General features: G+C 70.5%; 44 protein-coding genes, 6 tRNA genes, 1 pseudogene and 1 riboswitch (1 of these 52 running past the window's edge). Of the genes and pseudogenes, 28 read left to right on the top strand and 23 right to left on the bottom strand.

Annotated elements, in window-relative coordinates; genetic code table 11:
• On the top strand, positions 1 to 303 hold the 3' portion of the coding sequence (locus H9Y04_RS41920) for a DUF8083 family protein (RefSeq protein WP_187819518.1). Its footprint begins 564 nt before the window's first position; the window shows 303 of its 867 coding nt (coding positions 565–867); its start codon lies beyond the left edge, outside the window; the stop codon is at positions 301 to 303.
• 518 nt (positions 304 to 821) lie between these two features.
• Entirely contained in the window at positions 822 to 1028 is a 207-nt protein-coding gene (bldC, locus tag H9Y04_RS41915) for a developmental transcriptional regulator BldC (protein WP_003949541.1), read from the top strand.
• A gap of 470 nt (positions 1029 to 1498) precedes the next feature.
• On the opposite strand, the gene H9Y04_RS41910 is transcribed toward bldC, so the two are convergent.
• The 3 genes from H9Y04_RS41910 to hrpA all read right to left on the bottom strand — a co-directional run bounded on the left by H9Y04_RS41910 (position 1499) and on the right by hrpA (position 5991).
• A complete protein-coding gene (locus tag H9Y04_RS41910; protein ID WP_187819517.1) occupies positions 1499 to 1690 on the bottom strand; it encodes a DUF6274 family protein in 192 nt (63 codons plus the stop codon).
• Positions 1691 to 1834: 144 nt separating this feature from the next.
• A tRNA-Asp gene (locus H9Y04_RS41905) sits at positions 1835 to 1909 on the bottom strand.
• 110 nt (positions 1910 to 2019) lie between these two features.
• A complete protein-coding gene (gene hrpA, locus H9Y04_RS41900) occupies positions 2020 to 5991 on the bottom strand; it encodes an ATP-dependent RNA helicase HrpA (protein WP_187819516.1) in 3972 nt (1323 codons plus the stop codon).
• A gap of 82 nt (positions 5992 to 6073) precedes the next feature.
• Here hrpA and H9Y04_RS41895 point away from each other — a divergent pair, with 82 nt between their 5' ends.
• Genes H9Y04_RS41895 through H9Y04_RS41880 form a run of 4 tightly spaced genes read left to right on the top strand, consistent with a single transcriptional unit; the run spans position 6074 to position 8649 of the window.
• On the top strand, positions 6074 to 6448 hold the full coding sequence (locus H9Y04_RS41895) for a hypothetical protein (protein ID WP_187819515.1): 375 nt from the start codon (positions 6074 to 6076) through the stop codon (positions 6446 to 6448).
• A 57-nt stretch (positions 6449 to 6505) separates the two neighbouring features.
• Positions 6506 to 7009, top strand: a complete 504-nt coding sequence (locus H9Y04_RS41890) for a hypothetical protein (RefSeq protein WP_187819514.1) — start codon at positions 6506 to 6508, stop codon at positions 7007 to 7009.
• 39 nt (positions 7010 to 7048) lie between these two features.
• Positions 7049 to 7807: a DsbA family protein gene (locus H9Y04_RS41885; RefSeq protein ID WP_187819513.1), complete on the top strand. Its 759-nt coding sequence runs from the start codon at positions 7049 to 7051 to the stop codon at positions 7805 to 7807.
• The gene (locus tag H9Y04_RS41880; protein WP_187819512.1) at positions 7804 to 8649 is read left to right on the top strand and encodes a cytochrome c biogenesis CcdA family protein; all 846 of its coding nucleotides are present in this window, start codon (positions 7804 to 7806) and stop codon (positions 8647 to 8649) included. The genes H9Y04_RS41885 and H9Y04_RS41880 overlap by 4 nt, the downstream gene beginning before the upstream one ends.
• 34 nt (positions 8650 to 8683) lie before the next feature.
• Here H9Y04_RS41880 and H9Y04_RS41875 read toward each other — a convergent pair whose 3' ends face one another.
• Positions 8684 to 9010 (bottom strand): hypothetical protein, encoded by a 327-nt coding sequence (locus H9Y04_RS41875; protein WP_236072097.1) that lies wholly within the window; start codon positions 9008 to 9010, stop codon positions 8684 to 8686.
• A gap of 202 nt (positions 9011 to 9212) precedes the next feature.
• Between H9Y04_RS41875 and H9Y04_RS41870 the strand changes: the two genes are divergently transcribed.
• Complete coding sequence (locus tag H9Y04_RS41870) at positions 9213 to 9722, top strand: hypothetical protein (RefSeq protein WP_187819511.1); 510 nt, start codon at positions 9213 to 9215, stop codon at positions 9720 to 9722.
• Positions 9723 to 9786: 64 nt separating this feature from the next.
• On the opposite strand, the gene H9Y04_RS41865 is transcribed toward H9Y04_RS41870, so the two are convergent.
• The 5 genes from H9Y04_RS41865 to H9Y04_RS41845 all read right to left on the bottom strand — a co-directional run bounded on the left by H9Y04_RS41865 (position 9787) and on the right by H9Y04_RS41845 (position 12188).
• Positions 9787 to 9860, bottom strand: a tRNA-Phe gene (locus tag H9Y04_RS41865).
• Positions 9861 to 9883: 23 nt separating this feature from the next.
• Positions 9884 to 9958: transfer RNA gene (locus H9Y04_RS41860), tRNA-Asp, on the bottom strand.
• A 38-nt stretch (positions 9959 to 9996) separates the two neighbouring features.
• A tRNA-Glu gene (locus tag H9Y04_RS41855) sits at positions 9997 to 10069 on the bottom strand.
• 80 nt (positions 10070 to 10149) lie between these two features.
• The gene (locus tag H9Y04_RS41850; RefSeq protein ID WP_187819530.1) at positions 10150 to 11751 is read right to left on the bottom strand and encodes a metallophosphoesterase family protein; all 1602 of its coding nucleotides are present in this window, start codon (positions 11749 to 11751) and stop codon (positions 10150 to 10152) included.
• Between the two features lie 86 nt (positions 11752 to 11837).
• On the bottom strand, positions 11838 to 12188 hold the full coding sequence (locus H9Y04_RS41845; RefSeq protein ID WP_187819510.1) for a metallopeptidase family protein: 351 nt from the start codon (positions 12186 to 12188) through the stop codon (positions 11838 to 11840).
• A gap of 207 nt (positions 12189 to 12395) precedes the next feature.
• Between H9Y04_RS41845 and H9Y04_RS41840 the strand changes: the two genes are divergently transcribed.
• The 5 genes from H9Y04_RS41840 (at position 12396) to H9Y04_RS41820 (ending at position 19817) form a co-directional block, all read left to right on the top strand.
• Complete coding sequence (locus H9Y04_RS41840) at positions 12396 to 12911, top strand: hypothetical protein (RefSeq protein ID WP_308801956.1); 516 nt, start codon at positions 12396 to 12398, stop codon at positions 12909 to 12911.
• A gap of 251 nt (positions 12912 to 13162) precedes the next feature.
• The gene (locus H9Y04_RS41835) at positions 13163 to 15484 is read left to right on the top strand and encodes a DEAD/DEAH box helicase (RefSeq protein ID WP_187819509.1); all 2322 of its coding nucleotides are present in this window, start codon (positions 13163 to 13165) and stop codon (positions 15482 to 15484) included.
• A gap of 422 nt (positions 15485 to 15906) precedes the next feature.
• Positions 15907 to 18003 carry an FG-GAP-like repeat-containing protein gene (locus H9Y04_RS41830; RefSeq protein ID WP_187819508.1) on the top strand — a complete coding sequence of 699 codons (2097 nt, stop codon included), beginning with the start codon at positions 15907 to 15909 and terminating at the stop codon, positions 18001 to 18003.
• A complete protein-coding gene (locus tag H9Y04_RS41825; protein WP_187819507.1) occupies positions 18003 to 19595 on the top strand; it encodes an FG-GAP-like repeat-containing protein in 1593 nt (530 codons plus the stop codon). Before H9Y04_RS41830 ends, H9Y04_RS41825 begins: the two co-directional genes overlap by 1 nt.
• Before the next feature lie 149 nt (positions 19596 to 19744).
• A tRNA-Lys gene (locus H9Y04_RS41820) sits at positions 19745 to 19817 on the top strand.
• A 34-nt stretch (positions 19818 to 19851) separates the two neighbouring features.
• On the opposite strand, the gene H9Y04_RS41815 is transcribed toward H9Y04_RS41820, so the two are convergent.
• A complete protein-coding gene (locus H9Y04_RS41815) occupies positions 19852 to 20091 on the bottom strand; it encodes a hypothetical protein (RefSeq protein ID WP_438818220.1) in 240 nt (79 codons plus the stop codon).
• Positions 20092 to 20180: 89 nt separating this feature from the next.
• On the opposite strand from H9Y04_RS41815, the pseudogene H9Y04_RS41810 reads away from it, so the two are divergent.
• Both H9Y04_RS41810 and H9Y04_RS41805 read left to right on the top strand, forming a co-directional pair.
• A pseudogene (locus H9Y04_RS41810) lies at positions 20181 to 20540 on the top strand (tetratricopeptide repeat protein); the annotation flags it as partial.
• Positions 20541 to 20559: 19 nt separating this feature from the next.
• Positions 20560 to 21078, top strand: a complete 519-nt coding sequence (locus H9Y04_RS41805; RefSeq protein WP_214662186.1) for an NUDIX domain-containing protein — start codon at positions 20560 to 20562, stop codon at positions 21076 to 21078.
• Positions 21079 to 21249: 171 nt separating this feature from the next.
• On the opposite strand, the gene H9Y04_RS41800 is transcribed toward H9Y04_RS41805, so the two are convergent.
• Positions 21250 to 21645 carry an anti-sigma factor antagonist gene (locus H9Y04_RS41800; RefSeq protein ID WP_187819505.1) on the bottom strand — a complete coding sequence of 132 codons (396 nt, stop codon included), beginning with the start codon at positions 21643 to 21645 and terminating at the stop codon, positions 21250 to 21252.
• A 1010-nt stretch (positions 21646 to 22655) separates the two neighbouring features.
• Here H9Y04_RS41800 and H9Y04_RS41795 point away from each other — a divergent pair.
• Positions 22656 to 23015 carry an STAS domain-containing protein gene (locus tag H9Y04_RS41795; RefSeq protein ID WP_187819504.1) on the top strand — a complete coding sequence of 120 codons (360 nt, stop codon included), beginning with the start codon at positions 22656 to 22658 and terminating at the stop codon, positions 23013 to 23015.
• Between the two features lie 267 nt (positions 23016 to 23282).
• Here H9Y04_RS41795 and H9Y04_RS41790 read toward each other — a convergent pair whose 3' ends face one another.
• A complete protein-coding gene (locus H9Y04_RS41790; protein ID WP_187819503.1) occupies positions 23283 to 23792 on the bottom strand; it encodes a universal stress protein in 510 nt (169 codons plus the stop codon).
• 200 nt (positions 23793 to 23992) lie between these two features.
• Positions 23993 to 25036: an alcohol dehydrogenase catalytic domain-containing protein gene (locus H9Y04_RS41785; protein ID WP_187819502.1), complete on the bottom strand. Its 1044-nt coding sequence runs from the start codon at positions 25034 to 25036 to the stop codon at positions 23993 to 23995.
• 273 nt (positions 25037 to 25309) lie between these two features.
• On the opposite strand from H9Y04_RS41785, the gene H9Y04_RS41780 reads away from it, so the two are divergent.
• Positions 25310 to 26995: a sensor histidine kinase gene (locus H9Y04_RS41780; protein ID WP_236072106.1), complete on the top strand. Its 1686-nt coding sequence runs from the start codon at positions 25310 to 25312 to the stop codon at positions 26993 to 26995.
• Positions 26996 to 27078: 83 nt separating this feature from the next.
• Here H9Y04_RS41780 and H9Y04_RS41775 read toward each other — a convergent pair whose 3' ends face one another.
• From H9Y04_RS41775 to H9Y04_RS41765, 3 genes are all read right to left on the bottom strand, one after another.
• Complete coding sequence (locus H9Y04_RS41775) at positions 27079 to 27687, bottom strand: hypothetical protein (RefSeq protein ID WP_187819500.1); 609 nt, start codon at positions 27685 to 27687, stop codon at positions 27079 to 27081.
• Positions 27688 to 27957: 270 nt separating this feature from the next.
• Entirely contained in the window at positions 27958 to 28788 is an 831-nt protein-coding gene (locus H9Y04_RS41770) for a hypothetical protein (protein ID WP_187819499.1), read from the bottom strand.
• A 46-nt stretch (positions 28789 to 28834) separates the two neighbouring features.
• Entirely contained in the window at positions 28835 to 29209 is a 375-nt protein-coding gene (locus H9Y04_RS41765) for an STAS domain-containing protein (protein ID WP_187819498.1), read from the bottom strand.
• Between the two features lie 547 nt (positions 29210 to 29756).
• On the opposite strand from H9Y04_RS41765, the gene H9Y04_RS41760 reads away from it, so the two are divergent.
• The 5 genes from H9Y04_RS41760 (at position 29757) to H9Y04_RS41740 (ending at position 35022) form a co-directional block, all read left to right on the top strand.
• Positions 29757 to 30167, top strand: a complete 411-nt coding sequence (locus tag H9Y04_RS41760; protein ID WP_187819497.1) for a hypothetical protein — start codon at positions 29757 to 29759, stop codon at positions 30165 to 30167.
• A gap of 788 nt (positions 30168 to 30955) precedes the next feature.
• Positions 30956 to 31029: transfer RNA gene (locus H9Y04_RS41755), tRNA-Met, on the top strand.
• Positions 31030 to 31233: 204 nt separating this feature from the next.
• On the top strand, positions 31234 to 32406 hold the full coding sequence (locus tag H9Y04_RS41750; protein WP_187819496.1) for a PP2C family protein-serine/threonine phosphatase: 1173 nt from the start codon (positions 31234 to 31236) through the stop codon (positions 32404 to 32406).
• 202 nt (positions 32407 to 32608) lie between these two features.
• Positions 32609 to 32774: riboswitch (cyclic di-AMP (ydaO/yuaA leader) on the top strand.
• Positions 32775 to 32785: 11 nt separating this feature from the next.
• The gene (locus tag H9Y04_RS41745; protein ID WP_187819495.1) at positions 32786 to 33835 is read left to right on the top strand and encodes a M23 family metallopeptidase; all 1050 of its coding nucleotides are present in this window, start codon (positions 32786 to 32788) and stop codon (positions 33833 to 33835) included.
• 242 nt (positions 33836 to 34077) lie between these two features.
• On the top strand, positions 34078 to 35022 hold the full coding sequence (locus H9Y04_RS41740; protein ID WP_187819494.1) for an aldo/keto reductase: 945 nt from the start codon (positions 34078 to 34080) through the stop codon (positions 35020 to 35022).
• A gap of 44 nt (positions 35023 to 35066) precedes the next feature.
• Here the strand turns inward: H9Y04_RS41740 and H9Y04_RS41735 are convergent, their stop codons facing one another.
• The 4 genes from H9Y04_RS41735 to H9Y04_RS41720 all read right to left on the bottom strand — a co-directional run bounded on the left by H9Y04_RS41735 (position 35067) and on the right by H9Y04_RS41720 (position 40497).
• Positions 35067 to 36572 carry a PrsW family intramembrane metalloprotease gene (locus tag H9Y04_RS41735; RefSeq protein ID WP_438818219.1) on the bottom strand — a complete coding sequence of 502 codons (1506 nt, stop codon included), beginning with the start codon at positions 36570 to 36572 and terminating at the stop codon, positions 35067 to 35069.
• A gap of 94 nt (positions 36573 to 36666) precedes the next feature.
• On the bottom strand, positions 36667 to 37395 hold the full coding sequence (gene trmB, locus H9Y04_RS41730; protein WP_187819527.1) for a tRNA (guanosine(46)-N7)-methyltransferase TrmB: 729 nt from the start codon (positions 37393 to 37395) through the stop codon (positions 36667 to 36669).
• Positions 37396 to 37721: 326 nt separating this feature from the next.
• Complete coding sequence (gene lhgD / locus H9Y04_RS41725) at positions 37722 to 38978, bottom strand: L-2-hydroxyglutarate dehydrogenase (protein ID WP_308801952.1); 1257 nt, start codon at positions 38976 to 38978, stop codon at positions 37722 to 37724.
• 73 nt (positions 38979 to 39051) lie between these two features.
• Positions 39052 to 40497, bottom strand: coding sequence for an NsdA family TPR-like regulatory protein (locus H9Y04_RS41720; protein ID WP_187819492.1), 1446 nt, complete (start codon positions 40495 to 40497; stop codon positions 39052 to 39054).
• Positions 40498 to 41203: 706 nt separating this feature from the next.
• Between H9Y04_RS41720 and H9Y04_RS41715 the strand changes: the two genes are divergently transcribed.
• From H9Y04_RS41715 to H9Y04_RS41705, 3 genes are all read left to right on the top strand, one after another.
• Positions 41204 to 43291 (top strand): asparagine synthase-related protein, encoded by a 2088-nt coding sequence (locus tag H9Y04_RS41715; protein WP_187819491.1) that lies wholly within the window; start codon positions 41204 to 41206, stop codon positions 43289 to 43291.
• Between the two features lie 269 nt (positions 43292 to 43560).
• Complete coding sequence (locus H9Y04_RS41710) at positions 43561 to 44790, top strand: alanine--tRNA ligase-related protein (protein ID WP_187819490.1); 1230 nt, start codon at positions 43561 to 43563, stop codon at positions 44788 to 44790.
• A 144-nt stretch (positions 44791 to 44934) separates the two neighbouring features.
• Positions 44935 to 48192: an AfsR/SARP family transcriptional regulator gene (locus H9Y04_RS41705; protein WP_187819489.1), complete on the top strand. Its 3258-nt coding sequence runs from the start codon at positions 44935 to 44937 to the stop codon at positions 48190 to 48192.
• A gap of 18 nt (positions 48193 to 48210) precedes the next feature.
• On the opposite strand, the gene H9Y04_RS41700 is transcribed toward H9Y04_RS41705, so the two are convergent.
• Entirely contained in the window at positions 48211 to 50103 is a 1893-nt protein-coding gene (locus tag H9Y04_RS41700) for a sigma-70 family RNA polymerase sigma factor (RefSeq protein WP_187819488.1), read from the bottom strand.
• A gap of 355 nt (positions 50104 to 50458) precedes the next feature.
• Complete coding sequence (locus tag H9Y04_RS41695) at positions 50459 to 51253, bottom strand: TetR/AcrR family transcriptional regulator (RefSeq protein ID WP_187819487.1); 795 nt, start codon at positions 51251 to 51253, stop codon at positions 50459 to 50461.
• 394 nt (positions 51254 to 51647) lie between these two features.
• Between H9Y04_RS41695 and H9Y04_RS41690 the strand changes: the two genes are divergently transcribed.
• The 3 genes from H9Y04_RS41690 to H9Y04_RS41680 all read left to right on the top strand — a co-directional run bounded on the left by H9Y04_RS41690 (position 51648) and on the right by H9Y04_RS41680 (position 55434).
• Positions 51648 to 53027 (top strand): NAD(P)/FAD-dependent oxidoreductase, encoded by a 1380-nt coding sequence (locus H9Y04_RS41690; RefSeq protein WP_308801949.1) that lies wholly within the window; start codon positions 51648 to 51650, stop codon positions 53025 to 53027.
• A gap of 152 nt (positions 53028 to 53179) precedes the next feature.
• Positions 53180 to 54796, top strand: a complete 1617-nt coding sequence (locus H9Y04_RS41685) for an ATP-binding SpoIIE family protein phosphatase (protein WP_187819526.1) — start codon at positions 53180 to 53182, stop codon at positions 54794 to 54796.
• Positions 54797 to 54837: 41 nt separating this feature from the next.
• On the top strand, positions 54838 to 55434 hold the full coding sequence (locus tag H9Y04_RS41680) for a tetratricopeptide repeat protein (protein WP_187819485.1): 597 nt from the start codon (positions 54838 to 54840) through the stop codon (positions 55432 to 55434).
• 11 nt (positions 55435 to 55445) lie between these two features.
• On the opposite strand, the gene H9Y04_RS41675 is transcribed toward H9Y04_RS41680, so the two are convergent.
• Positions 55446 to 56732, bottom strand: coding sequence for an MDR family MFS transporter (locus tag H9Y04_RS41675; RefSeq protein WP_187819525.1), 1287 nt, complete (start codon positions 56730 to 56732; stop codon positions 55446 to 55448).
• A 143-nt stretch (positions 56733 to 56875) separates the two neighbouring features.
• Between H9Y04_RS41675 and H9Y04_RS41670 the strand changes: the two genes are divergently transcribed.
• Positions 56876 to 57373: a MarR family winged helix-turn-helix transcriptional regulator gene (locus H9Y04_RS41670; protein WP_187819484.1), complete on the top strand. Its 498-nt coding sequence runs from the start codon at positions 56876 to 56878 to the stop codon at positions 57371 to 57373.
• Positions 57374 to 57671: the final 298 nt, after the last annotated feature.

Genomic DNA, 57671 nt, shown 5'->3' with positions numbered 1-57671 from the left:
CGACGGGTCGCCCGGGCGCTGAGGACGCTGCGGGACACCCTGGAAGAGGGGCCGCTGATCGACGGTCTGACGGATGTCGGGCGGTGGCTGGAAGAGTTCCATCCGCGTTCACTCGTCGAGCTGGACTACGGCGGCCTCGTGCACACCCTGCCCTCCGATCATCTGGACGCCGACCACTCCGCCGCGGATGTGGCCGAGGGGATCGCAGCGCTCCGTGAGGGCGACGGCGAGGGTGCGGGTGCCGCGTATGCACGACTTATGGAACGGTGGCGGACCGTCCGCGCGCGGCAGTTCGCAAGCTGACCAAACCGGGGCATATCGCCAGCACTCGGGTCTTTTGCGCATCTCGCTTGGGGCTATGGTCGGAGGACTGCGAGGACGTAGGTCCCGATCCGGGCCATTGGGTCAAGCGTGACGGACCGCACTTACATCACCCTTGCATCCTTCCCCTTGCTCCATGCCAAAATAGGACAAGGAGTCCGGGGAGGGCTCCATCCGCCCAACTAGGGGCGGAACGCTCGGCATTGCACTCTGATTGGGGGGCCTGATGACTTCTGATCACGCTGTGACTGATCGTCACAATGGCGTGACTGTCCGCTATGGCATGGTCCATCGGCTTCCGTCGTTGATGGACACCTGAGAGGGCAATTCCATCGGTTTGGCCGACGCGGCTGGACGGATGGTGTAGTTGTAGTGCCGAGGACAAGCCGTTCGTCCTATAACCGACTCGACCCGTGTCCGCCATATCGGGCAACGCGGGTCAAGGTGCAGAATTTAAAGGAAAGAACCGAGAAGGTTCGGTTCTCCCGAGGAGGCCGCTCATGACCGCTCGCACCCCTGATGCCGAGCCGCTGCTGACCCCGGCTGAGGTCGCCACGATGTTCCGCGTCGACCCGAAGACGGTCACGCGCTGGGCGAAGGCCGGCAAGCTCACGTCCATCCGCACGCTGGGTGGGCACCGTCGTTACCGCGAGGCTGAGGTCCGCGCACTGCTTGCGGGCATTCCGCAGCAGCGCAGCGAGGCCTGAAACACCCCCTAGCTCCGCATATGGGCCGTTCCGGGGCCCCCACCCCGGCCGCAGCCCGCACATAGCTCCATACGGCACCTGGTTCCCGCCCCAACGGGAGCCTCGCCCGAGTCACTTGGGCAAGTCGTCGATCGCGCTGGACTCCGCCGGGTCCAGCGCGATCTTTTTTGTGCGCTCGAAGACCCTCCGGGCGCCTCGACCCACCTGCCGCTGAGCGGCCTTGTTCGACTCTGCTCAGGGTTGGGGAGTGCGCTCCGGCGCACCTCGCAGGGCGGTGCAATTGCACATATTAAATCGACCCGTTGTAGGCGGGGTGTAAGTTCCGGCTTTCCCAAAACTCATTCGGTGACACCCGTCACAGGTCAGGCCGCTTGTGGCATATGACGTCGCTGCGGTAGAGGGGCTGGGAGGAAACTCCGTGCCCCTCCCTCAGCTTCCCACCGGGCGTGGGCGCGTACAGGCGCCTTTGGTCATCCCTTGAGGGGACTTTCGTCCTCGGGGGTCTCCTGGCCCTCCGGAGGTTCCTGGCCCTCGGGCTGCATCGCGAGCCGCAGCAGCTGGTGGCAGACGGGGCAGTGCCGGGTGAGGTGGCGATAGCCGGTCGCGGCCGAGAGATGGGCGCGCAGGAGCGCGCGGGTCTCGTGCCGTGCGGACGCCGCCATCCGCCACCTCCTGGCCTACGAGGGGTTCCTGCCTCCTTGTTGGAGTACCGGGGGCGGGAGCGGGCGTCAAGACGGCCTGGGCGGGGGCGGCTGGTCCCGGACACGCAGAAGGCCCGCACCGAACGGTGCGGGCCTTCTTTGCTGCGGTCCTGACGGGATTTGAACCCGCGGCCTCCACCTTGACAGGGTGGCGAGCACTCCAAACTGCTCCACAGGACCAGGTTTCGCGGCGCTTGCTTTCGTGTTGCGCTGCGAGAAGGACTGTACAGCAGTGCAGGCCCGCCGGTCGAACTCACTTATAGCGACCGGTCCGCTACGGGGGTACGGCCCTACGGAGCCGCCGCGTCCACCGCCTTCACGATGCGCTTGTCGGAGATCGGATACGCCGTCCCGAGGGCGTGCGCGAAGTAGCTGACGCGCAGCTCCTCGATCATCCAGCGGATCTCCAGGACCTCCTGCGGCACGGGACGCCCCTGCGGCAACTGCTCGAGCAGCCAGGCGTACTCGTCCTGCATCTCGTGCACCTTCTCCATCCGCGCGGTGTCCCGCTGCGCGGCGGTGGGCATCTGCTGCAGCCGGCGGTCGGCCGCCACGAGATAGCGCAGGAGGTCCGGCAGGCGGCGCAGACCGGTCGCCGTCACGAAGCCCGGCTTCACCAGCGCGTCCAGCTGCTTCCGTACGTCCTGGAGGTTGGGCAGCAGCGCGGCGCTCTTCGTGGACTTCAGGCGCCGCTCGCAGGCCTGCCAGGCGGCGAGCACCTGCTGCACCTGGCCGACCGTGTGCACCGTGGCGTCCACGATGTCGGCGCGGACCTTCTCGTACAGCTTCCGGTAGGACTCCTCGTCCCAGGCCGGGCCGCCGAAGCCCTCGATCAGGCGGTCCGCGGCGGCCGTCACGCAGTCGTCCACGAGCGCCTGGATCGAGCCGTGCGGGCTCGCGGAGAGCGTGAGCTTCTGCTGGTTGGTGAGCTTGCCGGAGGCGAACTTCGAGACGTTGACCGGGATGTTGAGCAGGATCAGGCGGCGCGTGCCCTTCCACATGGCCGCCTGCTGCTCGGCCTCGGTGTCGAAGAGCCGTACGGAGACGGACTCGCCCGCGTCCACGAGGGCCGGGTACGCCTTGACCGGCTGGCCCGCGCGCCGGGTCTCGAAGACCTTCTGCAGCGACCCGATCGTCCAGTCCTTCAGGCCGGTCCGCTCGATCGACGTACCGCCCGAGCGCTCCGCCGTCGCGGCCGCCGCCTTGGAGATGGCCTGCCGCGCCTTCGGCTTGAGCTGGAGCCGCAGGGCCTCCAGGTCCTTGGCCTCGGCGAGCTTCTTGCGGCGCTCGTCGACGATCCGGAACGTGATCTTCAAGTGGTCCGGTACGCGGGTGAGATCGAAGTCCTCGGCCGTGACCGGGACCCCGACCATGCCCTTGAGCTCGCGCGCCAGCGTGACCGGCAGCGGCTCCTGCAGCGGGGTCGCCCGCTCCAGGAAGGCCTTCGCATAGTTCGGCGCCGGTACGTAATGGCGGCGGATGGGCTTGGGCAGGGAGCGGATCAGCTCGGTGACCACGTCCTCGCGCAGGCCCGGGATCTGCCAGTCGAAGCCCTCGTCCGTGACCTGGTTGAGCACCTGCAGCGGGATGTGGACGGTCACGCCGTCCGCGTCCGCGCCCGGCTCGAACTGGTACGTCACACGGAACTTCAGCTGCCCCTGCCGCCAGGAGTCCGGATAGTCGGCCTTGGTGACGGCCTCCGCGGACTCGCGGATCAGCATCGAGCGCTCGAAGTCGAGCAGCTCGGGCTCCTCGCGCTTCTTGTGCTTCCACCAGGAGTCGAAGTGCGCGCCGGAGACGACGTGCTCGGGCACCCGCTGGTCGTAGAAGTCGAAGAGGGTGTCGTCGTCGACCACGATGTCGCGGCGCCGTGCCCGGTGCTCCAGCTCCTCGACCTCCGTCAGGAGCTTGCGGTTGTCCGCGAAGAACTTGTGGTGCGTACGCCAGTCGCCCTCGACCAGGGCGTTGCGGATGAACAGCTCGCGGCTGACCTCGGGGTCGATCCGCCCGTAGTTCACCTTGCGGTCGGTGACGATCGGGACGCCGTACAGCGTCACCTTCTCGAACGCCATCACCGCGGCCTGGTCCTTCTCCCAGTGCGGCTCCGAGTAGGTGCGCTTGATCAGATGCTCGGCGAGCGGCTCGATCCACTCGGGCTCGATCTTCGCGTTCACCCGGGCCCACAGACGCGAGGTCTCCACGAGTTCGGCGGACATCACGAAGCGCGGGGCCTTCTTGAAGAGCGCCGAGCCCGGGAAGATCGCGAACTTGGCGCTGCGCGCGCCCAGATACTCGTTCTTCGCGCCGTCCTTGACGTCCTTCATCCCGATATGGGAGAGCAGACCGGCGAGGAGCGAGAGGTGGACCTGCTGGTCGCCGGCGTCCTCGTCGTTGAGATGGATCCCCATCTGCTTGGCGACGGTCCGCAGCTGCGTATAGATGTCCTGCCACTCGCGGATCCGCAGGAAGTTCAGATACTCCTGCTTGCACATCCGGCGGAAGGACGACGAACCCCGCTCGCGCTGCTGCTCACGCACATAGCGCCAGAGATTCAGATACGCGAGGAAGTCGGACGTCTCGTCCTTGAAGCGGGCGTGCTGCTGGTCCGCCTGTGTCTGCTTGTCGGCCGGGCGCTCGCGAGGGTCCTGGATGGACAGCGCGGCCGCGATCACCATGACCTCGCGTACGCACCCGTTCTTGTCGGCCTCCACGACCATGCGGGCGAGCCGCGGGTCCACCGGCAGCTGGGCGAGCTTGCGGCCCATCTGCGTGAGCCGCTTGCGTACGTCCTTCTCCTTCGGGTCCAACGCGCCCAGCTCCTGGAGCAGTTGGACACCGTCGCGGATGTTGCGGTGGTCCGGCGGATCGATGAACGGGAACTTCTCGATGTCGCCGAGGCCGGCCGCGGTCATCTGCAGGATGACGCTCGCCAGGTTCGTACGGAGGATCTCGGCGTCCGTGAACTCCGGGCGGGACTCGAAGTCCTCCTCCGAGTACAGACGGATGCAGATGCCGTCCGACGTACGGCCGCAGCGGCCCTTGCGCTGGTTCGCGCTGGCCTGCGAGATCGCCTCGATCGGCAGGCGCTGGACCTTGGTGCGGTGGCTGTAGCGCGAGATACGGGCCGTGCCCGGGTCGATCACGTACTTGATGCCGGGGACGGTCAGGGACGTCTCGGCGACGTTCGTGGCCAGGACGATCCTGCGGCCCGTATGCGGCTGGAAGACCCGGTGCTGTTCGGCGTGCGACAGGCGTGCGTAGAGGGGGAGGACCTCGGTGCTCTGCCAATCAGCGCCTCCGGCGCGGGGGTACTTCTTCTTCTCCAGGGCGTCCGCCGTATCGCGGATCTCTCGCTCGCCGGAGAGGAAGACGAGGATGTCGCCCTTGCCCTCTCGCTGGAGTTCCTCGACCGCGTCGCAGATCGCGGTGATCTGGTCGCGGTCGCCCTCTTCAATGTCTGCAGCCTCGGAATCGTCCTCGAGGAGCGGGCGGTAGCGGACCTCCACCGGATACGTACGGCCGGAGACCTCCACAATCGGGGCGTCCCCGAAGTGGCGGGAGAAACGCTCCGGGTCGATCGTCGCCGAGGTGATGACGACCTTCAGATCCGGGCGCTTGGGCAGCAGCTGGGCGAGATAGCCGAGCAGGAAGTCGATGTTGAGGGACCGCTCGTGGGCCTCGTCGATGATGATCGTGTCGTAGGCGCGCAGCTCCCGGTCCGTCTGGATCTCGGCGAGCAGGATGCCGTCCGTCATCAGCTTCACGTACGTGGAGTTGCTGACCTGGTCCGTGAAGCGGACCTTCCAGCCGACCACCTCGCCGAGCGGGGTGTTCAGCTCCTCGGCCACGCGCTCGGCGACCGTACGGGCCGCGATACGCCGCGGCTGCGTATGGCCGATCATGCCGCGCACGCCCCGGCCGAGCTCCATACAGATCTTCGGGATCTGCGTCGTCTTTCCGGAGCCCGTCTCGCCCGCCACGATGACGACCTGGTGGTCGCGGATCGCGTCGGCGATCTCGTCCTTCTTCTGGCTGACCGGCAGCTGTTCCGGATACGTGATCGCGGGCAGCGCGGCCCGCCGCTCCCGTATGCGGGCGGCGGACTTCTCCGCCTCGCCGGCGATCTCGTCGAACACCGCCTGCCGCGCCTCGGGCTTGCGGATACGACGGGCCCCCTCGAGACGGCGGCCGAGGCGGTGGGCGTCACGGAGCGAGGTCTCGCCGTTCACGAGCTTGGCGAGATCGTCGAAGGAAGTAGACATACGGACTCCAGGATCTCACCCGCTCCTCGGCGGTGGCGAACGCATTTCTGTCCCGTGTGACCCGGTAGGGCAGGATGGGCCCATGCCCGTCGCCTCCCGCCGCCGCCCGCTCGCGGTGCCGCTGCTTCTGAGCCTTCTGCTCGCGGTGGTGGCCGTGCTGTGCGCGGCCGGACAGAGCGCCGCGGCCTCGGGCGGAGCCGCCTCGGTGGCCCACGCGGAGGTCGTGGCCGTGGACCAGGACGGCGGGGTCGGCTGCGGCAAGAACGACCGCGGCGAACAGGGTTCGCACCCATCGGCGCCCACGCGCGGCGCCGCGGCCGAGCTGGTGCCCGCGCCGCTGCCCGCGGCGGGCGGCACCCCCGTGCTCGACGGCCCGCTCCTGGCCGTCACCCCCGAACGCGGACCGCCGCCGGGCGACCCGCCCACTCCCGTCTCCCTCTCCGTGCTGCGCGTCTAGGAGGGCCCTGCCACTCCAGGGCCCCTACTCGCCGCATCCGCACAGGAGATGCCTGTCATGACCCTTTCCGCGCGTGCCGCCACGCGCTTCTTCGCCCTTCCCGTACGCCCCGCCACCCGCGCACTCGGCTTCTGGACGCCGGGCCGCTGGGGCGTCGCGCTCGCCGCGGCCGTGGTCTCGGCGCTGCTGCTCGGGCTGCCGACCGACCTCGTGCCCAACCCGGTGTTCGGGCGCGAGATACCGCCGACATGGTGGAGCTACCCGGTGTTCGTGGCCTCGGCGCTGCTCGCCGGGCTGCTCGTCGCCACGTATGTCCGCACGGGCCGGCCGCGCGAGCGCGCCACGCGCCTGGGCTCGGCCGGCGCCCTGCTCTCGTTCCTCGCGGTCGGCTGCCCCGTCTGCAACAAGCTCGTGCTGCTCGCCCTCGGCACCTCCGGCGCCCTGACTCTCTGGGCGCCGCTGCAGCCCGCGCTCGCCGTCGCCTCGCTGGTGCTGCTCGCGGTGGCGGCCGTCCGCCGGCTCGCGGGCGAGACCGCCTGCCCGGCGCCCACGGCCGCCTGACCTTCCCCTCTTCTTTCTCTCTTCCTTTGGGAGTGCTCCATGTCCAACCCCTCCACGACCCCTGCCCGTACGAAGAAGCGCAACCTGGCCATCGGCTCGGGCGTCGTCGCCGCGGCGCTGCTCTTCGGCTGGTTCTCGTACTCGGCGACCAAGCCGGAAGCGACCGCCTCCGGCCCGTCCTCTTCGGACGCCGTCGCCGAGGTGTCGCCCGCCCCGCAGGACGACACCTACGCACAGCTCGCGAAGCTCGCCCGGCGCGACGCGAAGGACCCGCTCGCCCAGGGCCGCGCCGACGCACCGGTCGTGCTGATCGAGTACGCGGACTTCCGCTGCGGCTTCTGCGGCAAGTTCGCCCGGGACACCGAGCCGGACCTCGTGAAGAAGTACGTGGACGCGGGCAAGCTGCGGATCGAGTGGCGCAACTTCCCGATCTTCGGCGAGGAGTCCGAGGCGGCGGCGCGCGGTGCGTGGGCGGCCGGGCAGCAGGGGAAGTTCTGGGAGTTCCACGCGGCGGCGTACGAGGAGGGGGCGAAGGAGAAGGGGTTCGGTGACGACCGGCTGAAGGCGCTGGCGCGGCAGGCGGGCGTCGCGGACGTGGACTGTTTCGTACGGGATGTGGCGAGCGAGGACGCGCGCAAGGCCGTCTCCCGTGACCAGGAGGAGGCCTACGGTCTGGGCGCCACCTCGACCCCGTCCTTCCTGATCAACGGCCGCCCGATCGCGGGCGCGCAGCCGGCCGAGACCTTCACGCAGGCGATCGACGCGGCACTCGCCACCGCCGCCGGAGGCGCCAAGTGACGGCGGACATCGGCTACTTGGCGGCCTTCCTCGGCGGACTGCTCGCGCTCCTCAGCCCCTGCAGCGCGCTGCTCCTGCCGGCCTTCTTCGCGTACACCATCGACTCCCCGTCCCGGCTCCTCGCCCGTACGGGCATCTTCTACCTGGGCCTGGCGACCACCCTCGTCCCGCTGGGCGCGGCGGGCTCGTACGCGGGCCGCTTCTTCTACGGCAACCGTGAGCTGCTCGTCCAACTCGGCGGCTGGCTGATCATCGCGCTCGGTGTGCTGCAGATCCTGGGCCTCGGCTTCGCGTCGCGCCGTATGGCGGAACTGTCCGGCCGCATCCGCCCCACCACCGCACTCTCCGTCTACGCGCTCGGCGCGGTCTACGGCCTGGCCGGCTTCTGCGCCGGCCCGATCCTGGGCAGCGTCCTGACGGTGGCGGCGCTGGGCGGCAACCCGGGGTACGGGGGCGCGCTGCTCGCCGTGTACGCCCTTGGCATGGCGGCCCCGTTGTTCCTGCTCGCCCTGCTGTGGGACCGCTTCGCGCTCGGCCGGCGCCGCTGGCTGCGCGGGCGCGAACTGCGCGCCGGCCGCTTCTCGTTGCACACCACGTCCCTGGCCTCGGGCCTGTTCTTCGTCCTGCTCGGAACCCTGTTCCTGGCCTTCGACGGCACGACGGCGCTGCCCGGACTGCTGTCCGTGGACGCCTCGTTCACGGCCGAACGCTGGGCACGCGAGGCGGGCGACGCGGTGCCGGACTGGGCTGTGCTGATGGGTGTGGTGGCTGCGGTCGGGGTGTTCTTCGGCGTGCGGGGGTGGCGGCGGAGAGGGCGTACGGGGGTGGTCGCGGAGGGGTAAGGGGACGGGGAGTGGGGGTGTGGGGCCGCCCGCCCTAGACCCAATTCGCCCAGCCGAAGCTGAACTTGTACGTGGCAAGGACAGCCGCCCACCCCCGGCGACCGCGGAACAGGGTCACGGCCAGGGCGGCCAGGAACAGGGCGGCGAAGGCTCCCGCGACCACCCCGCTCCCCACCGGCGACCAGAACACGCTCATGGCGGCGCAGGCGACGAGCACGATTCCCAACCCCAGGTGAGCGACCGGCAGTTCCACCCGGAACACCTCACGCACCGCAGCGCGCGCCTCCCGCACATCGCCTTCGTACCGATCCCGCGCCGCATCCGGATCCGCCCGCGTCCCTTCCGGCCAGTGCTGCATCATGCGCTGTCCCCTCCCCGTACCGGTCGTAGTCCACGTTCACCGGCTCGACCCCGGCCGCCGACAGCCCTTCCCTGCATGACCTTCGCTCGCCTGGCGAGTGTCCGGCAGGCAGGGCGAGAAGACCAGAGGATGTGGGCGGGCGGGTGGCATGATCCTGGCGGGGGATCACGAGTCGCGTGATCTGTTGCGATCCGGGGGGCTCATGCGGAGGCGTACGCGCACCAACGTCACGGCCACAACTGCCGCACTGCTGCTGGCACTCGGCGCGTGCACCGGGGACGGCGGGGGTGGCGGGGACGGCGAGCGCTCCGGTGGCCGGCCGGACGCGTCGCGGACGCCCGGTGCCGCGGGCCGGAACACGGCGCCGCAGATGCCTTCCGCCGCGGAGCTCAACGAGATCGAGCAGGCCGTGGGCGCCTACACCGCCGCCTACTTCGAACCCGATGTGGACGCCGGCTGGGCGATGCTGTCCAAGGAGTGCCGCAAGCAGGACACCAAGGCCGGCTTCGCCGTGCTCCTGGAGCGCGCGCGGCGCGGCAACGTCCACCACGAGCGCTACTACCTGCGCAGATTCGAGGTGCAGCGCATGGTGGGTGACCGGGTGGTCGTGACGTACGGAGTCGGCCCCGACCCCAAGTTCGACCGGACGGAACAGTGGGTGCGCGAGGCGGGCTGGTGGCGCTACGACCACTGCTTCGGTCTGCTGATCTGAGGACCGGACGCGAGCACCAAAGCAGAAGTCCCGCCGAGCGGACTCGGCGGGACTTCTGCGACGGTGGCTGGGGCCGGGGTCGAACCGGCGACCTTCCGCTTTTCAGGCGGACGCTCGTACCAACTGAGCTACCCAGCCACGAGATTCACGAGGAATCTCAGCGGTCCTGACGGGATTTGAACCCGCGGCCTCCACCTTGACAGGGTGGCGAGCACTCCAAACTGCTCCACAGGACCAAGCTGTTGCGCGACTAAGTGTCGCACAGGGTGTTGCGTGCCCCCAACGGGATTCGAACCCGTGCTACCGCCTTGAAAGGGCGGCGTCCTAGGCCGCTAGACGATGAGGGCTATCGGCCCGCCTGGGCGCTTCGCAGCGCGTCGGGGACGTGAGAAGCATATGGGATGGGGGGAGGTATCGCCAAAACGGTTTACGGTCCTCCGCCCGAGCGCGTGGCAGGAGGTGTTCCCGACGGGGTCGCGCCCGGGGTGTTCTCCTCCGGAAGATGGCGGCTGACCTCGGCTTTTGTCAGGCCGAGACCGCCGAGGCGGATCTCGTCCCAGGCCTGGAGGTGCTTGGTGTCGCGGTCGAGGTAGAGCACCGAGGTCTCGATGGGGTCGGGCTCGTCCCCCTCGTCGACCTCGACCGCCCGCAGCCCGCTGCCGCCCGTCGAGCCCTCGATACGGAGCCGGGTGCCGCGCTCCATGACCTCCATCTCCTGGTGGTGGACGTGCCCGGCGAGCACGAGCGGCACCGCGCCGTCGGTCATCCGGGCCGCCACCGGGTTGTGGGCCACCGCGACGTCGACGGGCGTGCCGCGGGCGCGCTGCGACCACAGGGCCGAGGCCAGCGTCGCGCCGGCGATCTCCTCCGCCGGATCGCCTTCGGCGGCCACCGAGCGGTCCGGGGTGTACTGCGGGTCGCCGATGCCCGCGATGCGCAGCCCCGCGACGCTCACCGCCTCGCCGTCGTCCAGGACGTGGGTGTTCTCCAGGCCCTCCAGATACGCCTGGGTCGCCTCCGAGTCGTGGTTGCCGCGGACCCAGACGTACGGGGCGCCGAGGTCCTCGACCGGATCGAGGAAGGCGTTCTCGGCGGCGCTGCCGTGGTCCATCGTGTCGCCGGAGTCGATGATCAGGTCGATGTCGTACTGCTCGACGAGGGAGCCGATGATCTGCCACGCGGCGGGGTTGAGGTGGATGTCGGAGACGTGCAGGACGCGGATCGTGGTGGGGTCGGCCGCGTACTGGGGGAGCGTGGAGGCGGCGTCGTACAGCTTGGTGACATTGGTGACCAGGCGCGCCAACTCCTTCTGGTAGACGTCGAATTCGGTGACGATGCTGCGCGCGTTGCCGACGAGGGACGGGGCGGAGGCGAGCAGTCCGGAGAACTTCGGCTCCAGGACCGACTTGGGGTTCCACGTGGCGAAGGCCGTGAGCCCGGAGGCCGCGAGCAGCGCGAGCGCGGTGCCGCCGGCCGCGAGCGCGCGGCGCGGGGTGCGGTAGACCGCGAGGCCGAGGGCGGTGGCGCCGGAGACCACCGCGATGCAGGAGCGCAGCGCCAGGTCGCGGGTGCCGGAGACGACGTCGGCGGCGACCTCGTCCTGCAGTCCCGAGAAGCGCTCGGGGTGGTCGACCAGGGCCTGGGCGCGGACCGGATCGAGGCGGTCGACGTCGACGTCGAGGCGGATCGGGGCGCGGTGGGATTCGAGTTCGAGGGCGCCGAGCGGCGAAACGTTGATCTTCGTGCCGCCGGTGGCGGAAGGGCGCAACGTCATCTTGGTGTCCATCGGACCGACCGGGGTGCGCACACTGCCCACGATCAGCAGCCCCAGCCACGCCCCGAGCAGCACGACGGCGACCATGCCGAGCGCGCGGGCGTACGGATGCGGCGGGTGGACCAGCTCGGGGACGGGATGCGGATGACGGGCGCGGTAGTGGCGGAGCAGCGTGGCGGGCGTGCGCGCGAGAGTCCTTCCGACAGGACCTGCTGCGCGCCGCATGCGCGCTGTCGCGTTGCGTATGCGGGCCATGGCGGCGTACAGGTCGCGGGCCATTGTGCGCGTATGCCCGTACGGGTGCGGGGTTATGCCCCGCGAGAGGAGACGCTGCGGGAAGGTCAGCCCCAGCCCAGCTCGTGCAGCCGGTCGTCCTCGATGCCGAAGTGGTGCGCGATCTCGTGGACCACGGTGACCGCGACCTCGTGGACCACGTCCTCGGGGGTCTCGCAGTACCGCAGGGTGGGGCCCATGTAGACGGAGATGCGGTCCGGCAGGACGCCCGCGTACCACTCGCCGCGGTCGGTCAGCGGGGTGCCCTCGTAGAGGCCGAGCAGTTCGGGGTCGTCGGCGGGGGGTTCGTCCTCCACGAACACCGCCACGTTGTCCATGACCCGGGCCAGTTCCGGCGGGATCCGGTCGAGCGCATCGCTCACCAGCTCTTCGAAGGCTTCACGCGTCATCTCCAGCACAGGGCCATTGTCCGGGACCCGGCCGGATTTCGTCGGGCGGGTGTGGGCGTGGTGCCGGTCTCTTCCGGTCTCTTCCCGTCGCCGTCCGGCTCTGTTGTGTCCTGCTTGTGTTCCGCTTCTGTCCCGCGCCGACCGCATGCGTGTCTTCTTACGCCGTACGGGAGTTGGGCACGGCGATCCCGATCGCCGCGCCCCGGAGGTGCCGCCGTGCGCCAGCTGCCCTTTCCCGACCGCCGTTCACTGCGCTGGGCCGCCGTGCTGCTCGCGGTCGCGGCGAGCGCGGGGTGCGTGAGCCTCGGGGGCGACGGGGACAAGCCCGCGCCGGGTCCGACCTCGTCGCAGCAGGGCGACGGGACCGGGCCCGACGGGGGCGCGGTGGTCTCGGGCGGTGCGCGCGGCGGGCAGCAGCCCGCCGCGAAGAACGGGGCGAGCCCGAGCGCGTCCGCCTCCGGTACGCCCAGCGCCTCGCCGTCCGGGAGCGCCAAGCCCTCCGCGGGTCCCGGCGAGGTGAAGCCGACGCCGACGAAGACGCGCACGAAGGACCCGAAGCCCACCCCGTCCGAGGCGCCCCCCGAGCCGGAGCCCACGCCGACCCCGACGCCGAGCGAGGAGCCCTCGCCGCAGCCGACGGACTCGGCCGGAGCGCAGACGCAGCTGTCGCAGGAGAAGCGGTACGAGGAGATCCAGGAGCGGGAGCCTTCGCCTCAGCGGGGTCCGGCGTAACAGCAAAACCTCCGGGCTGACCTGCGCTTACACCCGTGCCCGGCGGCCCGTCAAGGGACCCGGTTTGCCTTTTGGTGCGGAGGGTGCGTACAGTGGTAGATCGTTTGATCCCATTTGCCCGGCGCCAGCAGAGAGAGCGCCGTGAGGCGCGTACTCTCCCTTGCCGTGACTGGACCGCATTGAGGCGGTCGAAGTTGTGACTTCACGGAGTTATGGGCGCGTGCCGAGACTCCGAGAGGTTGCAGTTTCGCATGTCCACTTTCAGTACAGATCACTCCGTCATGCCCGCGTCCGCCGAGGACGAGGCGATCGTCGACGCGGCTGAGGCCGCTGTCGAGACCGTCGTCGAGGCCGACGAGACCCCCGCCGCTCCCGAGGTCCCCGCGGCGGAAGCCGCTAATGTCACTTTCGCGGACCTCGGTCTGCCCGAGGGCGTCGTGCGCAAGCTCGCGCAGAACGGTGTGACCACCCCCTTCCCGATCCAGGCCGCGACCATCCCGGACGCCCTGGCCGGCAAGGACATCCTCGGCCGCGGCCGTACCGGCTCCGGCAAGACCCTCTCCTTCGGTCTGCCGCTGCTGTCCCGCCTCACCGAGGGCCGCACCGAGAAGCACAAGCCGCGCGGTGTCATCCTCACGCCGACCCGTGAGCTCGCCATGCAGGTGGCCGACGCGCTCCAGCCGTACGGCGACGTCCTCGGCCTGAAGATGAAGGTCGTCTGCGGCGGTACGTCCATGGGCAACCAGATCTACGCGCTCGAGCGCGGCGTCGACATCCTCGTCGCCACCCCGGGCCGTCTGCGCGACCTGATCAACCGTGGCGCGTGCTCGCTCGAGAACGTCGAGGTCGCCGTGCTCGACGAGGCCGACCAGATGGCCGACCTGGGCTTCCTGCCCGAGGTCACCGAGCTGCTCGACCAGGTGCCGGCCGGCGGCCAGCGCATGCTGTTCTCGGCCACGATGGAGAACGAGATCTCCACGCTGGTCAAGCGCTACCTGAACAACCCGGTGACGCACGAGGTCGACAGTGCCCAGGGCAACGTCACGACCATGACGCACCACATCCTCATCGTGAAGCCCCGCGACAAGGCTCCGGTCACCGCCGCGATCGCCGCGCGCAAGGGCCGCACGATCATCTTCGTCCGCACCCAGCTGGGCGCCGACCGTATCGCCGAGCAGCTGTGCGACGCCGGTGTGAAGGCCGACGCGCTGCACGGCGGTATGACGCAGGGCGCACGTACCCGCGTCCTCGAGGACTTCAAGAAGGGCTACGTCAACGCCCTGGTCGCCACCGACGTCGCCGCCCGCGGCATCCACGTCGACGGCATCGACCTGGTCCTGAACGTGGACCCGGCCGGCGACCACAAGGACTACCTGCACCGCTCCGGTCGTACGGCCCGTGCCGGCCGCTCCGGCACGGTCGTCTCCCTCTCGCTGCCGCACCAGCGCCGCCAGATCTTCCGCCTCATGGAGGACGCCGGCGTCGACGCCACGCGTCACATCGTCGGCGGCGCGGGCGTCTTCGACCCGGAGGTCGCCGAGATCACCGGTGCGCGTTCGCTGACCGAGGTCCAGGCCGACTCCGCGGACAAGGCCGCTCAGCAGGCCGAGCGCGATGTCGCCGGTCTGACCAAGGAGCTGGAGCGCGCGCAGCGTCGCGCCGCCGAGCTGCGCGAGGAGGCCGACCGCCTCACCGCGCGTGCCGCCCGTGAGCGCGGCGAGGACCTGGAGACGGCCGTCGCCGAGCGTGCGGCCGAGGCCGTCGTCGAGGAAGTGGCCGTGGCCGTGGCCGAGGTCGCGGAGCAGCCCGTGCGCGAGGAGCGTCCCGCTTCCTCGTACGAGCGTCCGTCCTCTTCGTACGAGCGTCCCTCGTCCTCGTACGAGCGCACCGAGCGTCCGCAGCAGCGCCGTGACGAGCGGGGCAACTACGAGCGCCGTGACCGTGGTTTCGAGCGTCGTGACAACGACCGTGGCGGTTTCAACCGCGATGACCGCGGCGGCCGTTCGTTCAACCGTGACGACCGCGGTGGCGACCGTGGCGGCTTCCGTCGCGACGACCGTCGTGACAACCGCGGTGGCGGTTTCAACCGCGACGACCGCGGCGGCCGTTCCTTCGAGCGCCGTGACAACGACCGTGGCGGTTTCAACCGCGATGACCGCGGCGGCCGTTCGTTCAACCGTGACGACCGCGGTGGCGACCGTGGCGGCTTCCGTCGCGACGACCGTCGTGACAACCGCGGTGGCGGCTTCAACCGCGACGACCGCGGCGGCGACCGTGGCGGGCGTTCGTTCAACCGTGACGACCGTGGTGGCCGTCCCTTCGAGCGCCGTGACAACGACCGTCCGTTCAACCGTGACGACCGCGGCGGCGACCGCGGTGGCTTCCGCCGTGACCACCGTGGCGGCTCGGACCGCCCGTTCAACCGCGACAGCCGTGACAACCGCGGCGGTCACCGTGGCTCGGACCGCCCGTTCAACCGCGACAGCCACCGTGGCGGCGACCACCGTCCCGGTTCGGGTTCGTCCTCCTTCGGCCGCCGCGAGGACAAGCCGCGCTGGAAGCGCAACGGCTGAACTCGGGCATAGCGCCTGTTAGTCACAACAGCGGGTCCACCCTTCGGGGTGGGCCCGCTGCTTTGTGGGGGCCGATTCGGACATCGTCGCCGTGAAGCGCGGTGACCGGGAGGTCGGGCTGACCGACATGGGCGCGGGCCGGACCTGGACGATCACCGTTCCCGCCGGGCTGACGGTTCGGGTGATTCCTGTGCTCTTGCGTCGCTGACCTGCACAAGCGGGCCTGCCTTCACGGGTGGGCCCGCTTCTCTTTTCACTTCCCTCACATCAATCCCTGCTGTTACGCTCCGGCCCTCTTGCATGGGATGCGTGTGGCCAGGGGGGGCTTGGCCCATATCCCGATGCGTACTTCAGTGCTCTCGGGGAGGGACCACTTGGCCCGCCATGCGCGTCTGCGCTCTCTGGCTGCCCGGCGGATACGTATGTCCGTCGTCGCAGCCGCGGTAACAGCCGTCGGAGTCACGGGACTTACGGCATCAGGGGCATCTGCCGATACGCCGGTCCCCATCGCGACCGACGGGGTCAAGGGCATCGATTTCGCCGGTGGCGTGCTCGCCACCGTGGAGCGCGCGGCCGCCGGCTACGAGTGGGTCTTCGTACGCGAGGTCTCGGCCGACGGGACGATGGCGGGCGACCGTGAGGACAGGGGCTTCGCCTCGGAATCGGCGGGCGGCGCCGGAGCCGAGCGGGTGCCGTGCGATGCTGGCCGCTGTGTTCCGCTGAGGTCCACCGGCAACGGCCATGTCGGCTACTTCCGCGTGGCAGGAGGCAGCCAGCGGGCGGAGATCCACGTCAGCTCCAACGGTCTTTACGGGGACGCCGAAGAGGCCGTCACCGGCGGGAAGTTCGTGGACGTCACGGGCCGGTTCTATGTCTACAACGCCGCCTCGACCGGCAAGCAGTACATCGATTACGTACCGGCGTACCGGAGCCAGAACGTCCGCATGGTCCGCAATATCGCTGCGTCCTCGGTCTGGGGCACCCGGCTGTGGACCGCCAACGCGGCGGCGGGCTCGGTCAGCGCGCTCGACCTGAAGAAGAAGATGGTCGTCGAGACGGTCGGCGTCGGAGCCCCGTGCACGGTCAAGGAGCTGCAGGCCATCGGGCGCTGGCTCTACTGGAACTGCGGTCCGGACGGTCCGGCCGGCGTCTACGACCACACGACCAAGCAGAAGATCACCGTGCCGTCCGGGCCCGCCCTGGTCGGCGACGGCTATCTCGTCCGGCACGACCGCGCGGCGGGCAAGTTGCTGCTCACTGACTTCCACACGGGCACGGCCGCGGCCCCGCGCGCGATCGCGGATGTGCCGACCGGAACCGTGCCCGACCAGCGGCGACTGACCTGGAGCGTCGACAAGTTCGGCGGCGACATCGCGTATGTCGGCCGGGACAACGCGGTGCACGTGGTGCAGAGCGGTGTGCCCGCGCAGCCGCTCGGCAGGATCGACTCCGATCTCGACGAGGTGTCCGTCGACCTCAAGTCCCCTTACGGCAACCAGGCCTGGATGAGCACCTGGCAGCTGAGCAAGCCGGCCCACTGGACGTTCACCGTCAGGGACGCGCTCGGCCGCACCGTCCGTACGATCAAGGGTGCCAAGGCCACCACCGAGCCCGACGTCACCTGGGACGGCAGGACCGACACCGGACAGTACGTCCACAACGGCAAGCACCGCTGGACCCTCTCCACGACGGCCGCGGACGGCAGCGGCACGTACACGACGAGCGCCGACCTCAGTGTGTACGGCGGTCTGCAGGGCTACCACGACCAGGGCGGCACCGCCCACGGCGACGTGGTCACCCTCAACGGCAGCGGCACACTGACCAACCACATCGGCAACGGTGCGGGCGGCTTCGGCGGCAAGAACTCCGGCGGCGGCTGGCCGGCCGGCACCTACGCCGTGCCGTTCGGCGACACGGGCAAGGACCGCTGCGCCGAGCTGCTCGTGCGGATGCCGAACGGTGAGCTCCGCCGCTACACGGGCAAGTGCGGCGGCGCGTACACGCCGGGCAGCGGCCACTACGTGTACGGCCGCGGCTGGCAGCAGTACAACGTGCTGACCTCGCCGGGTGATCTGAACGGCGACGGTCGTAGCGACCTCATCGCCCGTCAGACGACCACCGGTGACCTCTACTTCTACGCCCAGACCACGGACGGCAAGTTTGCCGCGAGGGTGCGCATCGGCGGCGGCTGGAACACTTACGGCCGGATCACGGGCGCCGGTGACCTCACCGGTGACGGCAGGGCCGATCTCCTCGCCCACGACAGGAACGGCGGGCTGTGGCGCTACGACGGCCTGGGCAACGGCAAGTTCGCGACGCGCAAGCAGGTGTTCACCGACTGGGGACGCTCGTACAACGCGATCATCGGCGTCGGTGACATCTCCGGCGACGGCCGCGCCGACCTTCTCGTCCGGGACAGCGCGGGCAACCTCTACCGCAACAACGGCAACGGCAAGGGCAGCTTCAGCGGCCGCGTGCAGCTGGCCACCGGCTGGCAGACCTACAAGGGGATCTTCTGATGCGCCGAATTCCGTTGCGCCGTCTTCCGTCGGGCGCTCTTCCGCCCGGCCGTCCCGCGCTGCGCCGGCCGGCCCGGCTGATCGCGGTGCTCGCCGCGGCGACGCTCCTGACCGGGCTCGTCGACGGCGCCCTGGGCGCCGCGCCCGAGGCGCAGGCCGCGACCTCGGTCCCGTCCTGGGTGATCCCCGTGTACTACAACGACACAGCCACTGGTCAGCACCGCGCGTGCACCGGCATCGTCCTTTCGAAGACCCGCACGCTCGCGACGCCCGACTGCTTCACCGGCCAGGGCGTGGGCGACGAGGAGTGGGAGTACGACCTCGGCAGCGGGCTGCTCGCGGGCGGCGGCGAGGGCGTGGCGTACCGCAGCCATCCGCGGTACGACTCCGCCACGCGCCGTGCGGCGATCACCGTCGTCAACCGGCGTACGCCCGACAACTCCGGCAGGCCGGTGCTCGCCACCGGCGCGGACTCCGCGCTGTGGGCCGCCGGTGCCAAGGCGACGTTCTACTCCTGGTCCGGGCTCAGCGTCGAGGACGCGCCCCGGGTCCGGCACAGCGAGCAGGTGCAGATCAAGTCCGGCGCGGACTGCGCGGCCCTGCTCGGCAGCGCGCTGCCCGCCGGCACTCTGTGCACCGTCCCGGCACCGGGTGCGCCCTTGGTCGCCGACGACGACCAGTGCCTCGGGGACGCGGGCGGTGCACTCGTGGCGGGCGGCAAGCTCATCGCGACCTCCGCCACGCGGACCACGGGCTGTGTGCAAAACGGTGTACGGGTCTACACGCGCGTGGCCTCGTACTCCACCGTGATCCGCAACTGGGCCACGGACGTCGATGTGGACTACCAGGAAGGCGGCACGATCCTCGCCAAGGAGTCCAACGGCCTCTTCGACGTCTGCTCCACCGACCTGCACCGTCGTCTCGAGGGCTGCGCGGTCGACAGCACCGGCTCCTTCATGGCCAATGGCTACAACGCGGTGCTGCAGGCGGGCGACCTGAACGGCGACGGATTCGGGGATCTGGTCGCCCGCACCACGGACGGCACGCTCTACCGGGTGCCCTCCACCGACTTCGAGCCGGACTTCGACCGCCGTTCCCGTATCAGCAGCGGCTGGAAGGGCTACAACCGGCTCGTCGCCACCCGCGACATCTCGGGCGACGGCAAGCCGGACCTGGTGGGCCGGGACTCGGCGGGCGTGCTGTGGCTCCACCGCGGCACCGGAACGGGGGGCTTCTCCGCCCGGGTCCGCGTCAGCAGCGGGTGGAACACCTACAACAGGCTGGCGGGCCGCGGCGACCTCTCCGGCGACAGCATCCCGGACCTGGTGGGCCGGGACTCGGCCGGTGTGCTGTGGCTCATCCGGGGCAACGGCAAGGGCGGCTTCGCGCCGCGCACCAGGGTGGGCGGCGGCTGGAACCAGTACAACGCGCTGGTGGGCAGCGGTGACTTCGACCGCAACGGCCGGCAGGACTTCCTCGCGCGTACGCCCGAGGGGGCGCTGTATCTCTACAACGCCAATCACGCGGGCGGGTTCGACGCCAGGAAGAAGCTGGCGGACACCAGGATGAAGCGGTTCACGTCCTTGTCCTGATGCGCCGTGTCCTGATGCGCCGTGTCCTGATCGGCTTGTCCTGATCCGCAGCCGATTCCGAGCCCGTGTGAGCGCGATGACCGGCCCGTGCACCGATACCCGATCGGCTGTCCGGGCCGGTCCGGCTATGCTCGGGGGTGCGTCGGCGCGGGCCGTTAGCTCAATTGGCAGAGCAGTGGACTTTTAATCCATTGGTTGTGGGTTCGAGTCCCACACGGCCTACCGCGTCAGGCAGAGGGAAACCCCCTCTGACCTGCTAAGCAGCGTTCGAGTCCGCTTGGGTGGGCTCGGACGCTGCTTCGTTTTCGGCCTCATGCGTGAGCGATGCGTGAGCGGACGGCTCGGGATCTTCCGGTACGGCCGTGGACTCACGGGCTCGCGCGATCAGGCCGGCGGCCTTCTCGGCGATCTCGCGGTCGAGCTCGGGGAGCAGGCTCGTGTACGTGTACGTGTCCGACGTCAGCGTGATCGTGGAGTTCCGCAGCGTGGCCTTCACCGTGCGGATGTCGCCGCCGCCTCCGTGGGTCAGCGTCGCCGCGACGTGACGTAGGCCGTGCGGGGTGGTGGGCGGCGCCGTCGAGGTCGTCAGCGTCCCGGGTGGCGGGGCCGAGATCTTCGAGGAGCATGCCGAGCCGGCCGTCCATTTCCGATCATGTGGGCACCGAACAGCAGCACCGCGACGCGCTCACCCGCTGGGATCCGGTGAAGTACAAGCGCGTCCACGCCCTGACTTACGCCGACCTGGGCGACAGCCGCGCCGCCCAGGCACGTGCCGACGAGGCGGTAGCCGCCTGGACACAGACTCTGACGCTCATGGAGGACATGACCTCCGACCGCACCCGAAAGGCGATCACGTCGCTGCGGTCCATCCTCGCGATCTACCAGCGGCGCAACGTGCCCGGAGCCACCGAACTCGCCCGCCGTGCGCGCGAAGCGCTCGCCTAACGTGCCCAGCAACTGGCCGATGAAGGGACGCACAGTGGCTCAACCGACCACCGACGATCAGCCCAAAGCCCTCAAACCCGCCCTCGAATCCATGACCCTGCCGGTTGCCGCCGTCATCGTCCACGACCAGGCCACCAACCGCCTCGTGCTCCTCCAGCGCAGCGAGAACGCGAAGTTCGCCCAGGGCATGTGGGACCTGCCTGTGGGCAAGAGCGAACCCGGCGAGCCCATCACTGAAACCGCGGTGCGCGAGCTCTACGAGGAGACCGGCCTGACAGTGAAACCTGAGGCCCTCAAGGTCGCGCACATCATCCACGGAGCATGGGGAGTTGAAGCACCCAACGGCTTCCTCACCGTTGTCTTCGCAGCCCATGAATGGACCGGCGAGCCCGAGAACCGCGAGCCGCGCAAGCACGCTCAGGTCCGCCGGGTCGGCGCCGACGCCATCCCCGAGGAGTTCGTGGACACCACCGCGAGCGCCCTCCACCGCTACCTCGACGGAGGCCCGGAGGTCTTCCTGAACGGCTGGGTTCAGTAGCCCCAGTCGGTCACTGCCCGAGGTAGCGCAGCACGTCCTCCACCGTGGCGTGAAAGCGGTCGCCTGGGCCGGAGTTGCGCTTGTCCCAACGGCCGCCCTGGTGGCCACAAGCCGCCACGCCTCAACAGGCGAGGATGTCGGCCAGTTGGTCGATGGCGTTCGTCGGGCGGGCTACAGGGCGGCGAAGTGGTAAGAGTGCGCCGGACATGCATCGTCCTGCAGATAGGGCGGTCCGGCGTGTACGTCGAAGGAGCGGGCCAGGCCGGTGCAGCGCAGTATGCGCAGGAACCAGGCGTCAGCCGAAACGAGAAGGAGCCGGCCCTGCCGGGAGTTCACGCGGGTCCTTGCCCGGCACAGCGCGCCCAGGCCGCTGCAGTCGATGAAGGAGACCGCCCGCAGATCGAGCACCAGGTCAGGGCGGTCGGTCGCTGCGGTCAGGCGGTCGACAAGCGCATTCAGGGACGGGATCGTGAGGATGTCGAGCGCGCCGCGCACCTCCACCACGGTGGTGTCGCAGACGGTGTGTTCCGAGCAGGAGAACACGGGATGGTCGCGGAGTTCGTGCATGAGGAGAGCAAAGCTGCCGAAGCCCGGCCGCGGCCAGGGCCGGATGGTGCGCCCTGAGGGCCGAACGGGGCCAATCGGCTGCGATGCGTACGGTCAGCGTTCGTAGTGGGTGTCCGTCATCGGCTTGAGTGCCCGCGGGATGGGTGACCTTGGGCCGTGGGGCCCGTCAGGGCCGCGATCGCCGACCGTCGCGGCCCTGCTTCCCGTCCTCGGACGGAGGCGGTCACGCCTGTCGCACCCGCTCGAAGAGGCCCGCACGAGGAGAGGGAGGGTAGCTCATCTCCGCGTGCCCACGACGACCGATGCCTCGCCTTGATGAGTGCCGGCCGTCCCCAACGGTGCTGTCCCCGCAATGTGTTGGGGTGCTCCCGGCGCTGAGGGTACGTCCGGCAGCATCTGGCCGGGAAGCCCTGGTGGTGGTTGTTTGTTTCGGGTGCTCGATGCGCGTGACAGCCAGCTGGCCGACTGATGGGTGATGCGGGGGCGAAGGGCTTGCGCTGGATGTTTCTCCACTGGATGGAGGGGACTGCTGCGCCAGAGTGCGGGGAAAGTGAAGTGGTCAGAGCGGCCTCTGCCGGGAATCGGTTTCGAACATCGGCAGAGACCGCCGACGAGGAAGCACGGCTCCCCTGACGCGTGCTTCCTCGTACGCTCCGCCCGTGGTGCCATGGGGCCGCGGGAGGGCCCCACGCAGTACACCGCAGGCGGAGGGCCGGGGCCGTGTTGTCGGCGATGCGGCCCCGGCTGCCCGGGGTCCAGGGGCAGGGCAGGACAGGGTGTCCGTACCCTGCATCTGCAACGCTAGGGCAGTTGCCTGACCCCGCTCAAGACCCCCTTTGTGCCTGGGCTTCGGTCGTCGGTAAGCGTCATGACGTATGCACGAGTTGCCTCGGGCTCCTGGTCGCGCTGTCGCTCATTCCCAATGCTGCTGTCTGGTCAATGCATGGTCCGCGTACCTCTTGCATCGGGGACAACAGGTACACCACGCGCGACAGTTAGGGGTTCAGCGCGTGAACACGACACCCTCTCCACCGTCGTTCACACTCTCCATCGTCGATGTCGGGGGTGCGGTTCTGTTGCGTGCGGCCGGCGACCTGGACATCGCGACCGCGCCGCAGCTCGACCGTGAGCTGGAGCCACTGCACGCGCGCATCTGTGAACTGGATCTGGCCGGTGTCCCGTTCACGGATTCCACCGGCGTCAATCTGCTGACACGGCATCATCGGCAGGCCGTGCGTGCCGGTGGCAGTCTCCAGGTGGTGGCCGTCTCCCGGCCTGTACGGTGCGTACTGGACATCACCGGAACCAGCGGCATGTTGCTGGCCTGCGACGATCCGCCGCCCTGGGCCGATGGGGGCAGTCCGGGGTAGAAGTGCGGGCCTCTACTGAGAACTACTGGTCGATCTTGCGCGTTCCTTTCCCTCGGGACAGGAGGGATCTGGAGTGGGGTGTGAGCGGCCGACTGCGGGGGGCACGCATCGCGATGGGCTGCTCTGCGCCCCAGCCGGTTGAGGCAGGGCGGTCCACGCAGGCTCCCACGGGCCGGCCGATCACTGTGCCACTGGGTCTGCCTGTGGTCGAGGCGGGCGGCTGCGGCCGATGGAGGGGGGCTTGGCCGGCCTGCCCGCCCGAGGATCTCACGATGCTCCCGGGTGGGGTGCAGGGACGAACACGACGGGTGTTGTGCTGTGGCGCAGGCAGTACGGGCCGATGCCGCCAGGGATCTCCGGTGAGCTGATGCCGGCAGTGTCCAGCAGCAGGAGTTCCGCGCCTTGCGCGCGGGCGACGAGCTGTTCGCCGGGTGGTCCGTGCAGCGGAGGGGTGATGACGTGTTCGGGCAGGGTGCGCCGATCGGCCAACGCGGTCAGGGCGTGTTCCAGTCGCTCGCGGGCCACATTAAGGCGGCCATCGGGTGGTGCGGGACGCGAAGCGGGCGGGCTGAGTTCTTCCCATACGGCGACGATGTCGAGGATGGCGTTGCGTTCACGGGCCTGGGCTGCCGTCCACATGAGGGCGAGGTGGCTGCCGTAGGAGCCGTCCACACCGACCACCAGACGTGGGCGCCGGTGCCCGGCGAGTTCGATGCTGTCGACCTCCGGTGCGGTGACGGGGTGCTCGGTGACGTGGCGGGTTCGGGAGGGGGCCATGGCGGTCCTCTGGCGCGGTAGGGGCAGGTGGCAGAGGGGTGCGCGGGCGGCTTGGGGGCGAGAGGCCGACCGGCGCCGGGGGTGGGGGCCCGGTCGGATCGGGTGGCCGGGGAAAGAGCCAGTCCTCGTATGCGGCCAGGCCCAAGGCCAGGCCGAGGAGGACGACGGGCACAGTGAGCACGGCGGCGGGCATGGGGCGATCACCGTGCGGTGAGGGCGACTTTCAAGGCTCCCGTCCTGTCCGGGCGTTCGAAGACGTCGTATGCCTCCTGCATGTCGGTGAGGGCGTAGTGGTGGGTGACCAGTTCGGTGACGGGCAGCTGTCCGGCCGCGAGCATGCGCAGCAGGGTGGAGGTGGAGAAGGTGTCGACCAGCCCGGTGGTGAGCGTGAGGTTCTTGATCCACAGGTCTTCGAGGTGGAGGGTGGCCGGGCGGCCGTGGACGCCGACGTTGGCCACGCGACCGCCAGGGCGGACCAGTTGGGTGCACAGTTCAAAGGTTTCGGGTCGGCCGACGGCTTCGATGGCGGTGTCGGCGCCGAGCCCTTCAGTCAGTTCGCCAATGCGGGCGGGCACGTCATCGGTTCCTGGATCAAGGGTCAGGTGGGCGCCGTGGCGGGCGGCTGCGTCCCTGCGGGAGGCAGCCGGGTCGAGGGCGATGATGCGGCTGGGGCTGAACAGGCGGGCGGTGAGGATCGTGGCCAGCCCGATCGGGCCGGCGCCGACGACGACCACGGTGTCGCCGGGCGAGACGCGGCCGTTGAGGACGCCGACCTCGTAGGCGGTGGGCAGAATGTCGGCGAACAGGAGGGCGTCCTGGCTGGAGACGCTGTCCGGCAGCGGGTGCACAGAAGTGTCGGCGAACGGGACACGGACGAACTCGGCCTGCACACCGTCGATGCGGTGGCCCAGAATCCAGCCTCCACCGCCTCGGCACTGACCGTACTGAGCGCGCCGGCAGTAGGCGCAGTGCCCGCAGGCACTGATGCACGAGATCAACACCCTTTGTCCAGCGCGGAGTTGCCCGATCGCTGGACCGGTCTCGCGGACCGTGCCGACGGCTTCGTGGCCCAGGATGCGTCCCGGCTGGACGGCCGGTACATCGCCTTGGAGGATGTGCAGATCGGTGCCGCAGATCGTCACGGCGTCCACCTGCACGATCGCATCCCCAGGGTCTTGGATCTTGGGGTCCTCGACGTCCTGCCAGGACCGCTGCCCCGGGCCTTGATACACCAATGCCTTCATGACCTGTCTCCCCATCCAGGCGGCATGACGGCGGCACCCGGATCGGTGCCGGCCGCAGAACTCTCCCGACCGGGTTGCCATGGCCAGGACGGGGAAACTCGTCTATCTCGCGATTCGGATCCCGACGACGGTTTTGCGACGATCCGCCAGGGGCGGTGTGATCTCGTCGGTCATCCGATGGCGCTCCGGCAGCACGAGGCGGCCAGCCATGGGGGAGATGCGGTGAACGACCCGTCGAACACTCGCCGACAGGACGCTGACCTGCGGCTGCGCATGGACGCGCTGCTCAGCGAGCTGCAGGACCACGTCCAGCACATCCGCTCCCGACGGGATCAGACGCTGATCCTGCTGGACGCCGTGGTGGCCATCGGAAGCGACCTCGACCTGGACGAGCTGCTGCGCAGGATCGTGCAGGCGGCCGTCGACGTCGTCGACGCCCGCTACGGCGCGCTGGGCGTCCTGGGCGAGGAAGGCCGGATCCGGCAGTTCATCACGGTCGGCATGGACGAAGAGACGATCGCCCGGATCGGCCACTATCCACAGGGCCACGGCATCCTCGGTCTGCTGATCCGCGAACCGAGTTCACTACGCCTGGAGGACCTCGGCGCCCACCCGGAGGCCGTCGGCTTCCCCGCCGGACACCCGCCCATGCGCAGTTTCCTGGGATCGCCGGTTCAAGTCCGCGGCAAGGTCTTCGGCAATCTGTATCTGACGGACAAGCGTGACGACGCCGCATTCGACGCGGACGACGAGGCGGTGCTGCGGAGCCTGGCGGCGGCCGCGGGGGTCGCCATCGACAACGCCCGCCTGTACGAGGAGAGCAGGCTGCGCGAGCGGCAGCTGGCCGTCGGCGCGGATCTGACCCGCGCCCTGCTGTCCGGCGAGCCACCCGCCCGCATACTGCGCTCGCTGGCCGACACGGTGCGCACCATGACGGGCGCCTACCTGGTGACCTTGGCCCTGCCCGTGGATGAGGGGCAGCAACTGGTGGTGGAAACCGCGGCCGGGCCGGCAGCCGCACAGGTCCTGCGCCTGCCGTTGTCGTCCACCACGCTGGCGGCGAAGGCTTTCGCCACCGGGCAGACCATCAGCAGCGACGATCTGAGCAACGACCCACGCGCTGTGGGCGGCAGCACCGCCGTGGTCGACCTGGGCCCTGCCTTCTTCGTCCCGGTCGGCGGCCGAGAACAGGTGCGCGGCGTCCTGCAGGTGGCCAACACACCAGGCCGCGCCCCCTTCGACGAGACCATGGTGGAAATGGTGAAGACCTTCGCCGACCAGGTCGCCCTGGCCCTGCAGATCGCCGAACACCGCCGCGACAAGGAACAGATCGCCCTGCTCGGCGATCGCGACCGCATCGCCCGGGACCTGCACGACCTCGTGATCCAACGTCTGTTCGCCGACGGCCTGACCCTGCAGGCGACCCTCGGCCGCCTCACGGACCGCCCCGACGTCACGGAACGTCTCGGACGCGTCATCGACGACCTCGACGACACCATCAAAATCATGCGCTCCACCATCTACGGCCTGCAGCAACGCGAACGCCGGGACAGCCGTCGAGGACTGCGCGCCCACCTCGCGGCCGCGAGCGAGACGGCCACGGCCACGCTCGGATTCGCCCCCGCCTTGCGCATGACCGGTCTCCTGGATACCGATGTGCCGGCTCAGCACGCAGAACACCTGCTCGCCGTCCTGCACGAAGCCCTCTCCAACATCGCCCGGCACGCCCGCGCCACCGCCGTGGAGATCATCGCCGAAGCGACCGGACGAACCTTGCGTCTCACGGTCACCGACAACGGACGCGGTATCGATCCCACCGTCACCCGCCGCAGCGGACTGGCCAACATCCGCACCCGCGCCGAAGAACTCGGCGGACACCTCACCCTCACCGACCGTCGGCCGACGGGAACCTGTCTGGAATGGGCCGTCCCGCTGAGCGGCTCTGCAGACAGCCCCTAGCCATGGGCGCAGACGAGCGGCCTCCTCAGGGCGCCCGGCCCTCGTCACGGAGGGCCGGGCACCGCATGGAACGCGCAGGGTGGTCAGCCGCTCAGGGCGGCCGTGTCGTTGGAGTCGACGCCGGGCAGAACCTCGGGCTTCGGGGTCTTGTCGACCTGGCCCGGCGGGCAGATCTCCGGCTTCGGGCCCGGCGGGCAGATCTCGGGCTTCGGGCCCGGCGGGCAGATCTCCGGCTTCGGCTTCACCGAGGGCTTGCCGGGCTTCACCGTGTTCTTGTTGTTCTTGTTGGTCTTGTGCGCGGGCTTGGCCGGCTTGTCGGCCTTCTTCCACCACGAGGTGACGGTGCCGTTCGGGGTCAGCTTGATCTCGACGCCGTTGTGCACGGTCATCTCGGCCATGTCCACGGCGGAGATCGTGCCGAGGAACTTCTTGCCGAGGAACAGGTCGGCCTGGTGGCCCTTCTTCGCGAGCTTGTAGACCTTGGCTGTGATGCCGGCCTTGAGCTTCACGGTCTTCTTGTAGGTGCGCTTGACGTTCTTCGCGACCTGGTTGACCTCGTTGCCGTGCTTCGATGCGACCGACGCGGTCTGCTCGGCGGCGGGCTGGTCGGCGGCGAAGGCGCCCGCCGCGGAGGTGCCGATGGTGGCGGCGGCGGCAAGACCGATAACGGTGGCGCGCATGTACTTACGCATGGTGGTGCTCCTTGGATGGTTGAGGGTTTGATGCCGGTCGCACTCGCGGACCCCCGTTCCGTCCGCAACCCGACCATTCCAAGCTAAAACGCCACTATTGCGACGTTTTCAAGGTGAAGTAACAGCGCCCATCCGACATCCTCACGATCAGCCCACGGGGCGCGCACAGCCCGCCGACAGCCCTTGCGCGACAAGGCCGACCCGCGTCGCCGTCGACCGTTGGCTGCGGCGCCGCAGCGTCCCGCACGCGAGCCCCGAACGGGCTTGTCGTCACGGCACAACTTTCGCGACTTCCTCGACGATGGTGATGATGCCGACCAACACCCCCACCACCGCCCCGATGTACCCCGTCATCATCACCACGGCCTTGGGCAGCGTGAAGCGGCGGTGGAAGTGCACCGGCACGGTGATGGCGCAGCGGCGCCACCCGGAAGTGTCCGTGAACGAGATCGTTATGTTCTGCTCCCCGCCGCTGTCGGACGTCACCTGGAACTCGACCGGCCCGTGCAGGAGTTGCTCCACGGCAACCGTGGCCGAGGTCGGCGCGAAGGTGCATGCCAGGGATTCAGGGGCCACCGTGAGGAGGCTCTGTCGGGTCAGTCCGCCGCCCTCGATGAGACACGTGGTTACCGTTGCTTGCCTGAGAAGGAGGCCCTCCACGTCACTCGCGACGGTGTAGTGATGCCGCAGCTTCACTTGGATGACGGACGACGCCGTTCGCCGTCTCGGCGAGATGGTCGTTGCGAACGCTTCGTATAGGGAGATCAAGCCCAGCTGCTCGGCGGTCTCGGGAAGGATCGCCTGGCCGCCTGAGAACCAGGCCACAAGCACAAAGGCGGCCATGCTCCAGACCGTCCCGGCGCCGACTGCGAGCAGAGCGTCGAGCTTGTCGTTGAACGGGCCGCGGATTCCGAGCAGCACAGCAATCCAGACGCAGCCCCAGAGCCAGCACAGAACGAGAACCCACCAGCCCCAGGTGCTGAGTTGGGTCCTGCCGACACTGCTCTTCGTTCTGACTGGGCTTGTTATGTGGGCAACCACGAGGAGGAGCAATGCGGCCAGAATGCCGCCCAGTTGGATGGCCACCATGTCTTCGAGCATCCTCTGATGCGGCCCGGCGGCAAGAGCTCGGGCGACACGGCTGCCTTCACTTGCGAACGGAGGCGCGTGTCCGCAGCGCATCCGCCAGGGTCGGCGCCGGGTTGAACCGTACGGTCAGCCCCAGGATGTCCAGCATGCGCAGGGTGAGCGGATGGGGGCAGACCAGGAGCATGCCGCCACCACGCTCGGTGAGGCGCCGACGAGCACGGCACAGTAGTCCGATGCCGGAGCAGTCGAAGAACGTGACCGAGGCGAGGTCGATGACGATCTGTATCTCGGGTGGCCTGGTCGCTGCGTCCAGGTGGGGCCGGATCTTCATGGCGGCTTCGATGTCGATGTCGCCATGGAGCTCCACGACGGTGTAGCCGTGGGACTGGCGGGTGTGCAGATGCTCGTCGACGGGCCGAACGCCGTGGATCATGGCGGCATCCTTACTGCGGACGGGCTGTCTCCTGGAGGCCGGGTGCGGTTGTGGACGGGGGGCCACCGGGGTCCGGGGTGACTGCGAGGTGCGAGCGTAGAAGCAGGACCGGAGAGGGCGGAACCGAAGAAATGGTTCTCATGGGCTGTAATGCCCCCAATGGGGTGGAATCCAACCTATTGGCTTGACATGCCGTTGGGGGTAAATCGCTGTCAACGAAACCCTGTTGGGCCGCAGAGCGTGTATGGCCCATGTGGCCCCTCGGCGCGGCCCGCGGGGCGTTCTAGCGTTGCCCAAGGCGCCCCGGACCCCGGCGCACCGGTTCGGATGTGGGCCGCTGGGGGTGCCGAACTGGCCCCACCCCTGCGGCCTGCGTCTGGCTTGCACTTTGCCTTCGACGCAAGGGGAGGCGTCTATGGGGAGCGCGATCCAGGTGGGGGCTCTACCCCGCATTCTGAAAAGCAGCGATGACGAGCAAGTGGCCCCAGCGGGGCCACTCTTCTCACTGACGCTGGAAACCCGCCGCCTGCACGGCACCTACCAAGTCGTGGGTGATCTGGCCGGCGCGGCCCTCGGGGCCATGGGCGTCCCGGCCTGGCTGGTGAGGCGGATGACGGACGCGGCCCGGGTCGCCGCGCACCATGTCGTCGGGCACAGCACTGCCGCCAGCTACCAGCTCCAGGTCACGGCCGATTGCTCCAGCGTCACCGTCGCCGTCACCGACTACGACGATCAGATGATGGCCAGGCCACCGGCCTGGCTGCCCGTGGGCAGCGACAACACCCTCCTGCCCTCCGAGGTCCCACCGGGTGTTGACCCGCTCACGCACAATCCGAACGGCGCGGACGGGCTGCATCTGCACCGCACCCTGGACGGATATGTGCGCCTGGGCTGCCAGGCATCATGGCCCGGCCCTTCGCGCGCACACCCTGCCGGCTTCCTCGGTTGCCCCCCGTGAAATGGCGGCCCGGGAAGACGGTGCCTGGCTCGCTGTGAGGGGTGGGGATGCGGGGCAGGCACCCAGTGCCGTGCAGCGCCGTCCGCTGCACGGCACGTTCAGAAGTATCGACGGGGGCCACGCATCGTTGCGACGCGTACGCACCATCGGGTGGAGCGTGCGCCCCGCGTGACTGACGAGCCGCGGTCCTGCCAACCCTAGGGTCATGCAGGGCCGCAACCCCGGAAGCGGGGTACTGGGCCGGCTCGTCGCTCGGATCAGCCGCTGCCGCGTCGTCGAGGGTCACCGCGGGGATCCGGGCACCGGGTCCAGGCGCCCGCTTGATGGAGTCGACCATCGGACTGAGAACGTCGTACATGCGCTTCGACTCCTGCTCGTGGATGCCTCGCCGCCACGACGGCCCGTAGGCGTCCTTCTCAAGTTCCCTGAGATAGGTGACGAGTTCCGAGCCGGTCAGTTCGAACGTGTAGACCTTGCCCTTTTGGTGGGTCGCGGTGACGTCGTTGAGCGCCTTGTACGGCTTGGTCGCTTCCCAGATGTCCTTGGTGCAGGTGATCCGGAACACGGGAGGCAGGACCACCCCTGTACGTATGTGCGGTTCAGCGCCGCGTACGAGGGGCAGGCCGACGAAGCCGCCGCGCGCGGGTTGCGGGTGGAGGTGCTGCCCGGGGCGCATCTGCATCAGCTCGTCGACCCGCTGGGGACGGCCCGGACGCTGCTCGCCTGCACGGCCTGCGGAAACTCTGGTGAAGGGCGTCGCTCCGATGGCGTATAGTTGGTTTCACCGACGCGGGGTGGAGCAGCTCGGTAGCTCGCTGGGCTCATAACCCAGAGGTCGCAGGTTCAAATCCTGTCCCCGCTACTTGCAGGCGAAGGCCCGGTACGTGAAAGCGTGCCGGGCCTTCGTCGTTCCCGGAGCCGGGCCTTCGTCGTCTGCGCTCACCGGCTCCGGCCGGCGCCCCGTTTGGCCCACACGGACTCGCATCCCCCTCCTCGTACGGGAAATCTGGTGGGGTGCGCGGCAGTGGCCCGCGGCCGGGTGCGGACGGTGGCAGGAGACAGGCCGGTGGGGAAGCGAGGACGGCGGCACACGGCTGAGGGCGATGTCCCTCGTGAGGCCCGTCCCGGTATCGCCCGCGCCTTCGTACGGACCCTGCCGCCGCTGCTGATCATCGGCGGGGTGCTACTCGATCTCGCGACACCGCCGAAGTTCACCGGGGCGCCTCTCTTCTCCGCGGCCCCGCTGATCGCCGCACCGTTCTTCTCGCTCGCCAACACCGTCCTGACCGCGGTGGTCGCCATCGGCTCGCTCATCGGGTTGCACGTCTACAACGGGAACGCGCTCGAAGTCGAGTCCGTCACCGAGATCGTGACCGTGGTGACGGTCGCGGTGCTCGCCGTCCTGATCAACCGGGTGATCACGCGCAGCGGCAAGGAGCTGGCCTCCGCGCGCTATATCGCCGAGGCCGCCCAGCGCGCCGTACTGCCGGAACCGGCCGCCCGGATCGGAGGACTCGATGTCGCGGCGCGGTACGAGGCGGCGCAGGCGGACGCGTTCATCGGGGGTGATCTGTACGCCGTGCAGGACACTCCGCACGGGGTGCGGCTCGTCGTCGGGGACGTGCGGGGCAAGGGGCTCGGGGCGGTGGAGGCCGTGGCCGTGGTCATCGGGGCCTTCCGGGAGGCCTCCGAGCAGGAGGCGACCCTGGAGGCGGTGGCGCTCCGCCTGGAGCGGGCGCTCGCACGGGAGGGCACCCGGCGGGACGGGCTCGATGCGGTGGAGGGGTTCACGACCGCGGTGCTCGCCGAGATCTCGCACGAGCACGATGCCGTACGGCTCATCAACCGCGGGCATCCGCCGCCCCTGCTGCTGCACCCGGACGGAAAGCTGCGGGCGCTCGAACCGGCGCAGCCCGCGCTGCCCCTCGGGATGACCGACCTGGCGTCCTGGCCGGACCGTTCGGTGACGGCGGAGCTGCCGGCCGGGGCGATGCTGCTGTTCTACACGGACGGGCTGAGCGAGGCGCGCAACGCCGAGGGGGTCTTCTACGATCCCGCGGCCCGGATGGTCGGGCGGATGTTCCCGGGACCCGACTCGCTGCTCTCCGCACTGGTGGAGGAAGTACGCGAACACACCGGCGGCGGCGCGACCGACGACATGGCGCTGCTCGCGATCGCGCGGCCGGCCGCGGGCGGCGCGATGTCACCGAAGGTGACCGAGGAGCACCCCTCCGCATAACAATTGATGCACCGTCAGAAAGTTGGCCGAGATTTCGTGCATCAACTTCCTTGCCGACTCGTCCGATTCCGCCCCTTCGTGTCCCGGTAAGTCCAGGCCAAAGCAGCTAACGATCTGTCGGAACGGCTTGGAATCCAGGGCCCGTGTCTATTAACGTTCGATAACGCAGCGCGGTCGTCCCAGCCGTCACAAGAGATGGCTCCGTGCGCACACGCTTAATCCCGCAAGGGAGCCGGGGAACCAAGTTTTTGGGGTGAATCGGGCAAGCGGCACCTTTCCCAGAGGTGCTCGCGAGGCAGCAACGCCCGTAGGAAACCTTCCTGTTCCGAACCCGTCAGCTAACCCGGTAGGCGAGAAGGAAGGAAAGGAGTCCGCCTCCGTGGCGACCCCCGCAGGCCGAGGCACCACCGCTGATCCCTATTTCGCGGACAGCACCCAGGAGTTCAGGTACGACGACGAGTCCTGGGAGGAGTGGAACCCCACCGAGGATTCCATTCGACCGGTACGCGGCCGGCACCGCGTCGCCAAGCAGCGCGGCGGACTTGCGCGCAGCTCCACCGTTCTCGGCGTAGGCGTCATAGCCGCTGTCGGCGCGGGTGGCATAGCCACCGCGAAGGACAAGCCGCCGGTACCGATCTCCATGCCGGACCTCGGCGAGCAGGCCAAGAAGCTGCCCGTCGTCGGCTCCCTGATGTCCGACGACTCCGACGCCGGCGCCCAGGAGCAGTCCGGTGTCGCCCAGGCCACCGCGGCCACGCTGCCCGTGGCCGCCACCAGCTCCACCGGCGAGTCCACCGCCGACGCGGGCGAGGCCCTGCGGGCCCGCATCCTGGAGCAGGCGCAGACCCAGGAGGACGAGGCGGACGCCGCCGCTCAGGCCGCCGCCGAAGAGGCCGCCGCCGAGCAGGCCGCGAAGGCCGCCGCCGAGAAGCAGGAAGCCGCCGAGAAGGCCGAGGCGGAAGCCAAGCGCAAGGCGGAGGAAGAGGCCAAGCGCAAGGCCGAGGCGGAGCGCCTCGCCAAGCTGGCCGCGAGCTACTCGCTCCCCACCACCTCGTACACGATCACCTCGACCTTCGGTCAGGCCGGCTCCATGTGGGCCTCCGGCTCGCACACCGGTCTGGACTTCGCCGCCCCGAGCGGCACCCCGATCAAGGCCGTGCACACCGGCACCGTCAAGGAGGCCGGCTGGTCCGGCTCGTACGGTTACCGCACCGTGGTCGAGCTCTCGGACGGTACGGAGATCGCGTACAACCACCAGTCGTCGATCGGCGTCAGCGTCGGCCAGAAGGTCACGACCGGCGATGTCATCGGCCGCGTGGGCTCCACCGGCAACTCCACCGGACCGCACCTGCACCTCGAGGTCGAGTCGGCGGGCGGCAGCCTGATCGACCCAATGGCCTGGCTGCAGAGCAAGGGTCTCAATCCCTGATCCAGGGCCTCAATCCCTGATCTCCGTACGGAACTTGTAGTCCTGCACTTGTAGTTCTGCACCCGTAGTCCTGCTCGTCCCTGGCGGCCTCTGCCGCCAGGGGGCGAGCGTGTGCGCGCACCCCTGAACCCCGGCAGTCCTGACGGCAACCCCCCGACGTCAGGGCTGCCGGTTTTGGGTTGGTATGGGCGCCTCTGGAGTGGCCTGGAATAGCCGCTTCCCGAACGGGTGTTGCAACGTTCATGACCTCCTTGCGCCCCCTCGGCTCCTCCGACCTCGAAGTCCATCCGCTCTGTCTCGGCGGCAACGTCTTCGGCTGGACCGCCGACGAGACCCGGACCTTCGCCGTACTCGACGCATACACCGCGGGCGGCGGCAACTTCATCGACACCGCCGACTCCTACTCGGCCTGGGCCCCCGGCAACAAGGGCGGCGAGTCCGAGACCCTGATCGGCAAGTGGCTGGCCGCGCGCGGCAATCGCTCCGATGTCGTCATCGCCACGAAGGTCGGCGCCCACCCCGAGTTCAAGGGGCTCTCGGCGGCCACCATCAAGTCCGCCGCCGAGGAGTCGCTGCGCCGGCTCGGCACCGACTACATCGACCTGTACTACACGCACTTCGACGACCCCTCCGTATCGGTCGAGGAGATCGTCACCGCGCTCGACGCGCTGGTGCGCGAGGGCAAGGTGCGGGCGGTGGCCGCCTCCAACCTGACGACCGAACGGCTCGCGGAATCACTGGAGTTCGCCGAGCGCGAGGGTCTCGCCCGGTATGTGGCGCTTCAGCCGCACTACAACCTTGTTTCACGTGAAACGTACGAGGGTTCGAAGCAGGAGCTCGCCTCCCGCTGGGGCCTGGCCGCCGTGCCGTACTACGCGCTGGCCTCCGGCTTCCTCACCGGCAAGTACCGCCCGGGCACCGAGGTCGACAGCCCGCGCGCGGGCGGAGCCGCCAAGCACCTGGAGACCGAGCGCGGGCGGCGGGTGCTCGACGCGCTCGACACGGTGGCCGCGGCGCACGAGGCCTCGCCCGCGACGGTGGCGCTCGCCTGGCTCGCGGCCCAGCCGACGGTGGTCGCGCCGATCGCCTCGGCACGCAGCGTGGAACAGCTGCCGGCGCTGCTCGCGGTGGCGGAGCTGACCCTCACCGACAAGGAGCTGGGGCTCCTGACGACGGCTGCTGCCTAGTCGCCGACGGTCTGTCGCGCGCCTGCCGTTGCGCGCCCGCTCTGTTACGCGCCGCCCGTGGAGTTCGCGGGTGGCGCGTAGGGGTTGTAGGCCGCGCCCGGGTGCTGCTGGGGCGGGATGCTCGCCGGGTGGGCCTGGTGCAGGGCGCTCGCGGGGTAGGCCTGGTGCGGAGCGCTCGCCGGGTGGGTCCCGGCCGGCGGCTGCGGGTAGCCGTATCCCGGCTGGTTCGGGATGTACGGGATGTAGGCGCCGGGCGGTCCCGCCATCGGACCGTACGGGTTCGCATACGGCACGTACGGCTGCGGGAACGCCGGTGCCGTAAGCCGTGCCGCATGGTCGAGGGCCGGGCGCGCCGGTCCGCGGCGCTCCCACAGCGACTGCAGCAACTCTCTTTCCCGTACGACGAAATCGGCGCCCGCACGGCCGCTGCGGCCACGGGCCCGCAGGAACGCCAGGGCCGTGGCGAGCGAGATGTACTCGCGGACGGCGCGGGCCGCGTCCTTGCCGGCTTCCTTGCCATACGTCTGGGTCGCGTACTGCCGCGCCTTGCGGCGGGCGCGCAGCGAGCCGAGGGCGTACGGCTCGGGGGCGGTGAGCCAGCCGGCGGTGACGTAGGCGGGGAGTTCCTCGCGGACCGTGCGCAGTTCGCGCTGGCGGCTGTAGATCGTGAGCCAGGTCAGGAGTCCGAAGGACGGGACCATGAAGCCGAGGTAGACGAGGAAGAAGCCGAGTCCGCCGAAGTAGGAGACCGAGCCGTTCCAGGCGGCGTGCATGCCCATCGCGAGGATCAGGCCGCCGAGCGGAAGCAGGATGCGGCGGACGCGGTGGCGGTCGGCGGCGAGGGCCGCGAAGCCGAAGCCGATGCCGGTGAGGACCGTGAACAGCGGGTGGGCGAACGGCGACATCACGATGCGGACGAAGAAGGTCGCCGCCGTGACCGAGTCGAAGCCGATGCCGTCGACGCCGGTGGCCTCGTCGGTGCCGTAGGCGTTGCCGAGGTAGAGGATGTTCTCGGTGAACGCGAAGCCGGTGGCCGTGACCCCGGCGATCACCACTCCGTCGACGAGACCCTTGAAGTCCCGTCTGCGGAACAGGAAGACGAGCAGGATGGCCGCCGCCTTGACCGTCTCCTCGACGACCGGGGCGACGACGGTGGCGCCGAGCGTGTCGGCGCTGGAGGGGTCGGCGGTTCTGGTGGCTATCCAGCGGGTCGCGAAGGAGTTCGCGATGATCGCTATCAGGGCCGATGCGCAGGCGCCCCACGCGAAGGAGAAGACCAGGTTCCGCCAGGGGGCCGGTTCGACCCGGTCCAGCCAGCGGAACGCGGCTATCAGGAGCGGTACGGGAAATATCGCGAGGCCCAGGCCCACGAGGAAGCCCTCGGTGCCGGTCTCCTTGCGGACCAGGGCGAGGATCACCAGGCCGGACAGGGCGAGCAGGGTGATCAGGGCGCCCGCCTTCACGGCACGGCGCTGCCACCAGTGCGTGGGCCTGCCGAGGCCGGCGACCGTAGGGGCCGGGGCGTGCGGAGGCTGGGGCGGTGCGTTCACCCTTCGACCCTAACGAGTCGCCGGGCGCGGCGAACAGAGTCCCCGGAACCCCGTGACCTCTGTGTACGCCTGCAGGTACGCCTCCAGGTCGCCTCTATGTACGCAGGAAGATCATGTCGTGGACGACGTGGTCCTTGTCGAGACCCTTGCCCTCGAAGCGGGTCAGCGGGCGGAAGGCGGGGCGCGGGGTGTAGCCACCGTCTGCTTGCGAGTTGGTGAAGTCGGGGTGGGCCTCGAGCACCTCGAGCATCTGCTCGGCGTACTCCTCCCAGTCCGTGGCGCAGTGGAGGAAGCCGCCGGGCTTCAGGCGGCTCGCCGCGAGCGTCAGGAACTCCGGCTGGATGATGCGCCGCTTGTGGTGGCGCTTCTTGGGCCAGGGGTCGGGGAAGTAGACGCGGACGCCGTCCAGGGCGTCGGGGCGGAGCATCTCGGTGAGCAGGATGATGGCGTCGCCGTTGGCCACGCGGACGTTGTCCAGACCGTTGCTCTCGGCGAGGCCGAGGAGGTTGCCCTGGCCGGGGGTGTGGACGTCCACGGCGAGGATGCCGGTCTCCGGGTCGTCGGCGGCCATCTGCGCGGTGGCCTCGCCCATGCCGAAGCCGATCTCCAGGACGACTTCGCTCTGTCCGGGGAAGAGCTGGTCGAGGTCGAGCCGCTGCTTGCCGTCGATCTCGATGCCCCACTTCGGCCACAGCCTGCGCAGGGCGTCGCCCTGGCTGGTGGTGACGCGGCTGCGGCGCGGCTGGAAGCTGCGGATCCGCCGGTCGAAGTGCGACCCGGCCGGGTCGGGGCTGGGCCCCTCGCCCTCGGCGAACCGTCGCATCTTCTCCGCGCGGGCGGCGGAGGCGGCGGCGCGGGTGGCGTCGTCGTACGGGTCGGGGCGGGTGCCCTGGTTCTGGGCGGCGGGGGTTTCGGGATGCTCGGACACAGTGGTCCGATTCTACGGAGGGTCGGGGGTGGGTGCGTTCCGGTGGCCCGCGCCGTGGGTGGGGGTCCGCCTGCGGCGGGCTTTTCTCCCCGCCCCGCCCCTTCCCGAAGCCGGGGCTTCGCCCCGGACCCCATCTGCGGAGCTCACAGGGTGGGTGGGACCGCGGGGGCTTCGCCCCCTGCACCCCCGGACCCCGGCATCCGAGCTTCGCTCGGATCTCCTCAAGCGCCGGAGGGGCTGAGGTGGGCCAGCACCCGCCCCGCCACCTCCCGCCCAATCGGCAGCGAAGCCGTCGCCGCCGGGGACGGGGCGTTCAGGACGTGGACGGTGCGGGCGGCCTCGACGAAGAGGAAGTCGTCCGCGAGGGTGCCGTCGCGCAGGACCGCCTGGGCGCGGACGCCCGACGGGGCCGGGATCAGGTCGGACTCCGTGACCGCGGGCAGCAGGCGGCGGACCGCACGCGTGAAGGCGGGGCGGGAGAGCGAGCGGTGGAGCTCGCCCGCTCCGTAGCGCCAGTGGGCGCGGGCGATGCGCCACGAGCCCGGCCAGGTGAGCGTCGAGGCCAGCTCCCGGGGGCGTACCACCGACCAGTCGTATCCCTCGCGGGCGAGCGCGGGGACGGCGTTGGGCCCCACGTGGACCCCGCCGTCGATCCCGCGCGTGAGGTGCACACCGAGGAACGGGAACGCCGGGTCGGGTACGGGATACACCAGGCCGCGCACCAGCTCGGGCCGGGCCAGCTCGAAGTACTCGCCGCGGAAGGGCACGATGCGCATCCCGGGGTCGTCGCCCGCCAGGCGCGCGATCCGGTCGCAGTGCAGCCCCGCGCAGTTCACCAGGGTCCGGCCGCGCACGACCGCCCCGGACGCCGTCCGCACCGCGACCCCGCGGTCCGCGCGCCGGTCGATGTACGTGACCTCCGCGTCGTAACGGATCTCCGCCCCCGCGTCCTGGGCCGACACGGCCAGCTGCTCCGCCACCGCGCCGAAGTCGCAGATCCCCGTCGTGGCCACATGGATCCCCGCGAGCCCCCGTACCTCGGGCTCGAACTCGGTGATCTGGCTGGGGCCGAGCTCCCTGACCGGAATCCCGTTCTCCCGGCCGCGCTGCACCAGGGCGTGCAGCCGGGGCAGCTCGGAGCGCTCGGTCGCGACGATCAGCTTGCCGCCGACGGCATGCGGAATCCCGTGCTCGGCACAGAACTTGACCATCTCGGCCGCACCCTCGACGGCGAAGCGCGCCTTGAGCGAACCGGGCCGGTAGTAGATCCCGCTGTGGATCACCCCGCTGTTGCGCCCCGTCTGGTGCCGGGCAGGGCCCGGCTCCTTCTCCAGGACGGTGACCCGGATCCCCGGCCGGGCGCGCGTCAGCGCATACGCCGTCGACAGACCGACGATGCCGCCGCCGATGACGAGCACATCGCAGTCGTACGACACGTTCGTACCGTCTGCCGGGCCGCGCAGAGCCACGCGCCTCACCTCCCGAGTCCCACCCCGATAGTGCACTGCGCCACTGACAACGCTCTCAAACACCCCGGGGCGAAAGGCCCGCTCACGCCGGCGCGACAAGCAGCGGCCTCGCCCGCTCCCGCAACTCGATGACCTGCGGCTCGTCCCCGTGCGCCTCCAGGCGGTGCAGCAGATCCCGTACGTACTCGGTGGTCCGCGCCGACGAGATGCGCCCCGCGACTTCCACGGCCCGCAGCCCCTGAGCACAGCAGGCGTCGAGGTTCCCCGACTCCAGCTCGGCCACCGCGCTCACCACGAGCCGCAGGCCGTGCGAGCGGACGAACTCCTCCGTCGGGCTGGACAGGGCCTGCTCGGTGAACCGCCGTACCTGGCGCGGGGCCTTGAGGTCGCGGTAGCACTCGGCGGCATCGGCCGCGAACCGGTCGTAGGAGTAGAAGCCGAGCCAGGACGGGTCGTTGTCACCGTCACGGGAGCGTTCCAGCCAGCCTTCGGCGGACTTCAGCGCGCCGCCCGCCGCGTGCGCGTCGCCGGCCCTGGCCTGGGCGCGGGCCTCGACGAGATGGAAGAAACTCATGGTGCGCGCGGTGGCCAGGCCCCGGTTGCGCTCCAGGGCGGCCTGCGCGAGGTCGACGCCCTCGTCGCCGAAGCCGCGGTAGGTGGCCTGGAGGGACATGGAGGCCAGGACGTACCCGCCGAGCGGGACGTCGGCCGCGGCGCGCGCGAGGCGCAGCGCCTGGATGTAGTAGCGCTGTGCGGCCTCCTGCTGGCCGGTGTCGAAGGCCATCCAGCCCGCCAGGCGCGTGAGTTCGGCCGTCGCACCGAAGAGGGCGCGCCCCACTTCGTCCGAGTACGTCCCCAGTAACAGGGGTGCCGCCTCGACCCGTAAGCACTCGGGCACCATCGACGAACGCCAGTCCCCGCCCCCGTACTTGGAGTCCCAGCGGCGCGCGTCATGGGCCGCCTCGCGCAGCTTCTGTACGTCGCTGTGGCCGACGCGCAGCGGTTTCTCGCCGGCCGGTGCGGACTCGGTGATCTGCCGGGCCTGCTCGGCCGTACGCTCCACCGAGCTGTCGGCGGGCGTAATCAGCCACCGCGACGCGGGCGTCGCATAGGCGCTCACGGCGAAGGAGCCGGCAAGCGACTGCCAGATTCCGCCACTTGTGCCCCTGCGGCCCGCGAGGTCGAGCCGGTACAGCTCGGTGGCCGACTTCACCGCGGCGCCGATGTCGCGCGGGAAGGAGAGGCCCACCTCGGGCGCCGGGTCGGCGTCGGCGAGGCCTATCTCGTGCAGCGGCACGGGCCTGCCGAGTTTCTGGCCGATGGCCGCGGCGATCAGGTGCGGGGCCGCACCCTGCGGAACCATGCCCTTGGAGACCCAACGGGCCACCGAGGTCTTGTCGTAGCGAAGGGTCAGGCCCCGTTGTGACCCGAGGTCGTTGACCCGGCGGGCGAGGCCCGCATTGCTGATTCCCGCGAGGGCGAGAACGGTGCCGAGTTTCTCGTTCGGCCCGCGTTGCTCCCTGGACATGCGCCACCCCTCGACACACAGACGGCTGCCGCGCCGGCCCGACCCTTGCTGGCATAACCGCGCGGCATTCGTAAACCCAGCGTAGTTCCCCGCATTCCAAGCGTTAAGGGGCGGGATTCCGGATGGCGAGAAAGTTGTCTGTACAGGAGTGCGGTCTTTCTGCGGTGTGCTCCCGGCGTGTGGCCGTGCGCCCGTCCGTGCGCTCTTCACCGACGGATACGGGAGCGCTTCCATGAGGCTGCGTGGGTCGGCCCACTGTGCGCTGGCAACCGGTGGGCTGGGGGACGCCGCCGCCTACATCCCCGCGGGTGGCGGACCGGTCCGGGAGGCCAAGCGTGCCTCCCGGATCGCGCGTTGCCCCCGATAAGCGCCCTTGCGCGCGAAATGGCTGAATCCAGCCAGCAGTTGATGCCTCACCAGGGCCTGCCCCTGAACCTCCGTCGTTCGCGCGAAGCGCGGCGCAGCGGCGGTCGGTGCGTGCTCTCGGCGTGCGGCGTCACAGGTCATGTGGCGGAGCCACCTGTCCTGGGGCGCCGTGCGCCGAGAGTGCGTGCCGGGCGTCGGGGCGCAGGCGGAGGTTCAGGGGCAGGCCCTGGGGAGCACAGAGGCGCAAACGGCGCGCCCGCCTCCCCCTCCGATGCGCCTCCTTCGTGGCAGCATGGTGCCCAACTTGGTGCCCTTGTTGTCCACAGCCTGTGGAGGCGCGATGCGGTGGTTGGTGGGGTGGAGTTGTACCACCGCGAGAGCTTCCGACCCCCTGGGCGCCGGAAGCGAAGCCGGTGAGACCGTGCACCCCGTGGGCTCCCAGCTCCTGTGGGGCGATCCGGATCCCCTGTGGGCAGTGGGGGATTGGCGTCCTGACGAGGTCCGTATCGTCAAGGCCGACGACCGGACCCGTATCGCCGTACTCGGCACGTGCGGCGCCAGCGACGAGCAGCTGCGCGTGGGATTGGTGGCGGCGCGAGGCGGTGCGCTCAGACATCTCACGGCCTGGTCGGGCAGCTATACGGCGGTGGTCCAGGTCGGCCGCCGCATCATGGTCGCCGGTGATCTCGCGGGCGCACGGCCGGTGTTCTACACGCCCTGGGCCGGCGGCACCGCGTACGCCACCGCGGCCCTGCCGCTCGCCGACCTCATCGAGGCGCACCTCGACATCGGCCATCTCGCGGCCCTGCTCGCCTGCCCCGACGTCCCCGAGGCGCTCCAGGACTCCACTCCGTACGCGGACGTCAAGCGCATCCCGCCAGGACACGCGCTGATCCTGCGCGACGGCGCACGCGAGATCGCCGGATACGAACCGGTGGCCTCCCTGGCCGTCGCCGCCGAGGAGTTGGACGCCACGCGCGCGGTGGACGGCGTGCGCGCGGCGCTGGTCGAGGCCGTACGGGCCCGGCTCTCGGCGCCACGCCACGTACCGGACATCGACCCGGGTCCCGTCCCCGGCATGGGTCCCGCCGAGCGCCGCGCCTCCCGTATGCCGGTGCCAGGCATCGGCGCGGACCTCTCCGGCGGCCCCGCGTCCGGCACGCTCGCGCTGCTCGCCGCCGGGCTGCCCGGCATGCCGGGCACGGTGCTCGGGCACGGCACGGGCGCGGGCGAACGCCTGCTCGCCGTCACCTTCAACGACCTGACCGCGGGCCGCCAGGAGGCCGAACTCGGCCGCGCGGGCGCCCTCGCCACCAACCCCCGCCTGCACCACGTCGTGGTCCCGGCCGGCGAAGAGGCCCTGCCCTACGCCGACTTGGAGGGCCCGCTCACCGACGAACCGGGCCCGTCCCTGGTCACGGCCGCCCGGCACCGCCTCCGCCTCGCGGCCGGCAGCGCGGACCACCTCTCCGGCTACGGCGCACGCCAGGTGCTCGACGCCCACCCGGCCCGCCTCGCCGACCTCCTCATGGACCGCCGCCGGCGTCATCTCGTCCGCCCGGTCGCCGCGTTGGCGCGTACGGAAGGGTCGATGAGCTCCGTGCTCGTCCCCGCCAAGGTGTACGGAGCGGCCCGCCGCCTCGCCCGTACGTCCTACCGCTCCGGCATCGAGGAAGGGGCACTGCGGCTGCGAGCCGGCGTCCTGGACGAGCCCACCGGACCGGTCGGCGCCTCGCTCGCCGCGCTCACCTGGGTGCGGCCCGGGCCCGCCGCGCGCTGGCTGACCGGCGAGGCGCTCGCTGAAGTATCGGTTCGCCTGGAGCAGTCGGCGACCCGTCCGGGCGCCGGGCCGGGCCAGCACCCCGGCGAACTGCGGGCCCGCGCGGCCCTCGCCCGGCACGCGGCGGACCTGAGGATCCTCGAACAGGCCGCGGAGGTCCGCTTCCAGCGCCTGCACGCCCCGTTCCTCGACAACCAGGTCGTACGGGCCTGCCGCGCGCTCCCGGACTCCCTGCGCATACAGCCCGGGGCACGGGCGGCGGTCCTGCGCACGGTCCTCGAAGGCGCGGGGGTCACGGACCTGCCGGTGGGCTGGGGCGCTCCCTCGTACGCGACTTCGTCGGACGCCCTGAAGCTCGGACTCCGGGTCGCCGTCGAGGACTTGGTGGACCTCTTCGCCACGCCGCTGCTCGCGCAGGCGGGCCTGGTGGAGGGCCGCGTGGTCCAGAAGGCGCTGCGGGCCGCGGCCGCGGGGGAGTCCGTGGCGGCGGACGGCCTGGCGGACCTGGTCGCGGTGGAGCTGTGGCTGCGGCGGCTGCTCTCGCGCCGGGGCACGTGCTGGACGGGGACACCGGCGCGGGCACGCGCCGTGCCGGGCGGCATCGGGCCGCAGCGCGGGGCGCTGGGGCGGGCGGGGGCCGGGCGCTAGGCCGGGGCCTGTGAACCAGGGCAGCCAGGCCGCCGAATAATCCCGAGCATGCCCTCCCCACCCGCTGTTACCTTGGAAAACATGGAGATCAGCCGCACGCATACCCACACCGCAGCCGCGCGAGCGCCCCGCTCGCCGGTTGCCGCCGCCTGACCTCCTGACCTCACCCCGCCGGCGACCGGAAACGGATCGCCGGCGTCGTCGTGCCGTGGTGCGGCAGCTCTTCGCGCGGTCCTTTCCGGTCACCCCGACCCGAAAGGGCACCCGCCATGAACACCACCGGCCCGCTTCCCACGCCGCCGACCACCGAGCAGACCGTCGCCACCTTCACGCGCTTCTTCCGCGAGCGCGGCCACCACCTGATCACCGGCAGCACCCTGCTCCCACCGCCCGGCGACCCGGTCCTGTTCACGACATCGGGAATGCACCCCCTCACCCCGTATCTGGAGGGCCGCCCCCACCCACTGGGACAGCGCCTGGTCAATGTCCAGCGCTGTCTGCGCACCACCGACCTCGACGAGGTGGGGGACAGCACGCACCTCACCGTCTTCGAGATGCTCGGCTCCTGGTCCCTCGGCGACTACGGCGGCCCGCAGAGCCTGCGCTGGGGCTACGAACTGCTCCACGACGGCTTCGGCATCCCGCGCGACCGCCTCCACGTCACGGTCTTCGGCGGCGACGAACAGGTCGGCGTGGACCGCGGATCCCTCGATACGTGGCAGGAGCTCGGCCTCCCGGTCGAGCTGACCCACGGCGAGGAGAACTGGTGGTCCAACGGGCCGACCGGTCCCTGCGGCCCCGACTCGGAGCTGTTCGTCTGGACCGGCGACACCCCACCGCGGGGAACCCCCACCACCGATCCCCGCTGGGTCGAGGTCTGGAACCACGTGATGATGCGCTACCGCCGCCACGAGGACGGAAGCCTCACCCCGCTGCGGCAGCAGAACGTGGACACGGGCATGGGCCTCGAACGTCTCCTGAGCGTCCTGCAGGGCACGGATTCGGTCTACGGGACCGACCTCTTCGAACCCTGGACACGCGAGGTGCCCGAGCTCTGGGAGATCGGGGACGTACCGGCCCTCCGCCTGGTCATCGACCACCTGCGCTCCCTGATCGTGGTCCACGGAGACGGCGCCCGCCCCTCCAACACCGGCCGCGGCTACGTCCCCCGCCGCCTGATCCGCCGCACGCTCACCACCCTCTGGCGCGACAACCCCGACCGCACCCTCGGCGACCTCCCCCGCGACCTGATCTCCCACGCCCAGTCCCACTTCGGCCTGCGGGACGACCCGGACTCGGTACTCAAGGTCCTCACGAACGAGGAACAACGCTTCCGCCGCTTGCTGGACCGCGGCCACAAGGTCCTCTCGCGCCCGGAGTACCGGAACCGCCCCCTGACGGAGGACGACTACGACTACCTGCATGACACGCATGGGCTTCCGCGGGAGCTGATGGGCACTCTCGGCCGGTCCGGCAACTCCAGCCCCTGCGGCGTTTGAGCAGATCCGAACGAAGTTCGGATGCGGGGCCCGGGGCGAAGCCCCGGTTTCGGGAAGGGGCGGGGTGGGGGAGGAAGCCCGCCGCAGGCGCAACGGCGGCCCACCCCCACCCACCCGCACCCGACCCCGGTCCACAATGACCAAGTGCGGTACAGAATCCTGGGCATCACCGAGGCAACAGACGACGAAGGCGTACCCGTCCCCTTGGGCGGCGCCCGCCTGCGCGCCCTCCTCGCAGCCCTCGCCCTGCGCGCAGGACAAACCGCCGACGTGGACGCACTGATCGACGACGTCTGGGCCGAAGACCCACCCCAAGACGCCCCCGCCGCCCTCCAGGCCCTCATCGGCCGCCTCCGCCGAACCCTCGGCAAGGACGCCATCGCCTCCACCCCCGGCGGCTACCGCCTCACCGCCGACCCCTCCGACATCGACCTCCACCGCTTCGAACTCCTCGTACAGGACGGGCAGTCAGCCCTGGACCACGATGACCCAGCCACAGCGGCAAGCACCCTGCGCGAGGCCCTCACCCTCTGGCGCGGCCCCGCACTCGCCGACCTCCCCGACCGCACCGCCGCCGCGCGCCCCGAGGCGCAGCGCCTGGAGGCGACGCGGGCCAGGATCGAGGCCGATCTGCGGCTAGGGCGCGGCCGTGAGCTCGTACCGGAAGTACGGGAGCTCATCGGCGTGCACCCGTACGACGAGCCGCTGCACGCGCAGCTGATCCGCGCCCTGCGCGACGCGGGCCGGGGCGCGGACGCGCTCGCCGCGTACGAGGACGTGCGCCGCACCCTGGCCGAGGGCCTCGGCACCGACCCGGGCCCCGAACTGCAGGCACTGCACACGAAGTTGCTGACGCCGGCACCCGCACCCACGCACGCACCCGCACCCGCGCACACGCACGCACCCGCACCCACGCACGCACCTCCACCCCCACCTGAGCCCACCCCCAGACCCGACCCCCCACACCGCCCCACCGGCAACCTCCGCCCCCGCCTGACCTCCTTCGTCGGCCGCGAGCCCGAACTCGCCGCGCTCCACGCGGACTTGAGCCAGGCCCGCCTCGTCACGCTCACCGGCCCCGGCGGCTCCGGAAAGACCCGTCTCGCGGAGGAGACGGCGGCCGGGCACCCCGCCCCGGCCTGGCTCGCCGAGCTCGCCCCGCTCGACCACCCCGAAGCGGTACCCGGCGCGGTGGTCAGCGCTCTGGGCCTGCGCGACACAGTGCTCCGCACCAGCGACCTCTCCGTCACGCACGACGACCCGGTCGAACTGCTCACCGAGTTCTGCGCGGACCGCGAGCTGCTCCTGATCCTCGACAACTGCGAGCACGTCGTCGACGCGGCCGCCCGCCTCGCCGAGACCCTCCTCACCCACTGCCCGAAGCTGCGGATCCTCGCCACCAGCCGTGAGCCGCTCGGCGTGCCCGGCGAGTCCGTACGGCCGGTCGAGCCGCTCCCCGAAGAGCCCGCGCACCGCCTCTTCGCCGAGCGGGCCGCCGCCGTGCGCCCCGGCTTCGACCCGGAGCGGGAGCGCGCGGCCGTCGCGGAGATCTGCACCCGGCTCGACGGCCTCCCGCTCGCGATCGAACTGGCCGCCGCCCGGCTGCGGTTGCTCACCCCGCGCCAGATCGCCGACCGCCTCGACGACCGCTTCCGGCTGCTCACCTCGGGAAGCCGTACGGTCCTGCCCCGCCAGCAGACCCTGCGCGCGGTGGTCGACTGGTCCTGGGAACTGCTCGACGCGCAGGAGCGCACGTTCCTGCGCGAGGTCTCCGTGTTCGCGGGCGGCTGGGACCTGCCGGCGGCCGAGGCGGTGTGCGGCGGGGACGCGGCGTTCCTGCTCGGCGCGCTCGTCGACAAGTCCCTGGTCGTGGCCGCGCCCTCACCCGGCGGGATGCGTTACCGCATGCTCGAGACCATCCACGAGTACGCCACGGAGCGCGCCGCGGAGGAACCGGCGGTCCTCGCGGGGGCCCGCAAGCGGCACACGGACCACTTCCTCGGCCTGATGCAGCAGGCGGATCCGCTGCTGCGCACCGCGGAGCAACTGCCCTGGATCGACCGGGTGGAACGGGACCTGGACAACCTCCGCGCCGTACTGCAGCACGCTCTCACCACCGGTGACGAGCAGACGGCACTCGATCTGTGCCTCGCCATGGGCTGGTTCTGGTCCCTGCGCAACTATCGCTCCGAGGGCGCCGATTGGGGCGCCCGCGCCCTGGCCATGGGCGTGGACCCCACCGGCCCCGACGGCCGCCCGCTCGGCCCCGAGGCCGAGGCGGACCCGCGGTACTGGCCGCGCATGAAGGTACGTCTGCTCCAGCTGTTCCTGCTGTCGGACTCGGTGCCGGGCCAGCCACTCGACGAGCCGCAGGCACGGGCCGAACTCGCCCTGCTGCGCGAGGTGTTCGGGCGCTCGATCCCGCAGTCCGCCACGTTCCCCGGACTCCTGTGGCCGTTCGCCGGCTTCGTGCTCGACGGCACGGGCGGCGGCCGCGAGGCGATGGAGACGGCCACCGAGGCCTGCCGCAGATACGGCGGTCCCTGGGAGGTCTGCGTCGCCTTGCTGTTCCGCGCCCATGTCGCCGTCGACACCCGCGGCGGCCTCGGCACCGTGGACGAGGACCTGGTGCAGCTGCGCCGCCTTTCCCGCCAGGTCGGCGACCGCTGGCTCAAGGCCCATGTGTGCACGGCGGTGGGCGAGGCCGCGATGGCCCGCGGCCGGTTCGCCGAGGCGCAGGCGGAGTACGAGGAGGGCCTGCACCTCGCGTACGAGATGGGCGTCTACTCCGAGGCGCCGCTCCTGATCGCCCGGCTCGCCGAGATCGCGTACCGCGCGGGCGATCTGCCGCTCGCACGGCGGGCGATCGCCGAGTCCGACGCGGAGGGCGAGCGCTACGGCGTCCTGGACACGCGTGCGTTCGTACGGCTGCTCTCCGCATACGTGGCCCTCGCCGAGGGGAACGTCGAACTGGCGCGCTCCGCATGGCAGGCGAGCATCGACTGGGCTGCGCGCGCGACGCCCCCACCGCAGTTCGACGCGGGTGTGGCACACGCCGACGCGAAGATCACTGCGCTGGAGTCGGGCCCGGCCGCCGCGTTGCCGAAGGCGGTCGAGGGCCTGCGGGGGGCGCTGCGGGACAAGTGCGCGGAGCCGGTCCTGGCCTTGCTCGCCGAAGCGGCGGCCACCTCCCTGGCCGACCTGGACGACCCCCGCGCACCCCGCATCCTCTCGGCAGCGGCCCACTGGCGCGGCAACCTCCCGACCCCGGACCCGGATCACACGGAGCTCCTCCAGGTCCGCACCCGCCTCAGGGACCGGCTGGGCGACGAGACGTACGAACGGGAATGGTCGGCGGGCGCGGGGCTGACACCGGAGGACGTGCTGGGGCTACTGCACTGATCCAGCCGAACCGCACAGCTACCGGCAGCTGATCCGCGACTGCGCCCAGTCCACCAACGCCGGCGAATCCACCACGGAGTGCGGCTCGACGACAAGCCGCAGCGTCTTCCGCCCGGTCAGATCCACATGCACGGGCACCGCGGGCTCACCCCCGCGCACCACCCCCGACTGCCACATCCGCTCCCCGTCCGCGAACACGGAGAACCGCACCGCCCCGTGCCCGAACGTGAGGTCGTCCACCCCCGCGAAGGCGTCGTACGCCGTGCACTCACGGTTCAGATCGATCACCACCGACGAGTACGCGTGCACGGTGATCCCATGCGTGAACTGCTGCCCCGCGATCCCGAGCCCCTGCCGCTGCCACACCCAGCTGGACTCCGCGAGCCGCATCTCGGGCTCGGTCCCGTCGCCGAAGACCCCGTACTGCAACTCGTTGATGTGGTACGCCTCCGGGGCCGGCGGCGGCGGAGGAGGCGGGGTCGGCTTGGGCGTCGGCTTCGGGGTGGGCGTGGGCGTCGGCTTCGGCTCCGGGGGAGGCGTCGGCGTCGGCGTGGGCGTCGGATCCGGCGCGACGACCGGCGGCGCCGGCGGCTCCGGCGCGGGCGGCGGCGGAGGCGAGGGCTTCGGCTTCTGCGGCACCACCGGCTGCGACACCGGCGGCGGCGAAGGCTTCGGATCCGCCTTCGGCTTCGGCTCGTCACCCGCGAGCGCCAGCGCCACCGCCACACCCGCCGCGACCACCACGGCCGCCGCGATACCGGCCTTCGCCGGGGCACCGAGCCCCTCGCCTGCGGCCGCGCCACCCGCGGCCGCACCACCGGAGGAACCCGAGGCGGCCGCCGCGGCGCCCGCACCCGCGGCACCCGCCGCGCCACCGCCGATGAGCCCGGCCACCTTCGCCGTGTAGCCCGCCGCACCGAACCAGCCGATGACCGCGACCGGCACGACTCCGGGGATCCCGCTCGCCAGCTCCTTGATCTGCCCGGCGGCGAGCCGGCACTTGGCGCACTCCTCCATGTGCTTGCGCAGCCCGCGCTCGGCCCGCGTGCGCAGCCGCCCGCGCGCATACGCGCCCAGCCGGTCCGCGTACCGCGCGCACTCGTCGTCGTCCGCGAGCGTCACGCTCACATGCGCCTGCAGATACGCCTGCTTGAGCCCTTCACGGGCCCGACTGGCCAGCTGCGCGGTGGTGTTGGTGGAGGTGTGCCCGAACAGCGGCGCGACCGCGCTCAGCGGATCGTCCTCGACCTCGGTGTGCCACAGGACGGCCTGCCACTCCTCGGAGAGGCTGCGGAAGGCCTGCATCACCATGGAGCGCTCGGCCTCGTGCATCGCGAGCACGTCGGCGCCGAGATCGAGGGTGTCGTCGTCGGAGACCTCGGAGGAGCGGGCGGACTGCGCGGCGAACACCGCGAAGTCCTCGACCAGTTGCTCCCGCTTCGCCGTCTTCGTCCAGTGCGCCGCGACCCGTCGTACGGTCGTCAGGAGATACGCCCGTACGGCGTGCTCGGGGCCCGAACCGCCGCGCACCGCCTGCAGCATGCGCGCGAAGACCTCGGAGGTGAGGTCGTCCGCGGTGTGGGCGTCACGGCAGCACGTGCGCGCGTAACGGCGCACCGCTTCCGCGTGCCGCCGGTAGAGCTCCTCGTACGCGGAGTCGTCACCGGTCCGCATCCGGGCGATCAACTCGGCGTCGGCGACGGGTGGTTCACCACCGGCGAGCAGATCGTCGGCGAGGGAGCCCGCGGGCTCGCGCTGAGCGGGCACACCGGGCTCGGCCGCTTCGCCGGAGGGCGCCTTGTGGCGGGGGCCCGAGGGCCCGCCCTGGCTCGGCACCTGCCGCGACGGCAGCCCACCCTCCGATGGAACACCGCCTTCGGCGAACGGCTCTTCCCGCCCGTCAACGCTCATCGCGCGAAGCCCCCGCATGCACACTCGGTCCCGAACACCGGGAAAGAGTGTCATACGAGGGATCGCCTATGAGCCCGGATGCACAGCAACCACTCATCTGGGGTTACTTACGGTCGCGCATCATTGGAATTCACCCGTTCGGGGCAGCCTTAAGTGGCCTGTGGTGCACAGGAGTTGGCGAAAAGCCGCACCCCGGACGAAAACGCCGACCCGAACCGTGCCGACCCGAAACCGCCGATCCGATCCGAACCGTGCCGACCCGAACCGTGCCGACCCGAACCGCGCCGACCCGACCCGAACCACATCGCCCAGAACCGCGCCTTACCCCGCCGCCGCCCCTCACCGCCCAGGCCTGTCACCGCCCAGGCCGCGACCGCAGCCCTTCGAGGAGGATGTCGAGCAGCCGAGCCGAAGCCGCCGCCTGCTGTGCCGCATCCGGCAGCGAAGGCGCCGCGGTCGCGATGACGAGCAGCACGTCCGAGACGGTCACGTCCGGGCGCAGCTCACCCGCCTCCCGCGCCCGCTCCACCAGCCGGCCGACCACCTCGAGCAGCGCCGCGACGCCGGAGTCGTCCACCTCGTCGGCGGGTATCCCGCGCTGTTCCACGAGGCGCAGATCAGGGCTGCCCGCCGCCGACTGCCGCTGCTGCGGCACCCGGGCATCGGCGAACTCCTCGCCCTCGTCCGCCACCCCGACCCGGAGCACCTGCGGCGGAAGCAGCCGCCCGGCGCCCGAGGCCACCGAGGTGCGCAGGAAGCGCGAGAGCGCCGACCACGGCTCGTCCTCCTGGCCGAGAGCGGTTCGGGCCTGGTCGGTCAGCCGGGCCGTCTCCTCCTCGGCGATGCGCCGTACGAGCACGTCCTTGCTCGGGAACCGCCGGTAGACGGTGCCCACACCGACCCGCGCCCGTCGCGCCACATCCTCCATCGGCGCGCCGTAGCCCAGCTCGCCGAACACTTCGCGCGCCGCCCGCAGGACGTGCTCGAGATTGCGCTGGGCGTCGACCCGCAGCGGTGTCGTACGACCGCCGTCCGAACCGCGCCGCAGCATCCCGTCACCCGCGACAGCGGACGCGGCAGAAGCAGTGGAATTGGTAGTAGGAGCAGCCGAAGCCGATGCGGCGCCCCAACGTGAATCACGCATGTGCATAAGCGTTCCCCCGGTAATGACGTCTCCCCCCGGAGACTCTCCCCGCCTTGTCGGTCGGTGTGCGCGGACCGTCCGCGAACCTGCTCGCCGCGCCGTCCGCGAACCGTCCGCGAACCATGCGCATCGCGCCTGAAGCCGTACACCCCCCACACCCCGACGACACACGAACATAGTTGAGCCGGAGTCAATTCAGAAGGGGCCAGTTCCGCACGGAGGGCCCCCCGATCGGAGTACGCACCGGTCCGTCCCTGTTCATCCCTCTGTCAGGTGCGTGGCGACGCGTCGTTGACCTGCGCATTTTTCCAACGCGGGCCTGCCGCCCGGGCGGCCGCCGACGGTCACACAATGTGCCGGGCCTGTGGACAAACCCGCAACGCCGGTGCCTCATGGGAAGGTGACGGCTGATTCCCGCGGGACCACACCCGCCCCCCAAGCGCGCATCCTCGTCATCGGCGGCGGCTATGTCGGCCTCTATACCGCGCTGCGTCTGCAGAAGAAGCTCGTGGCCGAACTCAAGGCCGGCACGACGGAGATCGTGGTGGTCACGCCCGAGCCGTACATGACGTATCAGCCCTTCCTGCCGGAGGCGGCCGCAGGATCCATCTCGCCGCGCCATGTCGTCGTCCCGCTGCGCCGGGTGCTAAGGCACTGCCGCATCGTCATCGGCGAGGCCAAGGCGATCGACCACGCCAAGCGCAAGGCCACGCTCACCACCCTCGCCACGGACGAGGAGGGCACGGGCCCCGTCGAGATCACGTACGACGAACTGGTCCTCGCCCCCGGCTCGATCTCGCGCACCCTGCCGGTGCCCGGTCTCGCGGACTACGGCATCGGCTTCAAGACCGTCGAGGAGGCCATCGGTCTGCGCAACCACGTCATCGAGCAGATGGACATCGCCTCGTCGACCCGCGACCCCGCCGTCCGCGCCGCCGCGCTGACCTTCGTGTTCGTCGGAGGCGGTTACGCGGGCGTCGAAGCGCTCGGCGAGCTGGAGGACATGGCGCGTTACGCGGCGCGGTACTACCACAACGTCGGTGCCGAGGACATGAAGTGGATCCTCGTCGAGGCCTCCGACCGGATCCTGCCGGAAGTCGGCCCGGAGATGGGCAAGTACACGGTCAGCGAGCTGCGCCGGCGCAATATCGACGTCCGTCTGGTGACCCGCCTCGACTCCTGCGAGGACCGGGTCGCGGTGCTCGACGACGGCTCGCGCTTCCCGACACGCACCCTCGTGTGGACCGCGGGCGTCAAGCCGCATCCCATCCTGGCCGCATCGGATCTGCCGCTGAACGAGCGCGGGCGCCTCAAGTGCACCGCCGAGCTCGCCGTGGACGGCGCCCCGCACGCCTGGGCCGCCGGCGACGCGGCCGCCGTACCCGACGTGACCTCGGAAGACGGCAAGGAGTGCGCGCCCAACGCGCAGCACGCGGTACGCCAGGCGAAGGTGCTCGGCGACAACATCGTGGCCTCGCTCAAGGGGCAGCCGCTGACGAAGTACGCGCACAAATACGTCGGTTCGGTGGCCTCGCTCGGCCTGCACAAGGGTGTCGCGCACGTCTACGGACGCAAGCTGAAGGGCTACCCTGCGTGGTTCATGCACCGCGTCTACCACCTCAGCAGGGTCCCGACCTTCAACCGCAAGGCCCGGGTCCTCGCCGAGTGGACCCTGTCGGGCCTGTTCAAACGCGAGATCGTCTCCCTCGGCTCGCTTGAGCATCCGCGCGCGGAATTCGAACTCGCGGCCGGAGGCAAGCCCCCGAAGGAGTCGTCCTGAGCGGATCGAGGAACTCCGTTCCCCAGGCCGGCGTCTGACGGATGTCAGTCCGGTCAGCCAGACTGACCGAGCGACAGGCCGCGCCCCCCGGGGCACAGCTCCCCACGACCAAGGGCTCCTGGCCCACCACGACCTCCATGAGGCAACCCTTCGTGAACTTCACGCGCTGGAGCGCCCGGCTCCCCGGTACGCAGCGCCGCGCCGCCGCGCGGTCCGACCGTGGTTCCGTGCCCGCCGCCCGAGCCGAGCACGGCTGCGATGCGCCGACCCCCGACGTGGAGGATCTGCCGGTACGCGAGATCCTCGACCGCATCACCGGCCTCGTGGTCCTGGTGCACGGCCCCGAGCACCGCATCGCGTACGTCAATGAGGCGTACGTGGCCGCCTTTGGTCCGCGCCCGTCCGGCGCCACGGCCGAGGAAGCCCTGCCCGAGCTGCGCGAGCTCGGTCTGCTCCCTCTCCTCGACCAGGTCCTGCGCAGCGACAAGCCGCGCACGGTGAAGTCCCGCAAGGTGGCCTCCGGGCGCTCGTACACCTTCACCTGCACCCCGCTCACGACCTCCGAGGGCGGCGGCGTGCTCGTCTTCGCCGCCGATGTCACCGACCATGCGGACGCCGCCGAGCGGCTGCGCGCCAGCGAGCGCCGCCACCGCGAAGCCGCCGTGACGCTCCAACGGTCCCTGCTGCCGCAGAAGTTGGAACAGCCCGACGACCTGCGCATCGCCGCCACGTATCAGCCCGGCGGCGCGGACGCGGCGGTCGGCGGCGACTGGTACGACGTGATCACCCTCGGCGGCGGCCGCACCGCCCTTGTCATCGGCGACGTGATGGGCCGCGGGGTCCGCGCGGCCGCGGTCATGGGCCAGCTCCGCACCGCCGTGCGCGCGTACGCCCGCCTCGACCTGCCCCCGCACGAGGTGCTCCAGCTCCTGGACGGTCTGGCCTCGGACATCGATGCCAGCCAGATCGCCACGATGGTCTACGCGATCCACGACCCCCACGAGGCCAAGCTCACCTACGCCTCCGCGGGCCACCTGCCGATCCTCGTACGGGACGAGCTCGGCGCGCTGCACCGGGCGGACGAACCCACCGGACCCCCGCTCGGCACCGGCGGCTGGATGCACGCCTCCGGCACGCTGGACTTCCCGCCCGGATCCACCGCCGTCCTCTACACCGACGGCCTGGTCGAACGCCGCAGCGAGGACATCGACCACGGCGTCGACCTGCTCGAACGCGCGCTCGCCGGCGCCACCGGCACCCCCCAGGTCATCTGCGACCGCCTCCTGCGCGCCCTCAACGTCACCGCGGACCACGACGACGACGTGGCGCTCCTGGTCCTCCAGAACCCGGAACACACCGGCAGCGACGCCGAACTCTTCCGCGGCGCCTCGCTCGACCTCCTCGGCGGCGTCGAAGCGGCGCCGCGCGCCCGCGCGTTCGCCACCGGAGTCCTCGCGAGCTGGCGCTTCCCGCCCGAGCTCTGCGAGCTGGGCGTCCTCGCCGCCAGCGAACTCGTCGCCAACTCCCTGCAGCACGGCACCCCGCCGATGCGCCTGCGCCTGCGCCGCACCGACCGCCGCCTGATCATCGAGGTCACCGACGGCGACGACCACCTTCCGCTGCGCCGCCAGGCGGCCCCGGCCGACGAGGCGGGCCGCGGCATCGCCATCATCGCCACGATCGCCACGAGCTGGGGCTCCCGCCGCACGCCTGGCGGGGGCAAGGCGGTGTGGTGCGAGTTCGTTCTGAAGGAGCCCAGCAGGGGCTGAAGGGGTGCCGCTCGTACGGGATACAGGCATAGCCTCCCCGCATGGGTTTCCTCGACCGCCTCACCTCGCCCGAGACCGCCGGCGTCCAGCGCGGCATCCGCCAAGCGCAGACCCTCCTCCATGAGGAGCACCCGGCGGAGGCCGAGTCGCTGATACGGCAGGCCATCGCCGTATCCGACAAGGCACTCGGCCCCGCCCACCACCTCTCGGCGACGGCTCGGATCGTCCTGGCCACGGCCCTCCACGCCCAGGGCCGGTACGCGGACGCCGAGACCGAGGCCCACGACCTGGCCGCCCACCGCGCCCACCGCCCCGACGACCAGCTCGCGCTCGCGGCCCTCGCCCTGTGCGCCCTGGCCGTACGCGAACAGGGCGACCCCGCCGAGGCCCTGCGCCGCCAGGACGAACTGCTCCCCTTCTACGTGCGCATCCACGGCACCGAGCACCCGCTCACCCTGAAGCTCCGCGCCGACCGCGCCCACACCCTCAACCGCCTGGAGCGTTACGAGGAGGCCGCGGCCGAATCCGAGGAGCTCCTCGCCCTCGCCCGCGCCAGCAAGGAACCGACCGCCGGCGCCCTCGCCCGCAAAGCAGAAGACGGACTGGCCGCCGCAAAGGCGGGCCAGTCCGTCTCGTAGGAAGGCAGAAGTCAGGCGGCGACGACCTCCTCCGCACGCGCGACCGGGACCTCATCCTCGGCCCGGGCCTTCGCGGCTGCCTGCCGGAACGCCCACGGATTGTTCTGCTGCGGCGTCAGCTGCTTGCCGAGCTTCACGGCGAGCAGCGTGATGCCGAGCGAGAAGACGATGAACGTCAGGATGTACGGGGCGTGCAGCTGCGCACCCATCGGCCCGCCGATCGCCGGCCCGACCGCCAGGGCCAGCTGCTTGACCAGCGCGAACGCCGAGTTGTACTGACCGACCATGCCGTCCGGCGCGAGGTCCGCGACCAGCGGCGCCACGGTCGGCGACAGCATCGCCTCACCGAGTCCGAAGAGCGCGTACGTGGAGATGAACGCCGCGGTCGCCATCGCCTGGCTGCCGTGCCCGAGACCCGCGTACCCCGCGAAGATCCACGCGACGACCCAGATCAGACCCACCGAGGCGATCACCTTGGACCGCTTGCGCCGCTCGACGAACTTCAGGACCACGAACTGGGCGACGACGATCGCGCCGGTGTTGGCGGCCAGCGCGTAGCCGAGCGTGGCCGGCGAGATCCCGGCGGCCTCGACTCCGTATGCCGAAAGTCCGGACTCGAACTGTCCGTAGCAGGCGAAGAACATCACGAAGCCCAGCGCACACAGCTGCACCATCGCGCGGTGCCTGAACAGCTGCCGCATCCCGCCCTTGGCCTGCGGCAGCGCATCCGCGATCCGCGGCTGCCGGGGCAGCTTCACGGTCGCCATCACGACCACGAGCAGCAGGAACATCGACGCCTCGATGGCGAAGAGCAGCGTGAAGTCGCTCGGCCGCTCGTGCTTGACGATCTGGCCGCCGATCAGGCCACCGACGCCGAGGCCGAGGTTCTGCAGGAAGAACTGCGTGGCGAAGGCCCGCGTACGGGTCTCGGCGGTGGAGCACTCCACGATCATCGTGGCGAGCGCGGGCTGCATCACGGCCTGGCCCGCACCGAGCAGCGCCGCGGACGCGATGACCAGCTGCGGACTGGTGGACAGACCCAGGCTCATGGCACCGACGGAGGCCGTCACCAGCGCCGCCATCAGCACCGGCAGCGGGCCGCGCCGGTCGACCGCACGCCCCGTGAAGGGCAGCACCACAAGGGCGGCGACCGCGAAGACGGCGAGCACGAGACCCGCCGTCGTCGCACCGAGCTCCCGTACCTGCGCCACATAGACGTAGAGGAACGGAACGGTGAAGCCGAGGCCGAACGCGCTGAGCGCGTTGCCCACGTGGATCCGCCGCATCGCGGCACCCATCGCCTGGGTCACTTCTCACCTGCCTTCATACGAGTGAAGCCCTCGGGACCTTAGTCCCGAAGACTTCGAAGCTAAACTTAAGAGCTAAAGAGTAAACATCGAAGGCCTTAAGTGCAAAGTGAGGTCGTGCCATACTCCGAGGCATGCCTGAGAACGAGCCGTCGCTCGACGAACAGATCGCCGCGTACCAGCGCGAGTTCGCCGATCTCGACCCCCAGGTCGAGCAGATCGTCTCGGCGCTCGGCCGCCTGAACCGGCGCATGAACGTGGCCTACGGCAGGCAGACCGCCACCCTCGGCATCAGCAACGCCGAGTGGGAGGTCCTCAAGGCCCTGGTCCTGGCCGGCCAGCCCTACCGCATGGGCCCCGGCGACCTGGCCAAGCAGCTCGGCCTCACGCCCGCCGCGATGACCCACCGCATCGACCGCATGGTCGCGGAAGGTCTGGTTACCCGTGACAGGGACGAAGCCAATCGCGTACGCGTGATCGTCGGCCTCACCGACGTCGGCCGCCAGAAGTGGCTGGACGCGATGGAGCTGGCGACGACCTTCGAGGAGGACCTGCTCCAGGACCTCTCCACGAAGGAGCGCGGCGTCCTGGGTGAGCTGCTGACCAGGCTGCTTCACAGGGTCGAGAGCTGAGGGTTGACACAGGCCCGTTGGATCCGTAAGGTTCTTCGGGTTGCCACGGAGCCGGAACGGTTCTGCGGCGGCCACTCTCGCCGCTCACAGCGGCACACCACAACCAACGCACGATTCCTCTGGGGATCGAATTACGTGCGCTTTCGTGCGCCCGAAATTCAATTCACGGAGACCGAACGGCTCGATTAGGAGCCGGCCGGAGAATCCGCTAAGGTTCTGGACGTCGGAACGGCCCAACAGCCGCAAAGACAACCCGAGTTGACCGGGAGTCAGGCCCGAAAGGATCTGATAGAGTCGA

Origin of the sequence: Streptomyces polyasparticus (genome assembly GCF_014493765.1) — a bacterium.
In the GTDB taxonomy this organism is placed as follows: domain Bacteria; phylum Actinomycetota; class Actinomycetes; order Streptomycetales; family Streptomycetaceae; genus Streptomyces; species Streptomyces polyasparticus.
The sequence above is the reverse complement of the archived record's forward strand: the minus strand, read 5'-3'. Positions and strand labels throughout refer to the sequence as shown.

Excerpts from the sequence above, each read along its gene's own strand:
- H9Y04_RS41805 (WP_214662186.1), top strand. The coding sequence starts at position 20,560 with ATGAAGGGACGCACAGTGGCTCAACCGACCACCGACGATCAGCCCAAA.
- H9Y04_RS41710 (WP_187819490.1), top strand. The coding sequence starts at position 43,561 with ATGAACACCACCGGCCCGCTTCCCACGCCGCCGACCACCGAGCAGACC.
- H9Y04_RS41715 (WP_187819491.1), top strand. The coding sequence starts at position 41,204 with ATGCGGTGGTTGGTGGGGTGGAGTTGTACCACCGCGAGAGCTTCCGAC.
- H9Y04_RS41670 (WP_187819484.1), top strand. The coding sequence starts at position 56,876 with ATGCCTGAGAACGAGCCGTCGCTCGACGAACAGATCGCCGCGTACCAG.
- H9Y04_RS41680 (WP_187819485.1), top strand. The coding sequence starts at position 54,838 with ATGGGTTTCCTCGACCGCCTCACCTCGCCCGAGACCGCCGGCGTCCAG.
- H9Y04_RS41695 (WP_187819487.1), bottom strand. The coding sequence starts at position 51,253 with ATGCACATGCGTGATTCACGTTGGGGCGCCGCATCGGCTTCGGCTGCT.
- H9Y04_RS41790 (WP_187819503.1), bottom strand. The coding sequence starts at position 23,792 with ATGGCCCCCTCCCGAACCCGCCACGTCACCGAGCACCCCGTCACCGCA.
- H9Y04_RS41890 (WP_187819514.1), top strand. The coding sequence starts at position 6,506 with ATGACCCTTTCCGCGCGTGCCGCCACGCGCTTCTTCGCCCTTCCCGTA.
- H9Y04_RS41765 (WP_187819498.1), bottom strand. The coding sequence starts at position 29,209 with ATGATCCACGGCGTTCGGCCCGTCGACGAGCATCTGCACACCCGCCAG.
- trmB (WP_187819527.1), bottom strand. The coding sequence starts at position 37,395 with ATGCGACGGTTCGCCGAGGGCGAGGGGCCCAGCCCCGACCCGGCCGGG.
- H9Y04_RS41825 (WP_187819507.1), top strand. The coding sequence starts at position 18,003 with ATGCGCCGAATTCCGTTGCGCCGTCTTCCGTCGGGCGCTCTTCCGCCC.
- H9Y04_RS41910 (WP_187819517.1), bottom strand. The coding sequence starts at position 1,690 with ATGGCGGCGTCCGCACGGCACGAGACCCGCGCGCTCCTGCGCGCCCAT.
- H9Y04_RS41770 (WP_187819499.1), bottom strand. The coding sequence starts at position 28,788 with ATGCTCGAAGACATGGTGGCCATCCAACTGGGCGGCATTCTGGCCGCA.
- H9Y04_RS41870 (WP_187819511.1), top strand. The coding sequence starts at position 9,213 with ATGCGGAGGCGTACGCGCACCAACGTCACGGCCACAACTGCCGCACTG.
- hrpA (WP_187819516.1), bottom strand. The coding sequence starts at position 5,991 with ATGTCTACTTCCTTCGACGATCTCGCCAAGCTCGTGAACGGCGAGACC.
- H9Y04_RS41700 (WP_187819488.1), bottom strand. The coding sequence starts at position 50,103 with ATGAGCGTTGACGGGCGGGAAGAGCCGTTCGCCGAAGGCGGTGTTCCA.
- H9Y04_RS41800 (WP_187819505.1), bottom strand. The coding sequence starts at position 21,645 with ATGCACGAACTCCGCGACCATCCCGTGTTCTCCTGCTCGGAACACACC.
- bldC (WP_003949541.1), top strand. The coding sequence starts at position 822 with ATGACCGCTCGCACCCCTGATGCCGAGCCGCTGCTGACCCCGGCTGAG.
- H9Y04_RS41720 (WP_187819492.1), bottom strand. The coding sequence starts at position 40,497 with ATGTCCAGGGAGCAACGCGGGCCGAACGAGAAACTCGGCACCGTTCTC.
- H9Y04_RS41875 (WP_236072097.1), bottom strand. The coding sequence starts at position 9,010 with ATGATGCAGCACTGGCCGGAAGGGACGCGGGCGGATCCGGATGCGGCG.
- H9Y04_RS41785 (WP_187819502.1), bottom strand. The coding sequence starts at position 25,036 with ATGAAGGCATTGGTGTATCAAGGCCCGGGGCAGCGGTCCTGGCAGGAC.
- H9Y04_RS41780 (WP_236072106.1), top strand. The coding sequence starts at position 25,310 with ATGGACGCGCTGCTCAGCGAGCTGCAGGACCACGTCCAGCACATCCGC.
- H9Y04_RS41895 (WP_187819515.1), top strand. The coding sequence starts at position 6,074 with ATGCCCGTCGCCTCCCGCCGCCGCCCGCTCGCGGTGCCGCTGCTTCTG.
- H9Y04_RS41835 (WP_187819509.1), top strand. The coding sequence starts at position 13,163 with ATGTCCACTTTCAGTACAGATCACTCCGTCATGCCCGCGTCCGCCGAG.
- H9Y04_RS41675 (WP_187819525.1), bottom strand. The coding sequence starts at position 56,732 with ATGGGTGCCGCGATGCGGCGGATCCACGTGGGCAACGCGCTCAGCGCG.
- H9Y04_RS41830 (WP_187819508.1), top strand. The coding sequence starts at position 15,907 with ATGTCCGTCGTCGCAGCCGCGGTAACAGCCGTCGGAGTCACGGGACTT.
- H9Y04_RS41850 (WP_187819530.1), bottom strand. The coding sequence starts at position 11,751 with ATGGCCCGCATACGCAACGCGACAGCGCGCATGCGGCGCGCAGCAGGT.
- H9Y04_RS41885 (WP_187819513.1), top strand. The coding sequence starts at position 7,049 with ATGTCCAACCCCTCCACGACCCCTGCCCGTACGAAGAAGCGCAACCTG.
- H9Y04_RS41740 (WP_187819494.1), top strand. The coding sequence starts at position 34,078 with ATGACCTCCTTGCGCCCCCTCGGCTCCTCCGACCTCGAAGTCCATCCG.
- H9Y04_RS41775 (WP_187819500.1), bottom strand. The coding sequence starts at position 27,687 with ATGCGTAAGTACATGCGCGCCACCGTTATCGGTCTTGCCGCCGCCGCC.